The sequence below is a fragment of the Sphingobium sp. ba1 genome, from assembly GCF_000743655.1.
In the GTDB taxonomy this organism is placed as follows: domain Bacteria; phylum Pseudomonadota; class Alphaproteobacteria; order Sphingomonadales; family Sphingomonadaceae; genus Sphingobium.
In genome coordinates this window covers 1013371-1059912 of the sequence record NZ_JPPQ01000069.1, presented here as the reverse complement: position 1 = coordinate 1059912, position 46542 = coordinate 1013371, and the positions used below count along the sequence as shown (strand labels likewise).

The window sequence follows — 46542 nt, the reverse complement described above, 5'->3', positions numbered from 1 at the left end:
GTAACGCTCATGCCCGCCCCGCCATGGTGAATTCGACCCCCGGTTCCAGCCCGATCCGCGCCGCGCTCGCCGCATCGAGCGACACGACGCCATCCGCTTCCTGCACGAAACCCCAGGTGCAGCGATAGTCCGCGAGGCGCCCGGTCGCGATCAGCATCTTGTCGCCGCCCTTCTCATGCGTCGCGCCCAGTGTCACGTCGCGCGCGCCCGCAATCGTCTTCAACTGGTCGATCTGCCCGACCATCGTCGGGCCACCGTCGAAAATATCGACATAGCCCGCATTGTCGAACCCTTCGGTCTCCAGCATCCGCATCGCCGCCCGGCCATTGGGGTGGGGCAGGCCGATGACCGCGCGCGCGCTGTCGGTCAGCATCGCGGTATAGATGGGCGTCTTGGGCATCAGGTCGGCGATGAACTGGTTGCCGTTGACGGCGTTGAATTCATCAGCCTCCTGAAAGCTCATGCCAAAGAAGCGCCCGGCCAAACCGTCCCAAAAGGGCGACCCGCCCGCCTCGTCGATCACGCCGCGCAATTCGGCAATCACCTTGTCGCCAAAGCGCTGCCGATGCCCGCGAATATAGAGATAGCGGCTACGCGACAGCAGCAGGCCCAGCCCCTCGGCCCGTTCGCGCGGATGCAGGAACAGCCCGCCGACCTCGACCGACCCTTCCAGATCGGTGGTGAGCGAGAGCATCTGCGCCCGGAATGTCCGGCCCAGTTCGCGGCTATGCTGGGTCAGCATCCCCAGCCGATAGGAATAGAAGGGCCAGCTTTGCCCCACGGTCGAGAAAATCTGGCAAGTGCCGCGCACCTGCCCCGTCTCGACATTTTCCAGCACCATGACGATCAACTCGTCGGCAATGCCATCCTCCGCCCGCGCCAGCGCCGCCTCGGTCCGCTCCAGCTTGGCCGCCAAAGACTTGCGGTCAGGCGGCAGGTTGGTGAAGCCACCCCCGGTCAGCTTCGCCATTTCATAGAGCGTCTGCAAATCCTCCGCCCGTGCGGTTCGCATGATGAAACTCAAGCGCTTACCCTCTCTTGTTCATATCTTATATTTGCCTTGCGCGATCCGCAGCAGCGCCAGCGCCGACAATTGCGCCCGTTCGGGCAGGCTGTCGGCGATCAGAAATTCGGCATCGCTATGGATGCTCCCGCCGCGCACCCCCATCGTATCGACCACCGGCACGCCGCAGGCCGCGATATTATTGCCGTCGCACACCCCGCTGGTATCGCGCCAGCCAATCTCCAGCCCCAGATCGGCTCCGCATTGCTTGACCAGCCCGAACAGGCGCTCGGCCTTGTCATCCATCGGCTTTGGCGGCCGTCCGAAACCGCCATGCAGATGCAGGCTGACGTCATGGTCGCGCGCCACAGCGGTCATCGCCCGCTCGATCAGCGCCCGCGCCGCCGCCTCATCCTGCGGTGTCCGGGGCCGGAAATTGACCCGCAACACCGCATGGTCGGGCACGACATTATTCGGCCCGCCGCCCTCGATCTTCGCCGGATTGCACGAACAGCCAGGGCCGCTCCCGGCCTTGAGCCGCAGCGCCAGATCGGCCGCCGCCAGCAGCGCGTTGCGCCCCTCATCGGGATTGCGCCCGGCATGGGCGCTGCGCCCGCTCACCACGATCGAGAAATTGCCGCTCCCCGCCCGCGCGCCCGCCAGCGTGCCATCGGGCAGGGCAGGCTCATAGGTGAAGGCCGCGATCTTGCCCGCCGCCACCGCCCGCAACAAGCCAGCGGAGGAGGGGCTGCCCACTTCTTCGTCGCTATTGATGACGACGTCATAGCCAAGTGCTTGCGCCGCGTCCGTCCCCTCGATCGCCCGCAGCGCCGACAGCATGACCGCAATGCCGCCCTTCATGTCGGCGACCCCCGGCCCGTTCAGCACGCCGGATTCGATCCAGCGCTGCGCCCGGAACGGGTGATCGGCGGCAAAGACCGTGTCCATATGCCCGGTGAGCAAAATCTGCACCGGTGCTTGCGGCCGCACCGACAAATGCAGATGCTGCCCATGGATGATCATCTCGACCTGCCCATCGGCGCGCATCGTCTCGACCGGTGCCGCATCGATCAGCGTCACGTCGCCCGGCAGCACGGCAAAGCTATCCGCCAGCGCGCTGGCCATCCGCGCCAGCCCGTCCAGATGCCGCGACCCGCTGTTGATCGCCGCCCAATCCTGCACCTGCGACAGCATAGGCGCAGCGGCGGCCCGCTCCAGCAGGGCGGCTTCGATCGTTGATAAGGAGTTCATGGCAAGGGTCTATCAGAGCGCGTCGCGCGCCTCCACCCCCACCGCGTCAGAAGTCGTAGGTCAGCGTCAACCGGCTCAGCGTGTCCAGATCGCGCGCGCTCAGCAGCGTTTCCGACTCATATTGGACGTTGTAGGACAGGGCGGCCGACAGCCGTGCCGCCACCTTCGTCTCGATCGCGGTCAGCGAGTTGAGCGAATAAACCTCGCTCTCGGCATAGCCCGCCGCCGTCTGCTTGAGCGTCAGCGTCGGCGACAAGCGCCACACCGCCGCCATCGATCCACGCGCGCCGAGCTTGGTTTCGCGCTCGCCGGTCAGATATTTGGCGTGTCGCACCGACGGACCGATATCGACCTGCAAATCCAGCGGCTGGCTGACGATCAGCTTGTAACCGATACCGACCGACCCGGTATAGCGTTCGTCATAGCCGATCGACGTATCCCGCTCGAACTGGGTCAGCCCATAGGCGAAACCGCGCGGATCGAACTGATAGCGTGGCTCGTAGCTGGCGAGATAGCGTTCGCGCGAGGTCACGCCATTGGCGCGACGATAATCCGCCGTCGCGCTCAGCTTGTGCGTCCATTGAAGGCCTGCGCGAGTCGCCGTGGCCGTGCCGCTCAGGCCCAGTTCGCTAGTGGAGCCGGTCGAGCGGAACCCGCCCGCCTCGACCCGCCCGGTCCATAATTCGGTGAACCGCGCCTCGCGAATCACGGTGTCGTGAGTCGCCTTGGTGCGTTCCTTCCAGCTATTGACCATCCGCTGGATCTCGTCACCCGACGCGGGATTGGTCTGCCGCGCGATCTTGGCGACGGTGGCGATCTCCGTCTCGCTGCCATTGGCGATTGCCGCCTCCAGCATTTCGCGTACCGATGACGGCAGCAAAACGGGGTCGGCGGCCAAAGCAGGGGCGGCAAACAGGAACGATATCAGGATCAAACAGGCACGCATGGCTCCGTCATACCCGCTCGACGGCAAAACTTAAGCCCCTAAGTGCCTGTTTTGCGCACGGCCTGCCGCAGGAACGGTATCGCAACGGTCAGATCAACGATTTGAATTCCTGCAGGATATCGCGATACAGCTTGCGCTTGAACGGTACGATCAGTTCCGGCAACGTTTCAGGCTCGGCCCATTTCCAGCTGCGAAATTCGGGATGCTTGGTCTGAATATTGACGTCGCTATCCTGCCCCAGGAAACGAGCGAGATACCAATATTGGCGCTGGCCGCGATATTTGCCGCCCCATAATTTGCCCAGCAATTCAGGCGGCAGATCGTAGAAATGCTCATCCCTGGCCTTGGCGATGATCTCGACATGCTCCGGCCCGATGCCGGTTTCCTCGCCCAGTTCGCGCAGCGCCGCGGCCTTGGCGTCCTCGCCCTCGTCGATCCCGCCCTGCGGCATTTGCCAGGCTTCCACGACATTATCGAGCCGTTGGCCGACGAAAACCTTACCATCCCTGTTGACCAGCATGATGCCGACGCACGGCCGATATGCCATTTCCCGTTCATTGGGCGTGGAAGCCATAAATCCCCTGAATCTTTCTCATATGGTGCCACAGACCCCAGCAGGGCACCGAACCTAAGGATAAGCGCGGCTGCCGTGCGCGTCCATGGATCGAATCGCGCATGGCCTGATTTGCGACGGGCCGTTGGTCCACAATATGCCCGATAGGGTGGTTGGAACCCGGCCCGGTGCCGCGCATTGCCCCATCATGTCCAGCAACGCCCCCGTCCTCCTCTGGCTCCGCCAGGATCTGCGCCTGTCCGATCAGGCCGCGCTCGCCGCTGCGGTGGAGGAGGGGCCGGTCATCCCGGTCTATATATTGGACGATGACATGCCGCGCAGTTGGGCGATGGGTGGCGCGTCGCGTTGGTGGCTGCACCACAGCCTGACCAGCCTGGACGAGCGGCTGCGCGAAAAGGGGTCGCGTCTCATCCTGCGGCGCGGGGCGTCGGCCGAGATACTGGCGCAACTGGCCGAAGAAACCGGCGCGCGCCGCGTCCATGCCCTGCACCATTATGAACCCTGGTGGCGTAACGCCGAAAAGGCGGTGGCCAAGGCGCTTGACCTTTGCCTCCACGATGGCGGTCTGCTGCTGCCGCCCGGTGCCGTGCGGACCGGGGCAGGGGGCATCTATCGCATCTACACGCCCTTTTCCCGCGCGGTGATGGAGCATATGCCACCGCCCACGCCGACCCGCGCGCCTGCGGCCATTCCGTCCCCGGATCAATGGCCAGCCAGCGACGCGCTGGAGGACTGGGCCTTGCTCCCCACCAGGCCCGATTGGGCGACCGGCTTCACCGAAGACTGGACGCCCGGCGAAGCAGGCGCGCGTGCGCACCTCAACAGCTTTCTCGATGCAGTCGGCGACTATCCGGTCGCGCGCAACCTGCCCTCGGTCGAAGGCTCCTCGCGCTTGTCGCCCCATCTCCACTTCGGCGAAATCTCGCCCGCTACCGTCTGGCACCGCGTTGCCGCTTCAGGACAGGATGCAACAGTCTATCTCAAGGAGCTGATCTGGCGCGATTATGCTCATGTGCAGATTTGCCAGATGCCGACCTATGGCTCGGAAAATGCCCGGTCGGATTTCGATGCGCTGCAATGGCGCGACCTGCGCAGCGCCGGGTCGGACTTTACCGCCTGGAAGACCGGGCGCACCGGCTATCCGATCGTGGATGCGGGCATGCGCCAGCTTTGGGCGACCGGCTGGATGCATAACCGCATCCGCATGATCGCCGCTAGCTTCCTCATCAAACATCTGTTGATCGACTGGCGCCACGGCGCACGCTGGTTCTGGGACACGCTCGTTGATGCCAGCTACGCCAATAATAGCGTCAATTGGCAATGGGTCGCGGGCAGCGGCGTTGACGCCAATCTGTTCACCCGCATCATGGCCCCGCTCAGCCAGTCGGAAAAATTCGACGCCGCCGCCTATATCCGCCGTTGGGTGCCCGAACTGGCCGATCTCAACGACAGCGTTATCCACGACCCTGACGCCCATGGCGCGCGCCCCGCCGCTTATCCACCCAAGATCATCGAGCATCGTGAAGGCCGCGAGCGCGCCTTAGCGGCCTATTGCCACGCAAAGGGGTGATTGCAGCGCCCGCCTGCTTCGGGCAGGAATGACGCCATGAATGCAGTCGATCCACGCCGCGGCCGCCGCGCGCTTTCCGTGCGCCAGCCGCCCCGTTCCGGCAAGCCCAGCCGGATGGGCCGCGCGTTGGGACCGCTCTTCCATCGCCTGCTCGACCGGATCGACCGGGGGCTGGATCAAGGGTCGCTCGACGCCACCCTGCCCGACGGCGCGCGCCGGATGCTGGGCGGTCGGACGCCGGGGCCGCATTGCGAAGTCCATCTCGTCCACTGGCGCGCACTGGTGCGGCTGGCGACCGGCGGGTCGGCGGGCTGGTATCGCGCCTGGGCGGCGGGCGAATGGACCAGCCCAGACCCGGTGCCGCTCTTTGCCCTGTTCATGACCAATGCCGTCGCGCTCGGCCGCGTCGCGCGCCCCAATGGCCCGACCCGCTGGATCGGCTGCGCCATCCACTGGGCACGGCGCAATAGCCGCACCGGGTCGCGCCACAATATCGCCTATCATTATGATCTGGGCAATGATTTCTACCAGCTCTGGCTGGACGATCTCATGCATTATTCCAGTGCCTTGTTCGTAGACCCTGACAGCGGGTCGGAAGACCTGGAACAGGCCCAGCGGCGCAAGGTCGATGCGATTCTCGACCGGCTGGCGCTCAAGAATGGCGATAGCCTGCTCGAAATTGGCTGCGGTTGGGGCGGCCTCGCCGAACAGGCGATGGAGCGGCAGACGATCGCCTATACTGGCCTGACGCTCTCGACCGAGCAGGCCGACTATGCCCGCGACAGGCTCGGCTCCGGCGCGCAAATCTGCCTCACCGACTATCGCGATGCGCAGGGCCAATGTGACGCCATCGCCAGCGTCGAAATGGTCGAAGCCGTCGGCCAGCGCTATTGGCCCGCCTATCTCGCCACCATCCACCGCTTGCTCAAGCCCGGCGGCCGCGCGGCGATCCAATATATCCTGATCGATGACGCGATCTTCGACCGCTATGCGCGCGGCGCGGACTTCATCCAGACCTATATCTTCCCCGGCGGGATGCTGATGTCGGAAAGCCGCTTCCGCGCGTTGGCTGAGCAACAGGGGCTGGAGTGGCGCGACATCTACCGCTTCGGCCAGCATTATGCGCAGACACTCCGCCGCTGGCGCTTACGCTTCGACCTAGCGATCGAGCAAGGCCTGCTGCCCGCCAGTTTCGACCAACATTTCGTGGCCTTATGGCGCTATTATCTGATGTATTGCGAAGGCGGCTTCCGCGGCGGCGGCATCGACGTGGCACAAGTGACGCTGGTGAAGCCCGCCTAAAACCGCCGTTCGTGTCGAGCGCAGTCGAGAAACGCCCGCGCCGCGTTCAGCCCTCAACCCGCATCCGGTGCCCGGTCGGCGTATCCGCCGCGACCAGTCCGACAATCGCATCGGCCACGACCTCCGGCCCCTTGAGCGTCGCAGGGTCTTCCCCCGGAAAGGCCCGCGCGCGCATCGCCGTGCGGGTCGCGCCCGGATCGACGATATGGGTGCGGATGGCCGAGATATTCTTCATCTCCTCACCATAGGCACCCACCAGCGTTTCCAGCGCCGCCTTCGACGCACCATAGGCACCCCAATAAGCGCGCGGGCTGACGACCGACGACGTCACCGCCACCACCCGCGCATCCTTGCTGGCCCGCAGCATCCCGTCGAACGCCGCGATCAGCGCCTGGGGGGCAGCGATATTGAGCGTCAACAGTCGCGCAAATTCCTTGGCGTCGATCGCCGGCACCGCCGCCAGCGCGCCCAGCGTCGCGGCGTTCAGCACCAATATATCGAGCGCGTCCCAGCGCCCCCCGATCGCCTGCGCCAGCCGCCCGATGCTCTCGCCATCGATCAGGTCGAGCGGCGCGATCGTCGCGCTGCCGCCTGCGGCGTGGATGCGCTCCTCCACCTCTTCCAGCCCGCCGGTCGTCCGCGCGGTCAGCACGACATGCGCACCCGCCCGGCCCAAAGCCTCGGCCGTGGCCGCGCCAATGCCACGACTGGCCCCGGTGACGAGCGCCAATTTGCCGGAGAGGGGGCCGGAGCGAGAGGAAGTGTCAGTCATAGCATCTCGTCATTTTCAAACTGATTTATGTTCCGTTCGCCCTGAGCCTGTCGAAGGGCCTCACTTCCTGCACAAGGAAGGGGCTTCGACAGGCTCAGCCCGAACGGATCTTTTAGGTTCGGAGAAAAGCGCAAGGAAAGCCCGTCAGGCCACCCGCTCGGCCAGCAATTCCAGCTGATTGGTCACCACCACATCATCCTGATCCGTCAGCGCGGTGGGATAATCGCCGGTGAAACAGGCGTCGCAATATTGCGGCCGCGTGTCGGCCCGCTTCGCCTCGCCCAGTGCCTTGTACAGGCCATCGATCGAGATGAAGGACAGGCTGTCGGCATGGATGAAATCCTGCATGCCGCCCACGTCCAGCTTGTGCGCCAGCAGCTTGGTGCGTTCGGGCGTATCGACGCCATAGAAGCAGCTATGCTTGGTCGGCGGGGATGCGATCCGCATGTGAACCTCTGCCGCGCCCGCCTCGCGCATCATCTGCACGATCTTCAAGCTGGTCGTCCCGCGCACGATCGAATCGTCGATCAGCACGATCCGCTTGCCTTTGATCAGCGCGCGGTTGGCATTATGCTTCAGCTTCACACCCAGATGGCGCACCTTGTCGCCCGGCTGGATGAAGGTCCGCCCGATATAGTGCGACCGGATGATGCCGAGTTCAAACGGAATGCCCGATTGCTGGGCATAGCCGATCGCCGCGGGCACGCCGCTGTCGGGCACGGGGATCACATAATCCGCCTCGACCGGATTCTCGATCGCCAGTTGCGCGCCGATCGCCTTGCGGACCGAATAGACGCTCGACCCGTCGACGATCGAATCGGGGCGGCTGAAATAGACATGCTCGAAGATACAGGGACGCGGATGCACCGGGCCGAACGGCCGATGCGACCGAATCTCGCCTTCATTGGTGACGATCACCAGTTCGCCCGGCTCGATCGTGCGCAGATATTCGGCACCCACCACGTCGAGCGCGACCGTCTCGGATGCGAAGATCGTCGTATCGCCGAGCTTGCCCATCACCAGCGGCCGGATGCCCAGCGGATCGCGACAGGCGATCATCCCTTCGGGCGTCATGACGATCAGCGAATAGGCACCCTCGACCTGCTTCAACGCATCGATGAACTTGTCGAGCAGCGTGCGATAGCTGGACGTCGCCACCAGATGGATGATGACCTCGGTATCCGACGTCGACTGAAAGATCGACCCGCGCCGAATCAGCTCGCGCCGCACCTTCATCGCGTTGGAGATATTGCCATTATGAGCGATCGCGAATCCGCCCGAATTCAGTTCGGCATAGAGCGGCTGCACATTGCGCAGCGACGTCTCGCCGGTGGTCGAATAGCGCACATGGCCGCATGCCGCGTCGCCCGGCAATCCGCGAATCACCTCGTCCCGGTCGAAATTCCCCGCCACATGGCCCATGGCCCGGTGGGTGTGGAAATCATGCCCGTCCCAACTGGTGATACCGGCGGCTTCCTGCCCCCGATGCTGGAGCGCGTGGAGGCCAAGCGCGACGATAGCGGACGCCGTATCAGCGCCCGAAACGCCGAAAATGCCGCATTCCTCGCGCAACTTGTCGTCGTCGAAGGGGTTCGTAGTCATCATGGGTGCGAGCGGTTCCATAGCCGTTCCTGACAACCCATAAGGAATATCCAGGGGTCGTCGTTGAGCGCGCATATAGTCACTCGAAGCCGCTTTGTCGCCCTCCTGTCACAAAAAAGCGTCGAGCGGCGATTTCGACTGGTCGGGACTGCGCCGCCGGACCCCGTCATCAGGGCGCGATGACCCATCCCGCCAGCGCCCCGCCCGCCACGATCGCGGGCGTCACCCACGCGCCCTTGACCCGCCAGGCCACGACCAAAGCAACCAGGAACAGCAGCATCGCGAAGACCGGCCTGTCCACGCGCGCGCCCGTCGCCTGGGCCAATTGCACGAATGTCGCGGCGATGATGCCCACGACGGCGGCCGCCACGCCGGTCAGCATCCGGTGCAGCGCCGGATTTTCGACAACCGCTTCCAGCCGTTCGAAAAAGATCATCGAAAAGGCGAAGGCAGGCAGGAACATCCCCGCCGTCACTGCCAGCGCGCCGATCGGCCCGCCCGCGACATAGCCGACGAAGGTCGCGAAGATCACCAGCGGCGCAGGCAATATCCCTGCGAGGGCGATCCCGTCGAGGAAAGCTGAATCGCTGATCCACCCGCGCCCGACCGTATCGGCACGGACATAGGGAATGGCGGTATAGGCTCCGCCAAAGGTCAGCAGACCACCCTTCAATCCGGCGATGAACAGCATCGCCACGGTGGCTGGGGCAGCGGCTACCATCTGCGCTGCCGTTTCCGCTTCGCCCGCAACATGGCCGATCATCCCCGCGCCGATGACCGGCACGATCAGCAGCAGCGCGGCGATCACCGGCCTGTTGGCCAGCGCATAGGCGGCCCCGCCCGCGATCAATATGACCCAGAATGGCACATTCGCCAGCGTCGCGACCAGCGCCACCACGGCGATCACCGCCAGCGTCCGATCCTCGATGATATGCTGACCAATCCGCACGACGGCCCGCAAGATGATCGCCAGCACCACGATCTGCACGCCGAGCAAAACGCCCGCAAGTCCCGCATTGCCGGCGATCCAGCCGACATAAAGCCAGCCCGCGACCATCATCAGCGCTAGTCCCGGCAGCATGAAGCCCAGCCCGGCGAGCAGTCCGCCCATCCGCCCGCGCGCCATCATCCCCAGATGGACGCACAGTTCATGGGCTTCGGGTCCGGGCAATATCTGCAACACCGCGAGCAATCGGTTGAAGCGCCCAGGCGTGATCCAGCGCTCCTCCTCGACCAACGCATGGCGCACCATCGCGATCTGCGCCACCGGCCCGCCAAAGGCGAGCGCGCCGAAACGCAGGAATTTGAGGAACAGCGCGATCAGGCTGATGCGCGGCGGCTGTATGTCGGTAATCGGGTCGGTCATCTAACGCTCCTCACGCCGCAGTCACGACGAATGGAACGGACTTGGACGGACCCCGTCTGACCGGGCGTCCGTGTTGGCCCGATGGCATCGGCTATCGGCGAAGTAGGCGCGGACTGTCAATCTCGTCGTTGCGCTGCGTAAATCCCCGTCCATCCGCAAAACGCCCCACTGGCATTGCCCTGCATGCCCCGCTACAGACGCAGCCCTGATGCATCGTTTCGCCAATCCCGCCCGCTTCCTCAAGATCGCGCGCCCGTTGACGGGCTGGCTGTTCTGGCCGGGGCTTGCCCTATTGCTGGCGGGCTGCGCGTGCGGCCTGTGGCTGACGCCCGCCGACTATTTGCAGGGGCAGACGGTGCGCATCCTTTATATCCATGTGCCTGCCGCCTGGCTCGGTATGGGCGGCTGGACCGGCATCGCCATCGCCGCGCTGATGCAACTGGTGTGGCGGCATCCGCTTGCCGCCGTGGCAGGCCGCGCGATCGCCGCGCCCGGCGCGCTGTTCACTGCCATATGCCTGGCCACGGGATCGATCTGGGGTCGCCCGACCTGGGGCACCTGGTGGGAATGGGACGGGCGGATGACCTCCATGCTGGTCCTGCTTTTCCTCTATCTTGGCTATATCGCGCTCGCCAATGCCAGCGCCCGCCAAGGGGCCGGGCAGGGCGGCGTCAGCAACGTCACTGCCATCTTCGGCCTTGTCGGTGCGGTCAATATTCCCATCATCAATCGCTCGGTCGTGTGGTGGAACAGCCTGCATCAGGGGCCATCCATCACCATGCGCGGGTCAAGCATCGACATGGCGATCCTGTGGCCGCTGGGCCTGACGCTGCTCGGCTTCACACTCTGGTTCGGCGCGATCGTCCTGATGCGGATGCGCGCGATATTGGCGCAGAACAAGGTCGAGGCGCGCATGCAGCGTCTCGCGAGAGGGTGACCCCGATGCAGCAATGGACCTTCGTCATCGCCGCTTATGCGGTCACCCTGCTGGGCACGGCGGCGGTCAGCTGGCTTAGCTGGCGCGCGATGCGCCGTGCCGAGGCCCAGGCCGAGCAACTGGCGGACCGCGCATGAAGGCCAAGCATCAACGGCTGATCCTCGCGCTCGCTGCATTGGTGGCGCTCATCGGTGCGGGCCTGCTCGCCGCCTCCGCGCTCAAGGATGAAGCCGCCTATTTCTATGCGCCGGGCGATGTGAAGACCAAGGGTGTCGAACCCGGCAAGCCGATCCGCCTTGGCGGCATGGTGGTCAAGGACAGCCTCAAGCGCGCGCCCGATGGCGTCACCATCACTTTCGACGTTACCGACGGCAAGGCCACCGTGCCCGCCACCTTCAGCGGCATCGCGCCCGACCTGTTCAAGGAAGGCAGCGGCGTCGTCGCCGAAGGATCGTTCGATACCAAAGGCACCTTCGTCGCCACCAACCTGCTCGCCAAACATGACGAACGCTATATGCCCCGCGAGTTGGAAGGCATGAGCTACAACGAAACCACCCGTGAAATCGAGGTGGACCAGTGAGGCTGTACGATATTCTCATCCTCCCCTGGCAGGGGAGGTGGCAACGCGAAGCGTTGACGGAGGGGTGTCACCCTCTCGATAGCAGGACACCCCTCCGTCTGGCCTGCGGCCAGCCACCTCCCCCACAGGGGGAGGATCATTTTTGCGTGGATAAGGCCCTATGATCGCCGAAATCGGCCTCGCCGCGCTCTGGCTCGCCGCTGCGCTGGCGCTGCTCCAGCTTGTCCTCGCCTTCACGGGCCTTAAGGGCAACAAGCCCGACCTGCTCGCCGCCGTGCGTCCCGCCGCCGTGGCGCAGGGCGTGTTGACCGCCATCGCCTTCATCGCGCTCGTCACGCTCTTTTTGCGCTCGGACATGTCGGTGCTGCTGGTCGCGACCAACAGCCATTCGGCCAAGCCTTGGCTCTATAAATTCGCGGGCACATGGGGCAATCATGAAGGGTCGATGCTGCTCTGGGTCACGGTCATGGGCGTCGCCGGAGCCGCCGTTGCGCTGTTCGAGCGCGCGCTGCGCCGCGACACCCATATAGCGACACTGGGCGGCCAAGCCGCGATTTCGCTCGGCTTCTACGCCTTCCTGCTCTTCTCCTCCAACCCCTTCGCCCGCATCGCCCCCGCGCCAGCGGACGGGCAGGGGCTGAACCCGCTGCTGCAAGATCCCGGTCTCGCCTTCCATCCGCCCACGCTCTATATCGGCTATGTCGGCCTCTCGGTCGCTTTCTCCTTCGCGATCGGCGCGTTGCTGACGCGGCAGGTCGATGCCGCCTTTGCCCGCGCGATGCGCCCCTGGGTGCTGGCCGCCTGGGTGATGCTGACGCTGGGCATCACCGCGGGCAGCTATTGGGCCTATTATGAATTGGGCTGGGGCGGCTGGTGGTTCTGGGATCCGGTCGAAAACGCCTCGCTCATGCCCTGGCTCGCCGCGACAGCCTTGCTCCACAGCGTTACCGTGCTGGCGACCCGCGACGCTCTGCGCGCCTGGACGGTCATGCTGGCGGTCGTCGCCTTCTCCATGTCGATGGTCGGCACCTTCCTCGTCCGTTCGGGTATCCTCACCAGCGTCCATGCCTTCGCGGTGGACCCGGAACGCGGCAGTTTCATCCTCGGCCTGCTCGCCCTCTATATCGGCGGCGCGCTCGCCCTTTTCGGTTGGCGCATCGGTGCCGTACGCGAAGGCGCGCCATTCGAGTTGGTTAGCCGTGAAACCATGTTGGTTATCAATAACTTGCTGCTGACGGTCATATTGGGACTGGTCCTGGTCGGTACCCTCTATCCGCTGATGACCGAAGCCTTTGGCCACAAAGTCTCGGTCGGCGCGCCCTATTTCGACCGGATCGCCGGGCCGATCGCGCTCGCGCTGATGATCGCCATGGCTGTCGGCCCCTTGGTGCGTTGGCGCAGGGACGATGCGCGGGTGGTGACCAAACGTTTGTTAATTCCCTTTCTCATAGCGCTATCCTTGTCCGCTTCGCTGTCCGTTTTGGCCTGGGGCCGCATCGGCATCCTGCCGTTCCTTGGCCTCGTCATCGCCGGAGCGGTCGGAGTCGCCAGCCTCGCGCCGTTGTGGAAACGCAATCTGCGCCGCACCCCGCTCTTCACCTATGGCATGGTCATCGCGCATCTCGGCTGCGCGGTCAGCTTAGGCGGCATGGCCAGCGACTCCGCCTTCACGGTCGAGAAACTGGTCGCCGCCCGCCCCGGCGACATGATCCAGACCGCAGGTTGGCAACTGCGATTCGTACAGATCCAACCCATAGCGGGCGATAACTGGACCGCGCTCCAGGCCGACATGGAAGTCCGTCGCGGCGGCGCGCCGGTGATGATCCACCCCCAATCCCGCTTCTTCGCCTCGCCTCCGACCACCACCAGCGAAGCGGCCTTGCTCACCCGCTGGGACGGCCAACTTTACGTCGTGCTGGGAGAGGAAGTCGACGGCGGTCGCTGGCAATTGCGCATCTGGTGGAAGCCCTTCGTCACCCTCATCTGGTTCGGCGGCATCCTGATTGCGCTGGGCGGCTTCCTCGCGCTGCTGGGCCGCGAACGACGCGGCTGGCTGATGAAGTGGCGCGCCAGGGCGGCCACCGCATGAGGAAGCTCCTGATCTGGCTGCCGCTTGGGCTTTTCCTGGGCTTCATCGCCCTGTTCGCCAGCGGCTTGTTCCAGCCCGATGACCGCGTCATCCATTCCCGCCTGATCGGCCAGCCGCTCCCGGCCTTCACGCTGCCCGCCGCCGCCAGCGACCGCCCGCCACTCGCCAGCGCGCAAATGGCCACCGGCCAGCCCCGCCTGCTCAACATCTTTGCCAGCTGGTGCGTCCCGTGCGCAGCGGAAGCCCCGCAATTGCTGGCGCTCAAACAGGCCGGTGTCCCGATCGACGCCATCGCCATCCGCGACGCCCGGCCCGATGTCGATGCCTTCCTCGCCCGCTACGGCAATCCCTACGCCCGCATCGGCCTCGACGCCCGCAGCGCCGTCCAAATCGCGCTCGGCTCGTCCGGCGTGCCCGAAACCTTCGTCATCGATGGCAAGGGGCGCATCGCCTACCAGCATATTGGCGACATCCGCGCCGACGATGTGCCGATGATCCTCGAAAAGCTGAGGGCCGCGCAATGAGACTGATCATGGCTTTCCTCCTCGCGCTGATCGCGACGCCGCTCGCCGCCCAGACCGCGCTGCCGCCTGCGCCCTATGCCGATCGCCAACTCGCCGACCCCGCACAGGAGCGCAAGGCCAAGGCGCTGATGGAAACCATCCGCTGCCTCACCTGTCAGAGCCAGTCGATCGCCGACAGCAATGCCAGCATGGCCGGCGACATGCGCTCGCAAATCCGAGAACGGATCATGGCGGGCGAGCAGCCCGAAGCGATCCGCACCTGGCTGATCGCCCGCTATGGCGACTGGGTCAGCTACGAGCCTACCGCCGCCCCCATCCTCTGGCCGCTCTGGGGTGCACCCTTGCTGCTGCTTGGCCTTGGCCTGCTGCTCCTGCGCGGCCGGATCAAGCGAAAGGTGCGGTCATGACCGGCTGGTTCCTCGCCTTCGGCCTCGCGGCTCTGGCTTTCCTCGCCATGCTGCTGCTTGGCCGCATCCCCCGTTCCGCGCGGGAGATCAGCGCGGCCGCGCTCCTGCTGGGGCTGGCGGGCTATGCCTGGCAGGGGAACCCCAGCCTTGCCGGTGCGCCGCGGTCGACCAAGCCGGTCGAGGGCCAGTTTGACGAGAAGCTGGCCGAAGAACGGCGCAGCCTCGGCGAACGTTTCGGCCCGACCGGGCAATGGCTGATTCTGTCCGATGGCCTGGGCCGTCAGGGCAAGACAAAGGATGCCGCCAACATCCTGCTATCCGGCCTGCGCGCCAGGCCCGACGACGCCACGCTCTGGCTCGGCTTTGGCAATGCGCTGGTCGCCCATGCCGATGGCATATTGTCGCCGGGCGCGGATTTCGCGTTCCGGCGGGCCATGGCGCTGGATGGCGAAGGTCTCGCGCCGCGCTATTTCTACGGCCTGGCGCTGGCACGCAACAACCAGTTGCAGGCTGCTCGTGGCATCTGGGCGCCGTTGGCGGATAGCGCGCCGGAAGGCAGCCGGATGAAAACGGAACTTCAAGCCAATATCGCGCGTATCGATGCCCTTCTGGCTCAGGATGGAACGGCCGCACCTTAGGCACGCAGCGTCGCATTGCACGCCCCCGGAGGGCATGGTAGGGCGCGGCGGTTTGTGGGGTGACAGCATCGTCCGTCATCGCTTCTCTTCGGATGTCGACACAGTATGACCATTGCGTTTTTCCTGCATGGCTGACCTGCTTCCCAACACCGCGCCGACGTCCGGCGAGGAAGAATCCGGCCACGGCCATGCCCGGCAGAAGGCCACCGTCAAGCTGGTGGTCGGCGCGATCGGCATCGTCTTTGGCGACATCGGCACCAGCCCGCTCTACGCCTTCCGCGAAACCTTCGCCGGGCATCATGAACTGACGCTCGACCCCGACCATATATTGGGCGTCATCAGCCTGATGTTCTGGTCGATGATGCTGGTGGTGACGCTGAAATATGTCAGCATCATCATGCGCGCGGATAATAAGGGCGAGGGCGGCAGCCTTGCGCTGCTCGCACTGATCAACGGCCAGACCAAGACGCAGCGCTGGTCGCGCGGCATCGTCCTGCTTGGCGTCTTTGCGACGGCGCTCTTCTACGGCGACTCGATGATCACACCGGCCGTCTCGGTCCTGTCGGCGGTCGAGGGTCTTGCCGTTTATAATCCGGTGCTGGCCCCTGCGATCCTGCCAGTGGTGATCCTGATTCTTGTCGGGTTGTTCTGGATACAGGGGCTGGGCACCAACAAGGTCGCGACCCTGTTCGGTCCGATCATGCTGCTCTATTTCGTGACGATCGCGACGCTGGGCATTCTCTCGATCATCAAGACGCCCGGCATCCTCTACGCCTTCAACCCCTATTGGGCGGTGATGTTCTTCGTCACTGATCCGCTGCCCGCCTTCCTGGCGCTCGGCTCGGTCGTGCTGGCGGTGACGGGGGCCGAAGCCCTGTATGCCGATATGGGCCATTTCGGCCGCAATCCGATCCGCGTGTCCTGGCTCGCCTTCGTCCTGCCCGCGCTGATGCTCAACTATATGGGGCAGGGCGCGTTGCTGTTCCGGGAGGGGGCCGCAGCGCTCGACAGTCCCTTCTACAATCTCGCGCCGCAATGGGCGCAGTTGCCCCTCATCGCACTCGCCACCATGGCCGCGATCATCGCGTCGCAGGCGGTGATTTCCGGTGCCTTCTCGGTCACGCAGCAGGCGATCCAGCTCGGCTTCATGCCGCGCCTGCGCATCGCCCACACCAGCGCCGCGACGGCGGGCCAGATCTACATCCCCCTCATCAACTGGGGCCTGATGGTGATGGTCATCCTGCTGGTGCTGACCTTCAAGACCTCGTCCAACCTGACCGCCGCCTATGGCATCGCGGTCACTGGTGCGATGTTCATCGACAACGTCCTGCTGACCGTCGTGCTGTACCGGCTGTGGAACTGGAAATGGTATTATGCCGCGCCGGTGCTGGCCGTTTTCTACATTGTCGATGGTGCCTATCTCGCGGCCAACCTGACCAAGGTGCCCGATGGCGGCTGGTTCCCGCTGCTGATCGGCTTCATCATCTTCACTCTGCTGACCACCTGGTCGCGCGGTCGCCGCCTGGTGCAGGATCGGTTGCGCGAAGCCGCGATGCCGATCCCGGTGTTCGTGGCGTCCGCCGCCAACAGCGCGGTGCGCGTTCCCGGCACAGCGGTCTTCATGACCTCGACGCCCGATGGCGTGCCCCATGCGCTGCTCCACAATCTCAAGCATAACAAGGTGCTGCACGAGCGAGTGATCCTGTTGACCGTCAAGATCAAGGATGTCCCCGTGGTCGAGGATGACGGCCGCTGCAAGCTGGAGGATCTGGGTCGCGGCTTCTTCCGCATGGTGCTGCAATATGGCTTCATGCAGGAGCCCGACGTTCCCGCCGCGCTCAAGAATGTGTCGGGCTGCGGTCAGGCATTCAAGATGATGGATACTAGCTTCTTCCTGGCGCGCCAGACCCTGTTGCCGTCGTCCAAGCCCGGCATGCCACTGTGGCGCGAAAAAATCTTCGCCTGGATGCTGCGCAACGCGGAAAGCGCGATGGAATTCTTCCGCCTGCCCACCAACCGCGTGGTCGAACTGGGCAGCCAGGTCGAGATATAGAAAAGGGCGCGGCCTTCGCAAAGGCCGCGCCCCACAGGCTTACGTCATTCCACAGCTCAGGCGGCGTCGCGGTCCTTGGCGGTGATCTCCACAAGCTGACCGCCATTGATGGCGATCTTCTTGGGCTTCATTGCTTCAGGTACTTCACGCAACAGGTCGATCACCAGCAGACCATCGGCCAGGTCGGCCTTTTCCACCCGCACGAAATCGGCGAGTTCGAACCGCCGCTCGAAGCTGCGATTGGCGATGCCGACATGCAGATATTTGGACCGATCCGATGCCGACCCTTCATCCTTGCGACCGATCACCTGGAGCAGGTTTTGCTGCGCGGTGATGTCGATCTCGTCGGGACGAAAACCGGCAACGGCCAGCGTCACGCGATAGCGATCCTCCGACAGGCGCTCGATGTTGAACGGGGGATAATTGTCACCCTGGCTCAACCGGGCGTTGTTTTCGATCAGGTCGAACAGACGATCGAAACCCACGGTGGAACGACGATAGGGGGTAAGGTCAAATGCACGCATTGTCATAATCTCCCAAAGAGCAAAATGAACGGGCCGGACCCGAAACAGGCGTCCGGCGATACTGCGCCCAACCCCATAGGGCGGCTGGACAGCGTGGATATGGTTTTGAGGCCGACGGTTTCAAGAGGGCGAAACGGGCATGGCGCGCGCGGAAAAACGCCGACCTTGGACCTTTTGTCCAATGTCTATTCCCGGAAACAGACGCCAAATAAAAAGCGCCCGGATCGTGTTTTCACGATCCGGGCGCTTCATAGACGATTGCTCGTCTCCCCCTTGGTCTGCCTCAACCGCTTCTCAGCCCCCTAAGCTCGAAGCGGGATGCAGTATCCCTGAACCACGGCCTTTTACCTGTGCTTCTAGGGTCTTGCTATGACTGCGGCGGGCCGGAGTCACGGGCAAAATCGGACGTCTGTGATTTTGCGGTGCGCCCTGTGGCCGTGATGCAACAATCTGGCAATGCTTGCCGTTCGGTCCCGCCATGCCTAGACGATCAGCCTATCCTTCCACAGAGGCCGTCCGCGCCACATGATTCTTTCCCGCTACGAACGCATGATCGCCAAGCGCTACCTTTTGCCCGGCAAGGGGGAAGGGTTCATCTTCCTCGTCGCCGGCATCAGCCTGGCCGCGGTGATGCTCGGCGTCGCCGCGCTCATCATCGTGATGAGCGTCATGAACGGCTTTCGCGCCGAACTGTTCGACAAGATCGTGGGCCTGAACGGCCATGCGGTGGTGCAGGGCTATGGCGGCCGCCTGCCTGACTGGCAGTCGGTGTTGGCGCAGGCGAGGGCGACGCCCGGCGTCACCAATGCCACGCCGATGATCGAACAGCCCCTGCTCGCGACCTTCAACGGCCGGGTGGAGGCCGTGCTGGTGCGCGGCATGACGGTGCCCGACATCCGTACCAACAAGACGCTCAAGGGCAAAGTGCTGGCCGGGACGCTCAACAATCTGACTGCCAATAGCAGCCGGATCGGCATCGGCTCGCGGCTGGCGGAAAATCTAGGCATCCAGTTGGGCGACAGCCTGACCATCATCAATCCGGCCGGTCGCTCGACCCCCTTCGGCACGGTGCCGCGCCAGGTCGCCTATCAGGTCGCCGCCATCTTCGAAGTCGGCGTCTATGATTATGACAAGGCGTTCGTCGTCATGCCGATGGAGGATGCGCAGACGCTGCTCCTGCTCGGCGACGTGGTTGGCATGATCGAAGTCGAAACCGTCGATGCCGATCGGGTCGGCCAGATATTGGAGCCACTCGCCGGCAAAGTCGCAGGGCGCGCCGTCGTCACCGACTGGCGACAGATGAACGCTTCGCTGTTCGAGGCGCTGGCTGTCGAGCGGATTGCGATGTTCGTCGTCCTATCGATCATCGTGTTGGTCGCCGTGTTCAATATCCTTTCCTCGCTCATCATGCTGGTCCGCGCCAAGACGCGTGACATCGCCATCCTGCGGACGATGGGGGCCAGCCGGATCGGTCTGGTCAAGATCTTCATGACCGTGGGTGTGACGATCGGCACGCTGGGCATGGTGGCTGGCATGATACTGGGCTTCACCTTCCTCTTCTTCCGCCAGGGGATCGTCAATGCGATCCAGTTCGTGACGGGTCAGAATCTCTGGGATCCCTCGATCCGCTTCCTGACCGAATTACCATCGCAGCCCGATCCGGTGGAGATTGCCACGATCTGCATCATGGCGCTGGTGTTCAGCTTCCTTGCTACCCTTTATCCGGCCTTCAAGGCCGCCAATACCGATCCGGTCCAGGTGCTGCGCTATGAATGACATATTGAAGGTCACGGGCCTCACCCGCAGCTTCACCCAGGGCGGCGTCACCATCGACGTGCTGCGCGGCGTCGACCTCAATGTGGGGCCGGGCGAGATCGTGGCTTTGCTTGGGCCATCGGGGTCGGGCAAATCGACCCTGCTCCAGGCCGTCGGCCTGCTGGAGGGTGGCTTCGATGGTTCGATCCGCATCGGCGGCGAGGAAGCGGCCAAGCTCGACAATGACGGCCGCACCCGCCTGCGTCGCGACGCATTGGGATTCGTTTATCAGTTCCACCATCTGCTGCCCGATTTCAACGCAACTGAAAATGTGATCCTGCCGCAGGTGATCCGCGACGTGGACATAGGTGCAGCCAAGACGCGTGCCGAATCGCTGCTGACCGCGCTTGGTCTCGGCCACCGGCTCGACCATCGCCCCAGCCAATTGTCAGGCGGCGAGCAGCAGCGCGTCGCCGTCGCCCGCGCGCTGGCCAACCGCCCCGCGCTGGTGCTGGCCGACGAACCGACCGGCAATCTGGACGAGCGCACCGCCGACATCGTGCTTGCGGAATTTTTAGGACTAGTCCGTGGCGAAGGCTCCGCCGCGCTGGTCGCCACGCACAATGAGCGGTTGGCGCAAAAGATGGACCGGGTGGTTCGCCTGCACGAAGGACGGCTGGAACAACATTAAGGCAAGGCGCGACACCAACAGGGATGTCGCGCCTTGTCTGTCACTGCGCCATCGCGGCCAGCTTCTCCGGGCCGATCGTCTGGACCGCAAACTTGAGTTCGTCGATATTGGCCACGGTGCCACTGGCTGACAGCATGAAGCGATTGGCAATGCTCGTCGCATATTTGCCATTGCGGCTTTCCTTATCCCAGCTTTCGTTGACCAACTGTCCATCGACCGTCTGGGTACGCTCATAGCCGGTCGATGTTTCTCGGTTGGACTGGACATTGAACGCTGCGCCGATCCCGGTCATCGCGCCCATCGCCGCCATGTCGATGATTTCCACCTTCATATCGTCGTCGCCTGCCTGATAGCGGGCGCTCGCTTGCGCGCCGCCAGCCATTCCCGCGCTTTCGATTTCGGTCCGCTCGAACCGACCGATTCGTTCAGGCAACAACGCCTGCAGCGCGGACGGGGACAGGGCGACGGCGGGCGCGCCGGTCTTGGCCGCGTCCTCCATCTTGCGCGCGGCTTCCTCCATCTTTTTGCCGGCGGCGTCGAGTTTGCCGAGATCGACCGTGCCGACACCCGGAATGGTCATTTGCCCATCGACTGCGGAGTCCCCCACTGATGGCGCTGCAAATCGCGAAAAGGGCGCGGCGACGGCACCGGCAAGGAGGGACAGCAATATGGCGGCGACGATCGTCACGATCGTATAAGGCATGGCTTTGTCGGCTGGTGCCCGCATCAATCGTGGCAAGCCGAGATACAGGAGATAGAGGCTGTAGAGCCCCAATATACTCAATATGCCGAGCATCGGTAGCAGTAGGAATATTCCGGCCAGCCAACTTGCCGTCGCCGAATAGGCCGCCACCTTGACCGCCTTGATCATATCCTTCTGGCCGCCGAACCGGGGTGCCAGCAAGTTAATCAGCCAGGCCAGCACGAACAGGCCGATCAGTGAAAAGACATATTGGGCAATGGCGCTGCCAACGGCGCCGACCAGCGATGGCCGAAAGCTTATGCCAAGCGCGCCATAGCCGAACATCTGGCCACCAATCAGCCCGGCCAGCGGCGGTATCGCGGCCAGGATCATCGCATAGCCGATGAAGATGCTACCGACGCTGGCAGGTTCAGCGTCGATGACCTCCCATTCGCTTTTGGGTTTGAGCAATATGGATTTCGCCCTGTCGATCAGTCCGGGGGGCGTGGAAACCGGGTTCATGTCCGTCATGATGGCCTTCTCCCTGTTTGTGGCGGAATTTGACCAGCAGGACGCCCCGAAGGCAAGATCATTGTGCGATTTGGAAGAATGATGCGCAGGGGGCTGGCGTCGAATCGCGGCAGGTGCATATTGGGGCCATGCCTCATGCCGCTTTCGTTCCCCTCCGCATATTCTCCTCCTACACCATGCTGGAAGGCGCGATCGATCCCAAGGTCATCGCGAAACAGGCCAAGGCGCTGGGTTTTCCCGCCGCCGCCATCACCGACCGCAACGGCCTTTATGGCTCGATGGCCTTTTCCGATGCGTGCAAGAGCGACGGGGTGCAGCCGATCATCGGCGCCATGCTCGGCATCTTGCGGCCCGGCCGTCCGGCCAATGCGTCGGCGGTCCATGACTGGCTCGCCCTCTATGCGCAGGACGCGACGGGCTATGACAATCTCTGCGCGCTCGTTTCGATGGCGCATCTCGACCGTCCCCTGGAAGAAGTGCCTCATGTCGGCCTCGACGTGCTGGAAGGACGGACCGAAGGCTTGATCGCGCTGACCGCAGGCGGGGAGGGGGCGTTGGCACGCCTCTTTGCCGAGGATCAGCCCGACGCGGCTTTCGCCTATGCCGACCGGCTGCAGGCGCTATTTCCCGACCGGCTCTATGTCGAACTCTCCCGCCGTCTCGATCCCGTCGAAGGCAAGGCCGAGCCCCATCTTCTTGATCTCGCCTATGCGCGCGATTTGCCGCTGGTCGCCACCAACCCGACCTGTTTTACCGAGCCGCATTTCCACGCTGCGCATGATGTGATGCTGTGCATCGCGGACAGCGCCTATGTCGATATGCCCGACCGGCGGACCAGTTCGCCCGACGCCTGGATGAAGCCGACCGGCGAAATGAAGCGGCTGTTCGAGGATCTGCCCGAAGCGCTCGCCAATACGCTGGTCGTGGCGCAACGCTGCGCCGTCGCCGCGCCCAAGCGCAAGCCGATCCTTCCGAGCCTCGCTGGCGATATCGAGGGCGAGGCGCGGATGCTGCGCGACTTAGCGAGTGCGGGCCTTGACGCCCGGCTCGCCAAGCTGGGGATCATCGATAGCGCCGCCCGTCAGCCTTATCTCGACCGGCTCCAGTTCGAGACGGACATCATCATTCAGATGGGCTTTCCCGGCTATTTCCTGATCGTTGCCGACTTCATCAAATGGGCCAAGGATCATGATATTCCGGTGGGTCCGGGCCGTGGTTCGGGTGCCGGGTCGGTCGTGGCCTGGGCGCTGCTGATCACGGATCTCGATCCGCTGCAACTGGGGCTGCTGTTCGAACGCTTCCTGAACCCGGAACGTGTGTCGATGCCCGACTTCGACATCGATTTTTGCGAAACCCGGCGCGGCGAAGTCATCCGCTACGTCCAGCAGAAATATGGCGTCGATCATGTCGCGCAGATCATCACCTTCGGAAAGCTGAAGGCGCGCGCCGTTCTGAAGGATACCGGCCGCGTGCTCCAGATGAGCTACGGCCAGGTCGACCGTCTAGCCAAGCTGGTGCCCAACCACCCGACCGACCCCTGGACGCTGGAACGCTCGTTGAACGGCGTTGCCGAGTTCCGCGCCGAATATGACAATGACGCGCAGGTCAAACGGCTGATCGACTATGCGATGAAGCTGGAAGGCTTCCCCCGCCACAGCAGCACCCATGCCGCCGGCGTGGTGATCGGCGACCGGCCCTTGCAGCAGCTCGTGCCGCTCTATCGCGATCCTCGGTCCGACATGCCCGTGACCCAGTTCGACATGAAATATGTCGAGGGCGCTGGCCTTGTAAAGTTCGACTTTCTGGGGCTCAAGACGCTGTCGGTGCTGCAAAAAGCGGTCCAGCTTTTGGCGGCGCGCGGCGTGACGGTCGATCTCGATACGCTCGCCTGGGACGATAGCGCGGTTTACGACCTGCTCCAGCGTGGCGACACGGTCGGCGTGTTTCAGTTGGAATCCGAAGGCATGCGCAAGACGCTCGCCGCCGTCCGACCGACCAATTTCGGCGACATCATCGCGCTTGTCTCGCTCTACCGGCCTGGCCCAATGGACAATATTCCGATGTTCGGCCGCCGCAAGAACGGGCAGGAGGCGATCGAATATCCCCACATATTGCTGAAACCGATCCTCGAAGAAACCTATGGCATCTTCGTCTATCAGGAACAGGTGATGCAGGCAGCGCAGATATTGGCGGGCTACAGCCTTGGCGACGCCGACCTGTTGCGCCGCGCCATGGGCAAGAAGGTTAAGGCGGAGATGGACGCGCAGCGCTCGCGTTTCGTCGAGGGCTGCGCCGCCAAGAGTGACATTCCCAAGGCCAAGGCGAACGAACTGTTCGACTTGATCGACAAATTTGCAGGCTATGGTTTCAACAAGAGCCACGCCGCCGCCTATGCGTTGCTCGCCTATCAGACGGCCTGGCTTAAGGCGCATTATCCGGCGGAATTCTACGCCGGGTCGATGGCTTTCGATATCCATCTGACCGACAAGCTGACGATCTTCGTCGATGATATGCGCCGCATGGGGCTGACCTGCCTTGCGCCCGACATCAACCGAAGCCAGGCGGACTTTTCGGTCGAGGCTGTCCCTTATGAAGGCGAAGACCCGCGTTTGGGCTTTGCCGTGCGCTATGCGCTGGGTGGCCTCAAGGGCGTGGGCGAGAAGGCGATGGACCAGTTGGTCGCGGAGCGCGATGCGGCGGGGCCATTCAAATCGCTGGATGATTTCGCCGACCGTATCGAGCCGCGTCTGCTCAACCGGCGGCAGTTGGAAAGCCTGGCGGCGGCGGGGGCGTTCGATGATGTCCATCCCGACCGTGCGGGAGTCCATGCTGCCGCAGAAACGATCCTGGCCGTCGGCGTCAGCGCGGCGCAGGCGCGGGAGAGCGGGCAGGGTGGCCTGTTCGGCGACGTTGAGACGCCCCATGCTGATGTTCGCATTCCGCCGCATCAGGCCTGGACCGTGTCCGATCGCATGGCGCAGGAAAAGGAGGCGTTCGGCTTCTATTTCTCCGCCCATCCCGTCGATCGCTACCGCCATCTGGCCGACGCGCGCGGCGCGCGCAGCTATGGCGCGGTCTGTCAGCAGCCGGTGGGCATGCCCAACGAGGAAGGGCGCGTCATGACCATCATGGCGGCCATGGTGGAAGATGTGCGCTGGCGCGAAACCAAGCGCGGGGCGCGCTACGCCAACGCGACCTTCTCCGACAGTAGCGGCCAGTTTCAGGCCAGTTGTTTCGAGGAAGATGCATGCAAGGCGATCGAAGAACTGGCGCGCGACGGTGATTGCGCCCTGCTGGTTGTGGAACTGGACCGGCTACCGGGCGAGGAAACCCCGCGTGTTACTGTTCGCGGGGTGGAACCCTTCCGCCAGATCGCCAGTGCCTCACGCATGGAACTGACGGTCGATGTGGAAACGGCCGAGGCGGTTGCCAAGCTTGCCGAGATATTGGGGCAGGCCGAAGGCGGACGCAGCGAAATCTTCCTGCGCGCGCCGGTCAGCGATGGCCAGGCGGCGCGCGTCTTCCTGGGCGACAGGTTCAGCCTGGGGGCGGATCAGGTCGATGCGATCGGTGCGATCCGGGGTCTGACCATTCATCGCTTCGAGCGGATGGATGTGAAGGCGGACGGCTACAAGACGCGCACGCGCCGGTCGGGCATGCGGCTGGTCGGCTGATCAGAAGAGCCGCGGCTGCGCGCCTTCGGGTGGGTGGAACAGGTCGGTGCGCAAGGTCAGCCGATCGTCGCCAAAGCCCGCCTTCCGCCGCGCCTTGACGAAGCGGCTGCGGATCAGATCGGCCCATACCCCTTGGCCGCGCATTCTGATGCCGAAATTGGGATCATTGTCGCGCCCGCCGCGCAGGTCGCGGATGATGGCCATCACCTTGGCCGCGCGGTCGGGGTGATGCGCGTCGAGCCAGGCGCGAAACAGCGGCGCCACCTCATGTGGCAGGCGGACGAGGATATAGTTGATATCTCGCGCGCCTGCCGCTGCGACGCGGGCGACCACGCTTTCGATTTCATGGTCGTTGATGGCGGGGATGATCGGCGACATGTTGGCCGACACGGGAATGCCCGCCTGCGCCAGTTGCGCGATTGCTTCCAGTCGGCGTTCGGGATGGGGTGCGCGCGGTTCCAGCGTGCGGGCGACCTTGGGGTCGAGCGTGGTGATGGAGAGCATCACCGCCACCAGATTGTCACGCGCCAGGTCTGCAAGCAGGTCGATGTCGCGCAGGATGCGGTCGGACTTGGTCGTGATGAAGGTCGGGTGCTGCGTTTCGACGAGCACCTCCAGCACTTGCCGCGTGATCCGCCAATCCTTCTCGATCGGTTGATAGGGATCGGTATTGGTGCCCATCGCGATCGGCGCGACGCTGTAATTTTTCTTGGCCAGTTCGGCGCGCAGCAGGGCGGCGGCATCGGGCTTGGCGAACAGCTTGGTTTCGAAATCCAGCCCCGGCGAGAGGTCATGATAGGCATGGCTCGGCCGCGCATAACAATAGATGCAGCCATGTTCGCAGCCGCGATAGGCGTTGATCGATCGGTCGAAACCGATGTCGGGTGAGGCATTGCGGGCGATGATGGTGCGTGGTCGTTCGACCGTGACTTCGGTGCGGAGTCGCGGGAGTGCGCCTTCCAGCATGGCCAGATCGAGCCAGTCACCGTCTACCGCGCGCTGCGGCAGATTGAAGCGATGGCTTTCGCCATTGACGGTCGCGCCTCTGCCTTTTTCGATAGCCATCACGAAGATTAGAACAAATAAAGAACGATGGCAACGGGTCAGTAGAACAGCGGTTCGGACCAGGGCTGGCGTCACACGGACGGCGTCCCTATAGCTAGGGATATGGCATCAACCCAAAAGCACAAGACACCGGACAAGGTCCGCCCCGCGGGCTTCCCGACACGCGATCAGGTGATGGAATTCATCACCACATCGGACCAGCCCGCGGGCAAGCGCGAGATCGCCAAGGCCTTCGGCCTCAAGGGGCAGGAGAAGATCGCGCTCAAGGCGTTGCTCAAGGATATGGCTGACGAAGGGCTGATCGACCTTGGCCCGGCGCGCGCTTTTCACAAGCTGGGCGGGGTGCCCAAGGTTACAGTACTGCGGATCATCGATGTCGATGATACGACGCTGATCGCTACGCCCGAACGGTGGGAGGCAGAAGGCCAACCCGCGCCGCGCCTGCGCATCGTGGAGCGCGGCAAGCGCGGCGCGCTGACCATCGGCGATCGCATCTTGGCGCGGACCGAGGAAGCGGGGCGCGGCTGGGTCGCGCATCCGATGAAGAAGCTCGCCAAGGCGACCGAAATGCTGCTGGGCGTGGTCGAAGAGATGGCCGACGGCAAATTATGGCTGCGCCCGGTGGATAAGCGCATTCGCAAGGATACGCCGATCAGCGATGCCGGCACCGCCAAGAAGGGCGACCTCGTTCTGGCCGAGCCGTCCGGTCGTCCGCCGCGCATTTCGGCGCGGGTGACCGATATATTGGGCGACCCCTTCGCCCCGCGCAGCTTCAGCCTGATCGCCATTCACAAACATGGCATCCCCCATGTCTTTCCCGAAGCAACCGAGGAAGAGGCGCTGGTCGCCGCTGCCCTGCCGCTGCATGAGGAGAAGCGCGAAGACCTGCGCCATCTGCCGATCGTCGCGATCGATCCGGTGGATGCGCGCGATCATGATGATGCCGTGTGGGCGGAAGCGGACAGCGACCCGGACAATAGTGGTGGGTTTCGCGCGATCGTCGCGATTGCCGACGTCAGCTACTATGTACGCCCCGGCAGCGCGCTCGATCGCGAAGCACGCAAGCGCGGGAATAGCGTTTATTTTCCAGACCTTGTCGTGCCGATGCTGCCGCATCAGCTATCGTCGGACATGTGTTCGCTTCGGGCCGGACAGGACCGGGCGGCGATGGCGTGCCACCTGACCATCAATGCGCAGGGTAAGGTGACCGCCTGGCGCTTTAGTCGCGCGGTGATCCGCGTCGCGTCGGTCATGGCCTATGAGGATGCGCAGGCGGCGATCGACGGCACGGGCGAGCATGAATTGCTCGAAACGGCGCTCAAGCCGCTTTGGGCTTGCTGGGCCTTGTTGCACAAGGCGCGGCTGGCGCGTGAGCCATTGGCGCTCGACTTGCCCGAACGGCGGGTGGTGCTGGACGAATGGGGCAAGATCGTCAGCGTCGCTGTTCGCGAACGGTTGGACGCGCATATGCTGATCGAGGATTATATGATCGCCGCCAATGTCGCGGCGGCCAAAGCGCTGGAAGCGAAGAAGGCACCGGTCATGTACCGCGTCCATGAACCGCCAAGCCGGGACAAGCTGGTCGCGCTCAAGGAATATCTGGCGACCTTCGACATCGAATTTGCGTTGGGGCAGGTAATCCGGCTCGCGACCTTCAACCATCTGATCAAGCGGGTAGGGGAAGCGGAAGCGAAGCCGCAGATCATGGAGCAGATCCTCCGCAGCCAGACCCAGGCCTATTATAGCCCGCAGAATATGGGGCATTTCGGCTTGGCGCTTGGCTCCTATAGCCATTTCACCTCGCCGATCCGCCGCTATGCCGACCTGTTGGTCCATCGCGCGCTGGTCGGGGCTTATGGGCTGGAACTGCCCGCGCCCAAGGACGGGACCATCCCCGATCGATCCTCGCTGAGCCAGGAGGATTATGAGAATATGGGCAAGGTCGGCGAGATGATCTCCGGCCATGAACGGCGCGCGATGGAGGCCGAGCGCGATACGGTCGATCGCTATGTTGCCGCGTTCCTGGCCGCCCATGTCGGCGAGCTGGTCAAGGCGCGGATTACCGGGGTTCAGAATTTCGGCTTCTTCGCTACGGTCGATGGACTGGGTGGTGACGGGCTAGTGCCGGTATCGACGATGGGAGCGGAACGCTTCTTCTATGATGAGGCGGGCAAGGCGCTGGAAGGGGTCGAGAGCGGCGATCGCTATACGGTCGGCCAGCGGCTGGAATTACGGCTGGCCGAAGCGGACCCGATCAACGGATCGCTACGCTTCGAATTGCCCGATCATCCCGCGCCGCGCGGCGGGCCGATGAAGCGCGACCGGACACGGCCGGGCAGCCATCGCGGGCGGCCGATCAACATCCGGCATGTGGGCGCGAAGCGGGGTAAGCATAAGCGGTAATTGGCAGCAGAGGCGTGTTTGCCCGTGCTGTGGTGGTTCGATCTCGACGTCGGGTTAGGGGCGTTTGGGTGGGAGATGGGTTCCCGCTTTCGCGGGAATGACGGGGAGGATCGAGTGTGCGCCTTTAGCTCAGGCGGTCGATCGATTCCGCGTCGAGCGCGCCGGGGATGACCATGATGGGGCAGGGCATTCGGCCCGCATCTGCTCCGGCGAAATGCGATACCAGAGGGCCGGGCGGGCCGCTGGCGGCAGCGCCCAATACCAGTGCGGCGACATCGTCCATTTCGTCGAGAGTTTCGCGCACGACAGCAACGGCTTCGCCCTGGCGCACGGTGATGCTGGGACGGATGCCGGATTCATCCATCAATGTTCCGGCTGCACTGGTTACCAGCGCCTCGGCGCGTTGCAGCGCTTCATCCTCCATGGTGGCCTGCACGCCGCCCCATTGGACGAACTCGGCCGGCGGGATCAGGGCGAGGATGCGGACGGTTCCGCCGGTCTTGGCTGCGCGTCGCGCGGCAAAGCGCAGCGCGGTTTCAGCCGCCGGCGATTCGTCCACGACAACCAGATATGCCCGCACTGAATATTGCCCCTGCAAAGATTTGATGGCCATGCCGTTCGGTCAATCGAACTGAACGAACCATAGGGGTGAAATGTGGGCCATAATCGGCTTTGGCGCAAGGCGTCCCTTGACCGTTCCGGCGAATGCGTGAAAACGAACAGCAAATGGCGCGTGCCGCATAATTGAAGAAGAGGCCCAGAACGCATGAGCAAGACGATCCAGATGCCCGCTTTGTCCCCCACCATGGAGGAAGGGACGCTGGCCAAATGGCTGGTCAAGGAAGGGGATACGGTATCGTCCGGCGATCTGCTGGCGGAAATCGAGACCGACAAGGCGACGATGGAGTTCGAAGCGGTCGATGAAGGCGTGATCGCCAAGATCCTGGTATCCGAAGGCTCCGAAGGCGTGAAAGTCGGCACCGTGATCGCGATCATCGCCGAAGAAGGTGAGGACGTCTCGACCGTCGCCGCCGGTGGTGGCGAAGCTGCGCCCAAGGCCGGGGCGGCACCTGCCAAGGCGGAAGCCGAAGCGCCTGCCGCAACGCCAAAGGCTGCGGCTGTGCCCGCCGCTGCTGCCCCCGCCGAGGGTCGGGTCAAGGCCAGCCCGCTCGCGCGCCGTCTGGCGCAGGACAAGGGCATCGATCTGGCGGCGGTCACCGGTTCCGGTCCCAATGGCCGCATCGTGAAGGGCGATCTGGACGGGGCCAAGGCTGGCACGGCCAAGTCGGCCGCGGCGCCTGCTGCCGCCCCCGCCGAAAAGGCTCCGGCGGTCCCGGCACCGACCGCGCCGACCGGCGCGCAGGATTTCGGCATTCCGCACGAGGTCGTCAAGCTGAGCGGCATGCGCAAGACGATCGCGCGCCGCTTGACCGAATCCAAGCAGCAAGTGCCGCACATCTATCTGACGGTCGATATCCAGCTCGACAAGCTGCTCAAACTGCGCGGCGAACTCAATGCGGGGCTTGCCAGCCGCAAGGTCAAGCTGTCGGTCAACGACCTGCTGATCAAGGCGCTCGGCGTGGCGCTGGCCGAAGTGCCCGAATGCAACGTCCAGTTTGCGGGCGACCAGATGCTGCAGTTCAAGCGCGCCGACATTTCGGTCGCGGTGTCGATCCCCGGTGGTCTCATCACCCCGATCATCACCGATGCCGGCAGCAAGGGCGTCGCCGCCATCTCCGACGCGATGAAGGATCTGGCCAGCCGCGCCAAGGACGGCAAGCTCAAGCCGGAAGAATATCAGGGCGGCACCGCCTCGCTCTCGAACATGGGCATGTTCGGCATCAAGCAGTTCGAGGCGGTCATCAACCCGCCCCAGGGCATGATCATGGCGATCGGCGCGGGCGAGAAGCGGCCGTTCGTGGTCGATGACAGCCTGCAGATCGCGACCGTCATGTCGGCCACCGGCAGCTTCGACCATCGCGCCATCGACGGCGCCGATGGGGCGCGGTTGATGAAGGCGTTCAAGGAATTGATCGAAAACCCGATCGGCATGTTGGCCTGATGCCGTTCGTTGACGAGCAGCCGCCGGAGCATCACCCGGCGGTGCGGGTCATCGCCATGCCCGCCGATACCAATCCCTATGGGGATATTTTCGGCGGTTGGCTGATGAGCCTGATGGATTCGGCGGCAGGATCGGTGGCTGCGCGCTACAGCCATGGCCGTGCCGTGACGATTGCGGTGGAGGGCATGACGTTCCTGCGTCCGGTCGTGGTCGGTGACGAGGTTTCGGTGTTCGCTACCCTCAAATCCGTTGGGCGCACGTCGATGAAGATTGCGGTAGAAGCGTGGCGTCGTGCGCGGCATGACGACCGATCCTATCGCGTTACCCAGGCGACCTTTACCTTCGTGGCGATCGGAGAGGATCGCCAGCCCCGTTCCGTTCCGCCGATCGCGGAAGCCTAATTACAAGAAGCGAGTGTGACCCATGGCTGATACCTACGATCTCATCGTCCTCGGCTCCGGCCCCGGCGGCTATGTTGCCGCGATCCGCGCTGCGCAGCTCGGCCTCAAGACGGCCATCGTCGAGCGCGAAAATCTGGGCGGCATCTGCCTCAACTGGGGCTGCATCCCGACCAAGGCGCTGCTGCGGTCGGCGGAGATTTTCCATTATATGCAGCATGCCAAGGATTATGGCCTGGCCGCGGACAATATCACGGCGGACATCGAAGCGGTGGTGAAGCGGTCGCGCGGCGTTGCCAAGCAGCTCAATCAGGGCGTCACCCACCTGATGAAGAAGAACAAGATCACCGTCCATATGGGCGATGGCAAGCTGGTGGCGAAGGGCAAGCTGTCCGTTACCAAGGATGGCAAGACCGAGGAACTGACGGCCAAGCATATCATCATCGCGACTGGTGCGCGCGCCCGCGACTTGCCGCAGCTCAAGGCCGACGGCAAGCGGGTGTGGACCTATCGCCACGCCATGACGCCGCCGGAAATGCCGACCAAGCTGCTGGTCATCGGGTCTGGCGCGATCGGTATCGAATTTGCGAGCTTCTACAACGACATGGGCGCGGACGTGACCGTGGTCGAGATGATGGACCGCATCGTCCCCGTCGAAGATGCCGATGTGTCCGCTTTCCTGGAAAAGGCGGTCAAGAAGCAGGGCATGACCGTGCTGACCGGGGCCAAGATCGAAAAGATCGCGACCGGTGACAAGGGCGTGACCGCGACGATCAAGGACAAGACGGGCAAGGCGATCGAAGCGGAATATAGCCATGTGATCGTCGCTATCGGCATCGTCCCCAATGTCGAAAATCTGGGTCTGGAAGAAGTCGGCGTCGAGCCGGACCAGCGTTTCCACGTCAAGACCGACGCCTATGGCCGCACCAATGTCGATGGCATCTGGGCGATCGGCGACGTGACGGCGCCGCCATGGCTGGCGCACAAGGCGAGCCATGAGGGCGTGATCGTCGCCGAGATGATCGCGCAGACGCTGGGCAACAAGGATGTCCATCCCCATGCGATGGACGTGCGCAACATTCCGGGCTGCACCTATTGCCACCCGCAGATCGCCAGCGTCGGCCTGACCGAAGCCAAGGCGAAGGAAGCGGGTTATGAGGTGAAGGTCGGCATGTTCCCCTTCATCGGCAATGGCAAGGCGATCGCGCTGGGTGAGGCGGAGGGCTTCACCAAGACCGTGTTCGATGCCAAGACCGGCGAACTGCTGGGCGCGCATATGATCGGTGCGGAAGTGACCGAGATGATCCAGGGCTATACGATCGGCAAGACGCTGGAGACGACCGAGGCGGAATTGATGCACACGGTTTTCCCGCATCCGACCATTTCGGAATCGATGCACGAGAGCGTGCTGGCCGCTTATGGGCGTGCGATCCATATCTGATCGCTGGACACGGGAGAAAGGCGCGGGGGCTATGGTCCTCGCGCTTTTGTGCGTCGTCGCCGTTGCGTGGATGCAACGCGCGGGGTGGCTGGATGGACTGAATGTCGGGCTGATGGGCGCGGCGGGCGAGGCGCGCGATAGCGCCTGGGGCGGGCCTTCCATTGCGCTGATGCGGCTGGCGACGGCGATCGGCGACACGATCGGCCGATTTGCGATATTGGCGGTGATGTTTCCCCTTTTGCTGTGGGGACGTCGGCGGGCCGATGCGCTGTGGCTGGCGCTGATGATGGCGGGGGGTACGGCGCTCAACCTGATCCTCAAACAGATATTCGCCGCGCCGCGCCCCGACCTGTTGCCGCATCTCGACATCGTGCAGAGTTACAGCTTTCCGAGCGGCCATGCGGCAGGCAATATGATGCTGTTCGGCGCGCTGGCGATGCTGGCCGGGCGGCGCAGCGTCTATTGGGCGGCGGGCGTGATGATCGCGCTGATCGGGGTCAGCCGGGTGTGGCTGGGCGTGCATTGGCCGAGCGATGTGATGGCGGGTTGGGTCACCGGTTTCGGCTGGCTGCTGCTGTGCCGGGTGTGGTTACCAGCGCGGCGAGGGTAGCAGCAAGGCGCGGGCGAGGCTGTCATGCGGTGGCATGCCGTCGGTGGTGATGAAGCCATGGATCCAGAAACTGTCGAATAGCGTTGCGGCGGCGATAACGAGCAGCAGCAGGGCGGTGCCCGCGAACAGGCGCGGCGCGCCGCGCATCGGTCGGTCGGGTGAGAGCGCGATCAGGATCAGGGGTAGGATTGGCAGGAAATAGCGGCCCTGCGTGCCCTGAATATAGTCGGCACCCAGCGGCGTGCCGGTCAGATACATGGCGGTTTCTATCAGCAAGGCAATGCCGCCCGCCACCGCCAGCCACCAGAGCCGTTGGCCGATGCCGAAACGCGCGCCTGTGCCAGTCGCGATGCCTGTGCCGAGCATCAGCAGGGCAAGCGGATAGGCGATCAGGGGCAGTAGGATGGCGTTCCAACCGAAGCGGCCAACGATCTGAAGAGCGTAGACGGGCGCGCGTTCGGTCACGCTGGAGATGAGGATGCGGACATAGGCCAGCGGATCGCGCAGGATGACGGCCAGTTGGTCGGCGAGGGGCGCGGTCATCATCGTTTCGCCGGAGCGGCGCGACTGGATATGGTAGAGCGCCTGGCTGCCGCCGGACCATTTCATCCAGAGGATGAAGCCGACGGCGCCGACCAGCATCGCGCCGATCAGCAACCATGGCCGATAGTCGCGGCGGTCCTGCGGCCAGCGCAGGCCTGCCGTCATGATGGGAAGATAGACGCCTTTGGCGAGGGCCAGAAGCGGGGCGGTGATGAACAATCCGGCGGCGCGGGCGGGGGATGCGCCCATGAAGCCGATCCGCAGCGCGAGAGCGAGGCCGAGAAAGCCGAGGCCATTGATGACCGCATCGGGCGAGAGTGATCCGGTCTGATAGGCGAAGGTCGGGAGCAATGCAGTTGCGAGCAGGGCATTGCGGCCGAAGGGCAGGCATTGGAGCGCGGCGATCAGCAGCAGCAAGCCTGTCGCCGCGTTGACCAGTCGACCGACATAAAAGGCATCGCGCCGCGACAGGTCGAGCGCATCGCCAAGATACAGGCCGACCGCGCCGGGGGCGTAGAGGGTGGGCGCGTAGCTGGCGACATTGGGGAAATCGGCAAAGGCGGTGCCGGGCCGCTGCGCATCGGCATTGCCGCTTCGGTCCAGCATGGCGCGATCGAAACGGCGCAGCGTGGGCGGGACATCGGTGGGGAAATCGACGGCGTGAAAGTCTACGGCGGCCCGCGGTAAGGTCGCGCCGATCAGATCGCCGCGCTGTTCGGTCAGGACACGGCCCTCCGACAGCAGCAGCGCTTTCATATAATGCTGATTTTCGTCGGGCGCCTGAAAGGGCGGCGTGATCAGTGCGCAGAAGAGGGTGGCGATGGCGATGGCCGTCAGCAACAGCTTTTCCAGCCTGCCCCATGGCGCGGCCAGCAGCATGTCGGCGCTCCGGGCGCCCGTTCTTGTCCTGATCCGTTCGCTTCGCATCGCCGCCGCACTTTACTCTATGACCGCGATGCTAGAGCCCAGCCCTTAATATTTCCCGTCCGTAACTAAATTTTGCTGGGGTTGCCTTAGCCCTCCTCTTCGACCGCCCGCTTGATCGGCGGGTGCAGCCGCAGCCGGGTTACGCGCCGTCCGTCGCTGGCGAGGATTTCGAGTTTCCAGCCGCTTTGGTCATGCATCAATATTTCGCCGGGTTCAGGCACGCGGCCCGCGATGACGAAGGCGAGGCCGCCCAGCGTATCGACATCCTCGTCGATATCGCCCAGCTTCTCGTCGATTTCCTCGGCGACGTCCTCCAGTTCGGCGCGGGCATCGGCTTCCCACAGGCCATCGTCCAGTGGGACCAGCATCGCTTCGGGGGCATCATCATGCTCATCCTCGACCTCGCCGACGATTTCCTCGACCAGATCCTCGAAGGTCAACAGCCCTTCGGTGCCCGAATATTCGTCCAGAACGATGGCAAGATGCGTGCGCTTGGCGCGCATTTCGGCGAGCAGGTCGAGCGCGCCCATGCTTTCGGGCACATAGAGCGGCTGACGGATCAGCGGTTCGAGCGTGTCCGGCACCGGGTCTTTACCCGCCAATATGGCGAAGGCATCTCGGATATGGACCATGCCCACGATCGTATCGAGCGTGTCGCGATAGACCGGGATACGGCTATGGCCCGCTTCGGCGAACAGCGCGGCGAGATCAGCAAAACTTGCTTTCTCTTCGATCGCGATGATGTCGGCGCGGGGCACGGCGACGTCGTCGACCGTATGTTCGGAAAAGTGGAGGAGGTTGCGGACCATCTGCCGCTCGATCGCCGACAGGTCGCCCTTGGTCGGCGGCGCTGCACCGACTTCCTCGCTATCCTCGTCATATTCGTCGAGCGCTTCTTCCAGTTCCTGTCGCAGGCTGGTGGATTCGCCATCGCCGAACAGGAGCGACTTGATGCCGCTCCATAAGCCGCCGTCGTTACTACTGTCCGATTCCTTGGAACCGTTGCCGTCCTTCGGGCTGCCCTCAGCCATAGTTAGTCCTAATCCCCTGTCATCATGCGATCCCCATAGGGATCGGGAAGTCCGAAACTGGCCAGCGCGGCGATTTCCAACGCTTCCATGGCCTGCGCCTCATTGTCGTCCATATGATCATATCCGAGCAAATGAAAAGTCCCGTGTATCATCAAATGCACGGCATGATCGGCAAGCGAGATACCTTTGTCCGCCGCTTCGGCGGCGCAGACCCCCTCCGCCAGCACGATGTCGCCGAGCAGGACTTCGCCATCATCAGTATTGGCGGTGCTTTGCAGCAGGTCGGCCTGTACCATCGGAAAGGACAGGACGTTGGTCGGCTTGTCCTTGTCGCGATAGGCGCGATTCAACTCATGCACTTCGGCGTCGCTGGTCAGCTTGACCGCGATTTCATACAGCGCCTGGTCGGTCGCGAAGGCGGCATAGGGGCTGTGGGCGATGGCGGCGGCGACGGCACTTTGGGCGAGTTGTTCCCAGTCCGGCCCAAGCCAGCCATCTTCGTGGAGGAGAGCGACTTCAATCATGATATGCCTTGCTTTCCGTTCGGGCTGAGCGAAGTCGAAGCCCGTGCCAGAGCGAAGCGAAGGCGCCTCGCTCTGCTCGGCCGGGCACTTCGACTTCGCTCAGTGCGAACGGACGATTATGTCGTTTATGCATCCGGCCCCTCATAGGCCTGGACGATGCGCCCGACGACCGGGTGGCGGACGACATCGCCGATGCCGAAGGGCACCATGGCGATCCCCTCGACACCTTCGAGCCGGGCGACCGCGTCGGCGAGGCCCGATGCGCCGGGTTGCGGCAGATCGACCTGCTTGGGATCGCCGCAGACGACCATGCGGCTGCCTTCGCCGAAACGGGTGAGGAACATCTTCATCTGGGCGATGGTGGTGTTCTGCGCTTCGTCCAGCACGATGAAGGCGTTGGCGAGCGTCCGGCCGCGCATGAAGGCGAGTGGTGCGATCTCGATCTCGCCGCTGGCGATGCGCCGTTCAACCTGCTCGGCGGGGAGCGTGTCGTAGAGCGCATCGTAGATCGGACGGAGATAGGGATCGACCTTCTCCTTCATGTCGCCGGGCAGGAAGCCAAGCCGCTCACCGGCCTCGACCGCGGGGCGCGACAGGATCAGCTTGTCCACGGTGCCGGTGATGAGTTGGCTCACCGCCTGCGCGACGGCGAGATAGGTTTTGCCGGTGCCTGCCGGCCCCAGGGCGAAGATGATGTCGTTGCGGTTCAGCGCCTCCATATAGGTGACCTGGGTGGCCGAGCGCGGGACGATCGTCTTCTTGCGGGTGCGGATCATCACCGTGGGCGGTTCGGCGACATCATGGCGGATGATGCCGTCCAGCGTTGGTTCGGACGACATGGCGATGATCGCCTCGACCGCGCCGGTGTCGATCTCCTGCCCCGCGACGATGCGGTTGTAGAGACCGGTCATGACGTCGCGCGCACGGGCGGCCGCGTGGGCCTCGCCCTCGATCTGCAGCTTGTTGCCGCGCGCGGCGATGTAGACGCCCAGCCGATTTTCGATCGCCACGAGATTGCGGTCATATTGGCCAAACAACGTACCAAGCAGATGCGGCTTGTCGAAGATGACTTCGAGTTGCGCGCGCTCGGTCGATGGACCGCCAAAGCGGGTATTGGGTTTCTTGCCCATGGTCAGCCTCCCTTGCTCGTCATGCATCTCGTGAAGATCCGCCACAGTGGAAGATCGGGGAGATGGCGTCCCGCCCATGCGGGAATGACGAAGCTTTGGTTCAAGCGGCTTTCCTCCTGCTATAGTCGCCGGCCAGACTATTGGGACCGGCGCTGATGATATCGACTTCGATGAGGTCGCCGATCGCACTGTCGGGCGCGGTGACATGGACGGACTGGAGCCAGGGCGTCTTGCCGATCAATTGACCGGGATAGCGACCCTTGCGCTCCAGCAAGATGTCGGTGCGGCGACCAACGGTGGCACTATTGAACGCCACCTGATGCCGGTTGATCGCGGCTTGAAGTCGGGCGAGGCGCTCGTCCATGACGGCGGCCGGAACCTGGCCATCCATGTCGGCGGCAGGCGTGCCGGGGCGGGGGCTATATTTGAACGAATAGCATTGCGCATAGCCGACGGCATCGACGATCTTGAGCGTATCCTCGAACTCCGCATCGGTCTCGCCTGGGAAGCCGACGATGAAGTCACCCGACAGGGCGATGTCGGGCCGCACAGCACGGACCCGGTCGAGCAGGCGCAGATAGGTCGCCACATCATGGCTGCGGTTCATGGCCTTGAGAATGCGGTCATTGCCAGACTGTACCGGCAGATGGAGGAAGGGCATCAGCTTGGCGCAATCGTTATGCGCGGCGATCAGGCCGTCGCTCATGTCGTTGGGGTGGCTGGTCGTGTAGCGGATGCGATGGAGGCCGGGCAGTTCGGCCAATCCGCGCACCAGCCCGTCCATGCCCTGCATCCGGCCCTTGTCATCCTCGCCCGACCAGGCGTTGACGTTCTGACCCAGCAGGGTGATTTCCTTCACGCCGCCATCGACCAGCGCCTTGGCTTCGTCGAGGATGGCGGTCCATGACCGGCTGATCTCCGCCCCTCGTGTGTAGGGCACGACGCAATAGGTGCAGAATTTGTCGCACCCTTCCATGATGGTCAGGAAGGCGGTGGGGCGCGCCTGCTTGGTGCGGGCGGGCAGGGCGCCGAATTTGGACGCCGCGGGCATGTCGGTATCGACGGCCTCTTCCCCGCGTCCGGCCTTTTCGATCAGGTCGGGCAGGCGGTGATAGGCTTGCGGGCCGACGACGATATCGACGGTCTTGGCCCGGCGGCTGATCTCGCTGCCTTCGGCCTGGGCGACGCAGCCAGCGACCGCGATCATCGGGCGGGTGCCGTCTTCGCGGGTCATGCGACCAATGTCGGAATAGACCTTATCCACCGCTTTTTCGCGGATGTGGCAGGTGTTGAGGATGACCAGATCGGCGTCGGCCCCGTCCGCCGCCGTCATTCCCTGCGCGCCAAGCATCTCGGCCATGCGCTCGCCATCATAGACGTTCATCTGGCAACCGAAGGATTTGACGTGGAAGGTGGCAGGCGCTTTGGGGGCATCGGTACGATTCATGACCACCAGCTATATAGAGGGCGGGGCAGAAGCGAAAGGGCGCTGGTGCAGGGCGATACTTGCGGCGATCGCGTCGCGCGCGGTGGCTGCAATGGCTTTGCGATCGGCGCAGCTTGCCGGGTCGAAGGGCGCCAGGAAGCGGAGCGTCACGACGAGCGGCCCCTTGTGTCCAAGCACACGCCAGGCGTTGGTGCCTGCCGGTTCGTCGCCATGCCAGGCGATCTCACCGGTCGCTGCGCCATAGTCGATATGCACCGGCTGGATCAGCACGGCGCGGGGCGGTGGTAGCAGGACGGCGAGCAGCGAGGGTTTGAACGGCAGCAGGCCGCTGCCGTCGCTGGTGGTGCCTTCGGGAAAGAGCGCGACCGGCTGATGCCCTTGCATCGCGGCGCGCAGCGCATCGAGTTGATGGGACAGAGCGCCGCGCCGTTCGCGGGCGACGAACAGCGTGTTGTTCTGGGCGGCGAGCCAACCGATCACCGGCCAGCGTGCGATGCCGTCATGCGCAACGAAGGCTGCGCCGGTTGAGCCGCCGAGTGCCAATATGTCGATCCAGCTGACATGGTTGGCGAGCAGAACCATGTCGCCGTCATGCGGCTGCCCCGCACGCTCGACGCGCGCGCCGATTGCGCGCGCCGCCAGCGCCAGGAAGCAGCGAGGCCAGGGTGACCGTTGCCGGGTCAGCTTCCAGAGCAGATGGGGGATAAGACAGGCAAGCAGGCTGGCGACCAGCGCTGCGATGCGGGCTGTGCGGCGGACAGGCGCCAGCGTCAGTTCTTCCGTTCCAGGGCTACGCCGTACAATTCCATGCGATGGTCGACCAGTCGGAAGCCGAGCTTCTCGGCAATCTGCTTTTGCAGCTGCTCCAGTTCGGGGTCGACAAATTCGATGACATTGCCGGTTTCGACATCGATCAGATGGTCATGATGGGATTCCGGCGCCGCTTCGTAGCGGGCGCGGCCATCGCCAAAATCATGCCGTTCCAAAATGCCCGCTTCCTCGAATAAGCGAACGGTACGGTAGACGGTGGCGATCGAGATGCCGGGATCGATCATCGCGGACCGTTTATGCAGTTCCTCGACATCGGGATGATCCATGGCGTCGCTCAACACCTGAGCGATCACGCGCCGTTGTTCGGTGATGCGAAGGCCTTTTTCATGGCACAGGGCTTCGACGTCGATCTTGCGGTTCATGAAGGCTCGCTCAAATGGAAAGTCCGGGGAAAGACCCATTGCCTAGCGGCTTTTACGCGGACAGGAAAGGCCAGATACAGGAAAGGGGCGCATCGTCGATGCGCCCCTGGCTTCCCTTATTCATGCGGGCAAAGACTTACTTTGCGACGCGAGTGGTCCGGCGGCGCTTGGTGCCCAGACCGATCTTCTTCGCCAGATTGCGGCGCTGTTCGGCATAATTGGGGGCGACCATAGGATAGTCGGCCGGCAGACCCCACTTGGCGCGGTAATCGTCCGGGGTCATCTGATAATGGGTCATAAGATGGCGCTTGAGCATCTTGAGCTTCTTGCCATCTTCCAGACAGATGATGAAGTCAGGCTTGATCGAAGAGCGAACCGAGACGGCAGGCTCCGGCTTGACTTCAGGCGCGGCGACCGGCTCGTTGAGCGCCGACAATGCACCATGTACATTCTGGATCAGCGTGGCGACGTCGGAGACGGCGACGCTATTGTTGGAGACATGTGCGGCGACGATGTCGGACGTCAAAGTAATGAGCAGTTCGCTCTGTGCCGATTCGGTTTCCATTTTTCTATTTCCTACGAAGGCTTTTTATAATGCGACCCGCCGGTGGAAATGGATTTCTGCAGCGGTAGGTTTCCGCTAGACGGTATAGCCTCATTTCGCAAGGGGCTATAGGCTCATATCCGCATGTCAATACGAAAGCTCAGAGCATCATGAAGTTGTCCATCATTGCCGCGATAGTAACCGGGGCGACGATGCACATATTCGAAGCCGGTTTTTTCGTATAGTTTTATGGCGTTATTTGAAGCGCGTACTTCCAGGTTCATCGATGTGATGCCCCTACGGCGCGCACGCATCAAACTGTCGCGCAACAGCGCTTCGCCAACACCGCGACCGCGCCACAAGGGGTCGACCGCGAGCAACAACAGTTCGCATTCGTCCAAGACGGATCGCACCAAAGCAAAGCCCAACGGGGCCGCATCAATCCGCACGACTGTCAGCCACGTGCCCGGCATCATCATGACACCGGCGAGTTGCGCAGAGGTCCACGCCTCCCCGAAGACCGGGTCGAAGGCGGCGTCCATGACCGTCATGGCGTCGGCAATGGCGTTGCGTTCGCCCTCGTCATAAGTGTCGAAGATCAGCTCTGGCATCATGATGCTGCTCGCTCCGCGATCGTCTTGGCATCGGCACCCCGGCCATAGAGGGGCGTCGAGGAAAGGGGGGGCAGGTCGGCGATCAACGGATAGTCGGCCGCATCGGGATAAAGGGTCAGCGCCGCGCCTGCGCCGCGCGCGGTGACTAGCGCCTCGGCCCCCGTGCCATAGATGATAGGCGCGCTGATCTGATCCGCGAGGAGGGCGATGGGCGTGGATTGGACCGGGCCGGTTGCGGTCATGCCGTCGCTGGTGAAGCCTTGCCAGAAAAGCTCGCCATGACCGCCGGTGATAGTGACGATGATCGGATCGTCGCCCTGATGCTGCCGCGCGGCACTGGCGGCGATGATCGACGGGGCGCTGTAACCATGGAGCGGGAGCGCCCAGGCCAAAGCCAGCGCGCGCGCGGCGGCGATGCCGATGCGGACGCCGGTGAAACTGCCCGGCCCAACATCCACCGCGATGGCGTCGGCGCGTCCGCCGTCGGGCAGGGCAGCGATGGCCGGCAGCAAGGCTTCGGCATGGCCGCGCCCGACGATTTCATGATGGCGGCCGATGAGCGCGCCGTCTTCCAGCAACGCCACGGACAAGGCCTGTGTCGCAGTGTCGATCACCAGCAGGCGCAAAGGATACTCCCTTTAGGCTCCGCAAAAGAGCGGATTCGCCTAGCGGTTAGTCGATCAGTCGCGTTTTGCCAAATCACATGCGCGGTTCAGACCGCGCGGACTTCCGTGACTTCGGGAACATAATGTTTGAGCAATTGCTCGATCCCGTTCTTGAGCGTCGCGGTGGACGAGGGACAACCGGCGCAGGCACCCTGCATCTTGAGATAGACGGTGCCCTTGTCGAAGCCGCGATAGATGATGTCGCCGCCGTCATTGGCAACAGCCGGGCGCACCCGCGTATCGATGAGTTCGCGAATCTGTTCGACGATTTCGGCATCCGCCGGATCATCGCCAAAGCTGCCCTCATCGCCGGGCACGCTGATTTCGGCAGCGGAGCCAGCCTTGAAGAGCGGCATGTTGGCGGAAAAATGTTCGAGCAGGGTCGCGAGAATATCCGGCTTTACATCAGACCATTCGGAACCCGGCGCGATCGTGACGGAAATGAAGTCGCTGCCGAAAAAGACGCCGGTTACGTCGCCAAGGCCGAAGAGCGCATCGGCGAGCGGCGAAGCTTCGGCTTCCTCCGGCGTCGCGAAATCGCGGGTGCCCGCGCCCATGACGGTGCGGCCGGGGAGGAATTTGATGGTCGCCGGGTTGGGCGTCAGTTCGGTCTCGATCAGCATGGACGCTATGTGGAGGCAAGCAGGCTCAAGATCAAGCGGCGGGGAACTTCGTTGGCTGCCGTCGATTGATTGGGGGAAGCAATTGGAGAGCGCATATGAGCACCGAATCCGAAATCCGCGACCGTTTCTGGAGCGATCTGGCAAGCAGCCCGTTCGTGATGATCGGTCTGCAGAACAGCCATGAGCATAGCCTGCCGATGACGGCGCAGCTCGATCCCGATGCCAATCATTGCTTCTGGTTCTACACCAGCCGCGACAATCGACTGGCCCCAGGCGGTCCGGCGATGGCGCAATATGCCGCCAAGGATCATGACCTGTTCGCCTGCATCGACGGGACATTGACCGAAGAGACGGATGCGGCGGTCATCGATCGTTATTGGTCCAAGCAGGTCGAAGCCTGGTACCCGGGCGGGCGGAATGATCCCAACCTGCTGATGCTGCGCTTTGATCTTGGATCGGCAGAAATCTGGCGCGCGGACATGTCGCTGACGGGCGTGTTCAAGATGATGTTCGGTGGCGATGTGCGTGACGAAATGAAGACCAAGCATGTCGAAATAACGCTCTGAGCCCTTTCGACCGAGAAAATGAGCGGCCGCGACAGGATGTTGCGGCCGCTTGCTTTTTGCCTGCGCCTTCGCCATATGCGTTGCAGCGCAGCAGAGGAACCATTTTGGTTCCACAGCGATTGGCAGCGTGATCGTCCGCAAACCTATGGTGGCTGAAGCAGTCACAAAGGGCTCACGGACCGGCCAATGAGAGTCTGCGTCAAGTTTGAGGCTTCCCTTTTCACGCGGGTCGTTTCGTAACCCGCCTTAGCGCCCTTGCTGCGTCCGCAGATCAGGTTGGCGCATGGCCCACTTGTGAGTTTACACATGGAATTCAATGACTTTGGTCTGGCTGAGCCGATCATGAAGGCGCTCGCCTCCAAAAATTACGTTACCCCGACGCCGATCCAGCAAAAGGCCATTCCGGCGCTGTTGGAAGGCAAGGATCTGTGCGGCATCGCGCAGACCGGCACCGGCAAGACGGCGGCATTTGCGCTGCCCAGCCTCGATTATTTCGCGCGTAATCCCAAGGTGACGCCACTCAAGGGCTGTCGGATGCTTGTGCTGGCACCGACCCGCGAACTGGCGGCGCAGATCGCGCAGAGCTTCCGCGACTATGGCCGTTTCCTCAAGCTGAGCGTCGAAACCGTGTTCGGCGGCGTGCCGATCAACAAGCAGATTCGCGTTCTGGCTGGCGGCGTCGATATCGTCGTCGCAACGCCTGGCCGCCTGCTCGACCTGATCGACCAGCGCGCCTTGATCATCAAGGACACGGAAATCTTCGTTCTCGATGAAGCCGACCAGATGATGGACATGGGCTTTATCCAGCCGTTGAAGCGCGTCGCCAAGATGCTGCCGCGCGAACGGCAGAATCTGTTCTTCTCGGCCACCATGCCCAAGGAAATCGAAGCGCTCGCCGCCCAGTTCCTCAACGATCCGGTCAAGGTCAGCGTCGCGCCGCAGTCGACCACGGCGGAACGTGTGCGTCAGCGCGCGATCTTCGTGAACCAGGCGGAAAAGCAAGCGCTGCTCCACCTGATGCTTAAGAGCGAAGAGATTGATCGCGCCCTGATCTTCACCCGCACCAAACATGGTGCCGACCGTGTCGTGCGTTTCCTGGAAGGCGCCGGGATCGATGCTTTCGCGATCCATGGCAATAAGAGCCAGGGCCAGCGCACCACGGCCTTGCAGGCTTTCCGCCAGGGCAAGGTGAAGCTGCTGGTCGCGACCGATATCGCTGCGCGCGGCATCGACGTGTCGGGTGTGTCGCATGTCATCAACTTTGAAATCCCCAATGTGGCGGAACAATATGTCCATCGTATCGGCCGCACCGCGCGCGCCGGGGCCGAAGGCATCGCGATCAGCTTCGTGGCGGATGACGAACGGCCTTTCCTCAAGGCGATCGAAAAGACGACCCGCGTAAAGCTGGAAATCGAAGCGCTGCCTGAGAATTTCATGGAAGCGGTGCGCAACATGCCCAAGCCCGCCGCCCCGAAAAAGGGTCCGAGCCAGTCGCCCCAGCAGCAGGCGCGTCGCGCCGATGGCCAGCGCAAATATCAGGACGGCCAGAAGCAGTCGCGCGGCACCCCGGATCGCGCCCATCGCCCCGACTCCGAGGGTGGCGAGAAGCGTCCCTTCCGTCGTCGCCGCAGCGGCGGCCCGGTCGGCGCGCACAAGAGCGCCGTCCAGCGCACTGGCGCACCGCGCGTATAAAATAGGATCGAGCGTGCCGGGACGGGGTTCCGGCGCGCTCCACCTGATGGGGGCAACAGTCTCCCGTCCTGACGATGATTGTCAGTGGCCATTCAGGAAAGTGTCGCTAGGCTGCTAGGCCTATGCATTTTTTCCCCCGCCGTTCGGCCACTTCGCTCTCCGTTCTCGCCCTGTTGCTGTCGGTGTCGTCCGTGCCGCTTGTCGCACAGACGCAATCGCCGACCGCCCTTGCCAAGACAGGCGCTGCGCAGGCGCAGACGCGCCCCTGGCTATATGAAAATAGCGATGTGCCGATCGATGCCGCCTGGCATTTCGGCACGCTGTCCAACGGGTTGCGCTATGCCATCCGGCGTAACGGCGTGCCGCCGGGGCAGGTGTCGGTGCGGTTGCGGATCGATGCCGGTTCCTTGATGGAGCGGCCCGATGAAATGGGATATGCCCATTATATGGAGCATCTGACGATGCGTGGGTCGCGCCATGTGCCGGACGGCGAATCCAAACGTATCTGGCAGCGTTTGGGTGTGACCTTCGGCAGCGACAGCAACGCCGTCACGTCGCCGACCGGCACCACTTATGCACTCGACCTGCCCCAAGCCACACAGGCAAGCCTGAACGAAAGTTTGAAAATTCTTTCGGGTATGATGGCTGATCCCAACATCGTCGATAGCGCCATCGCCGCCGAGCGCGCGGTGGTATTGGCCGAGCGGCGGGAAAGCGAGGGCACCCAGATGCGGGTATCGGATGCCAGTCGCCAGCATTTCTTCGCCGGGCAGCCTTTGGCCGATCATTCACCCATCGGCACTATCGCCACTTTGAACGCCGCGACAGCCAAGGCGATGGCTGCCTTTCACCAGCGCTGGTATCGCCCTGAAAATACGGTGATTGCGATAGCGGGCGACATCGACCCCGCGCAGGCCGAGCAGTTGATCCGCGACAATTTCGCGGATTGGAGCGCAACGGGCAAGGGCGCGGCCATTCCCGACTTCGGCAAGCCCGATCCAAAAAGTCCGGCGACGCGGGTGCTGGTCGAACCCGGCACGCCGGTCGGCCTGACGGCGGCTTGGCTGCGTCCGTGGAAGCCGCGGGCCGACACGATCCTGTATAATCAGGACAAGCTGACCGACATGTTGGCGCTGCAGATCATCAGTCGCCGGTTGGAACAGGCGGCGCGGGCCGGGGGCAGCTTCCTGCAAGCAAGTGTCGAGCAGCAGGATGTCAGCCGTTCGGCGGACGGCACCTTTATGTCGATCATTCCTGCCAATGATGATTGGGAAAAGGCGCTGGCCGATGTCCGCGCCATCGTGGAAGACGCCAAGGCCAGCCCGCCCAGCCAGCTGGAGATCGACCGCGAATATGCGCAGATGGATACGGCGCTGTCGATCCAGGTCGAAAATGCCGATACCGAGGCGAGCGCCAGGCAGGCGAGCGATCTGGTTAGCGCCGTGGACATTCGCGAGACAACCGTCAGTCCGCAGGCCGCCGTGGATATCTTCCGCGCCGGTAAGCCCGCCATGACACCGCAGAAGATATTGGATTCCACGCGGCGGTTGTTTTCCGCCGACGTCTTCCGCGCCCTGCTGGTGACCGGCAAGG

The 46542-nt window shown here is 63.5% G+C and carries 43 protein-coding genes; 21 read left to right on the top strand and 22 right to left on the bottom strand.

The window, feature by feature from the left end:
• Positions 1 to 7: 7 nt before the first annotated feature.
• From IL54_RS08160 to IL54_RS08145, 4 genes are all read right to left on the bottom strand, one after another.
• On the bottom strand, positions 8 to 1024 hold the full coding sequence (locus IL54_RS08160) for an arginine N-succinyltransferase (RefSeq protein ID WP_037474651.1): 1017 nt from the start codon (positions 1022 to 1024) through the stop codon (positions 8 to 10).
• Between the two features lie 18 nt (positions 1025 to 1042).
• Positions 1043 to 2254, bottom strand: coding sequence for a hydrolase (locus IL54_RS08155; RefSeq protein WP_037474649.1), 1212 nt, complete (start codon positions 2252 to 2254; stop codon positions 1043 to 1045).
• Positions 2255 to 2300: 46 nt separating this feature from the next.
• Positions 2301 to 3200 carry a DUF481 domain-containing protein gene (locus IL54_RS08150; RefSeq protein ID WP_037474646.1) on the bottom strand — a complete coding sequence of 300 codons (900 nt, stop codon included), beginning with the start codon at positions 3198 to 3200 and terminating at the stop codon, positions 2301 to 2303.
• 88 nt (positions 3201 to 3288) lie between these two features.
• Positions 3289 to 3774 carry an RNA pyrophosphohydrolase gene (locus tag IL54_RS08145; RefSeq protein ID WP_037474644.1) on the bottom strand — a complete coding sequence of 162 codons (486 nt, stop codon included), beginning with the start codon at positions 3772 to 3774 and terminating at the stop codon, positions 3289 to 3291.
• Between the two features lie 187 nt (positions 3775 to 3961).
• Here IL54_RS08145 and IL54_RS08140 point away from each other — a divergent pair, with 187 nt between their 5' ends.
• Positions 3962 to 5344: a cryptochrome/photolyase family protein gene (locus tag IL54_RS08140; RefSeq protein WP_237748818.1), complete on the top strand. Its 1383-nt coding sequence runs from the start codon at positions 3962 to 3964 to the stop codon at positions 5342 to 5344.
• Between the two features lie 36 nt (positions 5345 to 5380).
• Positions 5381 to 6646 carry an SAM-dependent methyltransferase gene (locus tag IL54_RS08135; protein WP_037474639.1) on the top strand — a complete coding sequence of 422 codons (1266 nt, stop codon included), beginning with the start codon at positions 5381 to 5383 and terminating at the stop codon, positions 6644 to 6646.
• Between the two features lie 46 nt (positions 6647 to 6692).
• Here the strand turns inward: IL54_RS08135 and IL54_RS08130 are convergent, their stop codons facing one another.
• The 3 genes from IL54_RS08130 to chrA all read right to left on the bottom strand — a co-directional run bounded on the left by IL54_RS08130 (position 6693) and on the right by chrA (position 10386).
• Complete coding sequence (locus tag IL54_RS08130) at positions 6693 to 7418, bottom strand: SDR family NAD(P)-dependent oxidoreductase (RefSeq protein ID WP_037474636.1); 726 nt, start codon at positions 7416 to 7418, stop codon at positions 6693 to 6695.
• 144 nt (positions 7419 to 7562) lie between these two features.
• Positions 7563 to 9023: an amidophosphoribosyltransferase gene (purF, locus tag IL54_RS08125; RefSeq protein WP_333972528.1), complete on the bottom strand. Its 1461-nt coding sequence runs from the start codon at positions 9021 to 9023 to the stop codon at positions 7563 to 7565.
• A 166-nt stretch (positions 9024 to 9189) separates the two neighbouring features.
• Positions 9190 to 10386 carry a chromate efflux transporter gene (gene chrA / locus IL54_RS08120; protein ID WP_037474634.1) on the bottom strand — a complete coding sequence of 399 codons (1197 nt, stop codon included), beginning with the start codon at positions 10384 to 10386 and terminating at the stop codon, positions 9190 to 9192.
• 208 nt (positions 10387 to 10594) lie between these two features.
• On the opposite strand from chrA, the gene ccmC reads away from it, so the two are divergent.
• From ccmC to IL54_RS08085, 8 genes are all read left to right on the top strand, one after another.
• Positions 10595 to 11323: a heme ABC transporter permease CcmC gene (gene ccmC, locus IL54_RS08115; RefSeq protein WP_037474633.1), complete on the top strand. Its 729-nt coding sequence runs from the start codon at positions 10595 to 10597 to the stop codon at positions 11321 to 11323.
• A gap of 5 nt (positions 11324 to 11328) precedes the next feature.
• Positions 11329 to 11460 carry a hypothetical protein gene (locus IL54_RS25690; protein ID WP_272945507.1) on the top strand — a complete coding sequence of 44 codons (132 nt, stop codon included), beginning with the start codon at positions 11329 to 11331 and terminating at the stop codon, positions 11458 to 11460.
• Positions 11457 to 11903, top strand: coding sequence for a cytochrome c maturation protein CcmE (gene ccmE / locus IL54_RS08110; RefSeq protein ID WP_037474631.1), 447 nt, complete (start codon positions 11457 to 11459; stop codon positions 11901 to 11903). Before IL54_RS25690 ends, ccmE begins: the two co-directional genes overlap by 4 nt.
• A 160-nt stretch (positions 11904 to 12063) precedes the next feature.
• On the top strand, positions 12064 to 13992 hold the full coding sequence (locus IL54_RS08105) for a heme lyase CcmF/NrfE family subunit (RefSeq protein ID WP_037474629.1): 1929 nt from the start codon (positions 12064 to 12066) through the stop codon (positions 13990 to 13992).
• The gene (locus IL54_RS08100) at positions 13989 to 14516 is read left to right on the top strand and encodes a redoxin family protein (protein WP_037474627.1); all 528 of its coding nucleotides are present in this window, start codon (positions 13989 to 13991) and stop codon (positions 14514 to 14516) included. The genes IL54_RS08105 and IL54_RS08100 overlap by 4 nt, the downstream gene beginning before the upstream one ends.
• A complete protein-coding gene (locus IL54_RS08095) occupies positions 14513 to 14923 on the top strand; it encodes a cytochrome c-type biogenesis protein (RefSeq protein ID WP_037474623.1) in 411 nt (136 codons plus the stop codon). The genes IL54_RS08100 and IL54_RS08095 overlap by 4 nt, the downstream gene beginning before the upstream one ends.
• Positions 14920 to 15561 (top strand): tetratricopeptide repeat protein, encoded by a 642-nt coding sequence (locus IL54_RS08090; RefSeq protein WP_037474620.1) that lies wholly within the window; start codon positions 14920 to 14922, stop codon positions 15559 to 15561. The genes IL54_RS08095 and IL54_RS08090 overlap by 4 nt, the downstream gene beginning before the upstream one ends.
• 127 nt (positions 15562 to 15688) lie before the next feature.
• Positions 15689 to 17614, top strand: a complete 1926-nt coding sequence (locus tag IL54_RS08085) for a potassium transporter Kup (protein WP_037474617.1) — start codon at positions 15689 to 15691, stop codon at positions 17612 to 17614.
• Between the two features lie 56 nt (positions 17615 to 17670).
• Here the strand turns inward: IL54_RS08085 and IL54_RS08080 are convergent, their stop codons facing one another.
• Positions 17671 to 18144 (bottom strand): Hsp20 family protein, encoded by a 474-nt coding sequence (locus IL54_RS08080; protein ID WP_171899275.1) that lies wholly within the window; start codon positions 18142 to 18144, stop codon positions 17671 to 17673.
• Between the two features lie 519 nt (positions 18145 to 18663).
• Here IL54_RS08080 and IL54_RS08075 point away from each other — a divergent pair.
• Together IL54_RS08075 and IL54_RS08070 are read left to right on the top strand one after the other, a co-directional pair.
• Positions 18664 to 19914, top strand: a complete 1251-nt coding sequence (locus IL54_RS08075; RefSeq protein ID WP_037474611.1) for a lipoprotein-releasing ABC transporter permease subunit — start codon at positions 18664 to 18666, stop codon at positions 19912 to 19914.
• Positions 19907 to 20584 carry an ABC transporter ATP-binding protein gene (locus IL54_RS08070; RefSeq protein WP_037474606.1) on the top strand — a complete coding sequence of 226 codons (678 nt, stop codon included), beginning with the start codon at positions 19907 to 19909 and terminating at the stop codon, positions 20582 to 20584. The genes IL54_RS08075 and IL54_RS08070 overlap by 8 nt, the downstream gene beginning before the upstream one ends.
• A gap of 40 nt (positions 20585 to 20624) precedes the next feature.
• On the opposite strand, the gene IL54_RS08065 is transcribed toward IL54_RS08070, so the two are convergent.
• Positions 20625 to 21797 (bottom strand): Yip1 family protein, encoded by a 1173-nt coding sequence (locus IL54_RS08065; protein ID WP_037474605.1) that lies wholly within the window; start codon positions 21795 to 21797, stop codon positions 20625 to 20627.
• 128 nt (positions 21798 to 21925) lie between these two features.
• Between IL54_RS08065 and dnaE the strand changes: the two genes are divergently transcribed.
• A complete protein-coding gene (dnaE, locus tag IL54_RS08060) occupies positions 21926 to 25471 on the top strand; it encodes a DNA polymerase III subunit alpha (protein ID WP_037474602.1) in 3546 nt (1181 codons plus the stop codon).
• Here dnaE and IL54_RS08055 read toward each other — a convergent pair whose 3' ends face one another.
• On the bottom strand, positions 25472 to 26536 hold the full coding sequence (locus tag IL54_RS08055; protein WP_037474600.1) for a PA0069 family radical SAM protein: 1065 nt from the start codon (positions 26534 to 26536) through the stop codon (positions 25472 to 25474).
• Positions 26537 to 26638: 102 nt separating this feature from the next.
• On the opposite strand from IL54_RS08055, the gene rnr reads away from it, so the two are divergent.
• The gene (rnr, locus tag IL54_RS08050) at positions 26639 to 28939 is read left to right on the top strand and encodes a ribonuclease R (RefSeq protein WP_037474591.1); all 2301 of its coding nucleotides are present in this window, start codon (positions 26639 to 26641) and stop codon (positions 28937 to 28939) included.
• Between the two features lie 124 nt (positions 28940 to 29063).
• Here the strand turns inward: rnr and IL54_RS08045 are convergent, their stop codons facing one another.
• Positions 29064 to 29519 (bottom strand): universal stress protein, encoded by a 456-nt coding sequence (locus IL54_RS08045; protein ID WP_037478122.1) that lies wholly within the window; start codon positions 29517 to 29519, stop codon positions 29064 to 29066.
• 186 nt (positions 29520 to 29705) lie between these two features.
• Between IL54_RS08045 and IL54_RS08040 the strand changes: the two genes are divergently transcribed.
• The 4 genes from IL54_RS08040 to IL54_RS08025 are packed head-to-tail and all read left to right on the top strand — an operon-like array spanning position 29706 to position 33450.
• Positions 29706 to 31001 carry a pyruvate dehydrogenase complex dihydrolipoamide acetyltransferase gene (locus tag IL54_RS08040; RefSeq protein ID WP_037474589.1) on the top strand — a complete coding sequence of 432 codons (1296 nt, stop codon included), beginning with the start codon at positions 29706 to 29708 and terminating at the stop codon, positions 30999 to 31001.
• Positions 31001 to 31402 (top strand): acyl-CoA thioesterase, encoded by a 402-nt coding sequence (locus IL54_RS08035; protein WP_037474587.1) that lies wholly within the window; start codon positions 31001 to 31003, stop codon positions 31400 to 31402. Before IL54_RS08040 ends, IL54_RS08035 begins: the two co-directional genes overlap by 1 nt.
• Before the next feature lie 22 nt (positions 31403 to 31424).
• Positions 31425 to 32840, top strand: coding sequence for a dihydrolipoyl dehydrogenase (gene lpdA, locus IL54_RS08030; RefSeq protein WP_037474584.1), 1416 nt, complete (start codon positions 31425 to 31427; stop codon positions 32838 to 32840).
• Positions 32818 to 33450 carry a phosphatase PAP2 family protein gene (locus IL54_RS08025; protein ID WP_037474582.1) on the top strand — a complete coding sequence of 211 codons (633 nt, stop codon included), beginning with the start codon at positions 32818 to 32820 and terminating at the stop codon, positions 33448 to 33450. Before lpdA ends, IL54_RS08025 begins: the two co-directional genes overlap by 23 nt.
• Here IL54_RS08025 and IL54_RS08020 read toward each other — a convergent pair.
• The 11 genes from IL54_RS08020 to IL54_RS07970 form a co-directional block, all read right to left on the bottom strand.
• The gene (locus IL54_RS08020) at positions 33430 to 34872 is read right to left on the bottom strand and encodes a DUF2142 domain-containing protein (protein WP_237748817.1); all 1443 of its coding nucleotides are present in this window, start codon (positions 34870 to 34872) and stop codon (positions 33430 to 33432) included. The two genes, IL54_RS08025 and IL54_RS08020, sit on opposite strands and share 21 nt — an antisense overlap.
• 134 nt (positions 34873 to 35006) lie before the next feature.
• Entirely contained in the window at positions 35007 to 35951 is a 945-nt protein-coding gene (locus IL54_RS08015; protein WP_037474576.1) for a hemolysin family protein, read from the bottom strand.
• Positions 35952 to 35959: 8 nt separating this feature from the next.
• Positions 35960 to 36475, bottom strand: a complete 516-nt coding sequence (gene ybeY, locus IL54_RS08010; RefSeq protein WP_037474573.1) for an rRNA maturation RNase YbeY — start codon at positions 36473 to 36475, stop codon at positions 35960 to 35962.
• 125 nt (positions 36476 to 36600) lie between these two features.
• Positions 36601 to 37605, bottom strand: a complete 1005-nt coding sequence (locus IL54_RS08005) for a PhoH family protein (protein WP_037478120.1) — start codon at positions 37603 to 37605, stop codon at positions 36601 to 36603.
• A 100-nt stretch (positions 37606 to 37705) separates the two neighbouring features.
• The gene (gene miaB / locus IL54_RS08000) at positions 37706 to 39052 is read right to left on the bottom strand and encodes a tRNA (N6-isopentenyl adenosine(37)-C2)-methylthiotransferase MiaB (RefSeq protein WP_037474571.1); all 1347 of its coding nucleotides are present in this window, start codon (positions 39050 to 39052) and stop codon (positions 37706 to 37708) included.
• Positions 39053 to 39061: 9 nt separating this feature from the next.
• The gene (locus tag IL54_RS07995) at positions 39062 to 39820 is read right to left on the bottom strand and encodes a lysophospholipid acyltransferase family protein (protein ID WP_037474569.1); all 759 of its coding nucleotides are present in this window, start codon (positions 39818 to 39820) and stop codon (positions 39062 to 39064) included.
• Positions 39821 to 39822: 2 nt separating this feature from the next.
• The gene (locus IL54_RS07990) at positions 39823 to 40245 is read right to left on the bottom strand and encodes a Fur family transcriptional regulator (RefSeq protein WP_037474568.1); all 423 of its coding nucleotides are present in this window, start codon (positions 40243 to 40245) and stop codon (positions 39823 to 39825) included.
• A 136-nt stretch (positions 40246 to 40381) separates the two neighbouring features.
• Positions 40382 to 40810 carry a MucR family transcriptional regulator gene (locus IL54_RS07985; RefSeq protein WP_037474566.1) on the bottom strand — a complete coding sequence of 143 codons (429 nt, stop codon included), beginning with the start codon at positions 40808 to 40810 and terminating at the stop codon, positions 40382 to 40384.
• 113 nt (positions 40811 to 40923) lie between these two features.
• Entirely contained in the window at positions 40924 to 41403 is a 480-nt protein-coding gene (gene rimI, locus IL54_RS07980; RefSeq protein WP_037474564.1) for a ribosomal protein S18-alanine N-acetyltransferase, read from the bottom strand.
• Complete coding sequence (tsaB, locus tag IL54_RS07975) at positions 41400 to 42029, bottom strand: tRNA (adenosine(37)-N6)-threonylcarbamoyltransferase complex dimerization subunit type 1 TsaB (RefSeq protein WP_037474561.1); 630 nt, start codon at positions 42027 to 42029, stop codon at positions 41400 to 41402. The genes rimI and tsaB overlap by 4 nt, the downstream gene beginning before the upstream one ends.
• Before the next feature lie 86 nt (positions 42030 to 42115).
• On the bottom strand, positions 42116 to 42691 hold the full coding sequence (locus IL54_RS07970) for a NifU family protein (RefSeq protein WP_037474559.1): 576 nt from the start codon (positions 42689 to 42691) through the stop codon (positions 42116 to 42118).
• A 95-nt stretch (positions 42692 to 42786) separates the two neighbouring features.
• Here IL54_RS07970 and IL54_RS07965 point away from each other — a divergent pair, with 95 nt between their 5' ends.
• The 3 genes from IL54_RS07965 to IL54_RS07955 all read left to right on the top strand — a co-directional run.
• Positions 42787 to 43257, top strand: coding sequence for a pyridoxamine 5'-phosphate oxidase family protein (locus tag IL54_RS07965; protein ID WP_037474556.1), 471 nt, complete (start codon positions 42787 to 42789; stop codon positions 43255 to 43257).
• Positions 43258 to 43563: 306 nt separating this feature from the next.
• Complete coding sequence (locus IL54_RS07960) at positions 43564 to 44949, top strand: DEAD/DEAH box helicase (RefSeq protein ID WP_037474553.1); 1386 nt, start codon at positions 43564 to 43566, stop codon at positions 44947 to 44949.
• A 122-nt stretch (positions 44950 to 45071) separates the two neighbouring features.
• Positions 45072 to 46542, top strand: a 1471-nt coding sequence (locus IL54_RS07955) for a M16 family metallopeptidase (RefSeq protein WP_037478119.1), incomplete at its 3' end; no start/stop codon positions are given.

Excerpts from the sequence above, each read along its gene's own strand:
- IL54_RS08150 (WP_037474646.1), bottom strand. The coding sequence starts at position 3,200 with ATGCGTGCCTGTTTGATCCTGATATCGTTCCTGTTTGCCGCCCCTGCT.
- IL54_RS08070 (WP_037474606.1), top strand. The coding sequence starts at position 19,907 with ATGAATGACATATTGAAGGTCACGGGCCTCACCCGCAGCTTCACCCAG.
- IL54_RS08015 (WP_037474576.1), bottom strand. The coding sequence starts at position 35,951 with ATGGCTGAGGGCAGCCCGAAGGACGGCAACGGTTCCAAGGAATCGGAC.
- ccmE (WP_037474631.1), top strand. The coding sequence starts at position 11,457 with ATGAAGGCCAAGCATCAACGGCTGATCCTCGCGCTCGCTGCATTGGTG.
- IL54_RS08100 (WP_037474627.1), top strand. The coding sequence starts at position 13,989 with ATGAGGAAGCTCCTGATCTGGCTGCCGCTTGGGCTTTTCCTGGGCTTC.
- IL54_RS08105 (WP_037474629.1), top strand. The coding sequence starts at position 12,064 with ATGATCGCCGAAATCGGCCTCGCCGCGCTCTGGCTCGCCGCTGCGCTG.
- purF (WP_333972528.1), bottom strand. The coding sequence starts at position 9,023 with ATGATGACTACGAACCCCTTCGACGACGACAAGTTGCGCGAGGAATGC.
- IL54_RS08025 (WP_037474582.1), top strand. The coding sequence starts at position 32,818 with ATGGGCGTGCGATCCATATCTGATCGCTGGACACGGGAGAAAGGCGCG.
- chrA (WP_037474634.1), bottom strand. The coding sequence starts at position 10,386 with ATGACCGACCCGATTACCGACATACAGCCGCCGCGCATCAGCCTGATC.
- IL54_RS08155 (WP_037474649.1), bottom strand. The coding sequence starts at position 2,254 with ATGAACTCCTTATCAACGATCGAAGCCGCCCTGCTGGAGCGGGCCGCC.
- IL54_RS08080 (WP_171899275.1), bottom strand. The coding sequence starts at position 18,144 with ATGACAATGCGTGCATTTGACCTTACCCCCTATCGTCGTTCCACCGTG.
- IL54_RS08040 (WP_037474589.1), top strand. The coding sequence starts at position 29,706 with ATGAGCAAGACGATCCAGATGCCCGCTTTGTCCCCCACCATGGAGGAA.
- IL54_RS08020 (WP_237748817.1), bottom strand. The coding sequence starts at position 34,872 with ATGCTGCTGGCCGCGCCATGGGGCAGGCTGGAAAAGCTGTTGCTGACG.
- IL54_RS08130 (WP_037474636.1), bottom strand. The coding sequence starts at position 7,418 with ATGACTGACACTTCCTCTCGCTCCGGCCCCCTCTCCGGCAAATTGGCG.
- IL54_RS25690 (WP_272945507.1), top strand. The coding sequence starts at position 11,329 with ATGCAGCAATGGACCTTCGTCATCGCCGCTTATGCGGTCACCCTGCTG.
- rimI (WP_037474564.1), bottom strand. The coding sequence starts at position 41,403 with ATGATGCCAGAGCTGATCTTCGACACTTATGACGAGGGCGAACGCAAC.
- lpdA (WP_037474584.1), top strand. The coding sequence starts at position 31,425 with ATGGCTGATACCTACGATCTCATCGTCCTCGGCTCCGGCCCCGGCGGC.
- IL54_RS07965 (WP_037474556.1), top strand. The coding sequence starts at position 42,787 with ATGAGCACCGAATCCGAAATCCGCGACCGTTTCTGGAGCGATCTGGCA.
- IL54_RS08085 (WP_037474617.1), top strand. The coding sequence starts at position 15,689 with ATGGCTGACCTGCTTCCCAACACCGCGCCGACGTCCGGCGAGGAAGAA.
- IL54_RS08005 (WP_037478120.1), bottom strand. The coding sequence starts at position 37,605 with ATGGGCAAGAAACCCAATACCCGCTTTGGCGGTCCATCGACCGAGCGC.
- rnr (WP_037474591.1), top strand. The coding sequence starts at position 26,639 with ATGGCATCAACCCAAAAGCACAAGACACCGGACAAGGTCCGCCCCGCG.
- IL54_RS07985 (WP_037474566.1), bottom strand. The coding sequence starts at position 40,810 with ATGGAAACCGAATCGGCACAGAGCGAACTGCTCATTACTTTGACGTCC.
- IL54_RS08035 (WP_037474587.1), top strand. The coding sequence starts at position 31,001 with ATGCCGTTCGTTGACGAGCAGCCGCCGGAGCATCACCCGGCGGTGCGG.
- miaB (WP_037474571.1), bottom strand. The coding sequence starts at position 39,052 with ATGAATCGTACCGATGCCCCCAAAGCGCCTGCCACCTTCCACGTCAAA.
- IL54_RS07960 (WP_037474553.1), top strand. The coding sequence starts at position 43,564 with ATGGAATTCAATGACTTTGGTCTGGCTGAGCCGATCATGAAGGCGCTC.
- IL54_RS07970 (WP_037474559.1), bottom strand. The coding sequence starts at position 42,691 with ATGCTGATCGAGACCGAACTGACGCCCAACCCGGCGACCATCAAATTC.
- IL54_RS08135 (WP_037474639.1), top strand. The coding sequence starts at position 5,381 with ATGAATGCAGTCGATCCACGCCGCGGCCGCCGCGCGCTTTCCGTGCGC.
- IL54_RS08095 (WP_037474623.1), top strand. The coding sequence starts at position 14,513 with ATGAGACTGATCATGGCTTTCCTCCTCGCGCTGATCGCGACGCCGCTC.
- IL54_RS07990 (WP_037474568.1), bottom strand. The coding sequence starts at position 40,245 with ATGAACCGCAAGATCGACGTCGAAGCCCTGTGCCATGAAAAAGGCCTT.
- IL54_RS08140 (WP_237748818.1), top strand. The coding sequence starts at position 3,962 with ATGTCCAGCAACGCCCCCGTCCTCCTCTGGCTCCGCCAGGATCTGCGC.
- IL54_RS08065 (WP_037474605.1), bottom strand. The coding sequence starts at position 21,797 with ATGACGGACATGAACCCGGTTTCCACGCCCCCCGGACTGATCGACAGG.
- ccmC (WP_037474633.1), top strand. The coding sequence starts at position 10,595 with ATGCATCGTTTCGCCAATCCCGCCCGCTTCCTCAAGATCGCGCGCCCG.
- IL54_RS08055 (WP_037474600.1), bottom strand. The coding sequence starts at position 26,536 with ATGGCTATCGAAAAAGGCAGAGGCGCGACCGTCAATGGCGAAAGCCAT.
- dnaE (WP_037474602.1), top strand. The coding sequence starts at position 21,926 with ATGCCTCATGCCGCTTTCGTTCCCCTCCGCATATTCTCCTCCTACACC.
- IL54_RS08075 (WP_037474611.1), top strand. The coding sequence starts at position 18,664 with ATGATTCTTTCCCGCTACGAACGCATGATCGCCAAGCGCTACCTTTTG.
- IL54_RS08145 (WP_037474644.1), bottom strand. The coding sequence starts at position 3,774 with ATGGCTTCCACGCCCAATGAACGGGAAATGGCATATCGGCCGTGCGTC.
- ybeY (WP_037474573.1), bottom strand. The coding sequence starts at position 36,475 with ATGATTGAAGTCGCTCTCCTCCACGAAGATGGCTGGCTTGGGCCGGAC.
- IL54_RS08090 (WP_037474620.1), top strand. The coding sequence starts at position 14,920 with ATGACCGGCTGGTTCCTCGCCTTCGGCCTCGCGGCTCTGGCTTTCCTC.